Raw genomic sequence first — 57671 nt, forward strand, 5'->3', positions numbered from 1 at the left:
GCCCGGGCGCAGCAAAGAGGCCGCAACCAGCGGCGACCCAGGATAGGCAGTCCCGCCATGCCGGTTCCGGGTTTCTGTCAGAGCATGGTGCAGCGGGTGGTCTGCTGCCAGGCCCTGGTCCGCCAGAATGCGGGTGATGCCCTGCTCTGCCTCGCCGGTCTTGACCGCCTCAGCCGCGTCCAGCTGATAGAGGCCCCGGCCCGCATGGGTCTCAATATAGCTGAGCGGTTTGTCCTTGCGGGTGAGGTAGGCCAGCATCCAGGCAAGCAATGCGTGCTTCTGGACATCGGCCAGGTTCCCGGCATGGTATATGTGCTGATAAGAGAGCATAGGCCCCCTCTAGCGGCAATTACCGCAGGGCGGAAGGGGCAGCGGACGCAGGATAAACGGAATCTCAACCCCGATGGGGCAGACTGCAGTCAGTCGAGATACCGCAGAATGCAGGTCCCTATGCCCCTCAGAACGAGCGCCGTTGCCCTCTTCCTTACAATTCTGGCTATGCTGCTGTGCGCCGCGGCGGCAGTAAGCGCGCAGGGGTATTCGCTGGTTGGCAACCAGTTCTTCCTGCACAAAGCCTCTGCCCCGCAGCCCGGCGCAGCGCCGGGTCCGGCGCCTCAGGCGCTGGCCAGCATTTTACCCGACACTCTGCCTGGTGCAGATCCCGGGCGCGGCGCGGTCTCGCTTGATCCCGGTGCCGCCAGCCTGTTCCGCGGCCGCAGCGGCGGCAGCCTGTTCGCCCCGCTCCTCAGCGCGCCGCCCAGCGTAAGCCGCCTGCTGTCGCTGATCGCCAGCGCCGAGGCGGGCAAGGCAAATTATGATGCCGTGCAGCACGGCGCCAAACGCAAGCCGCCGAAGAAACCCACGCAGATGACCGTTGCCGAGATCAACGCCTGGATCAAAGCAACGCCGGGACAGCCCCATGCCATCGGGCGCTACCAGCTGATCCCCGCAACATTCCGGCGGCTGGTCAAGCATCAGGGCGTGAAACCGCAGGCCCGCTTCTCGCCCGAGCTGCAGGATCAGCTGGCGCATCAGCTGATCGAAGAAGCCGGCTACAGCGCTTTCCTGCAGGCCGAGATGCCGCGCAAGACCTTCATGCTGAACCTGGCCAAGATCTGGGCCGGGCTGCCGACCTCCAGCGGCAAATCCTATTATGAGGGTTATGCCGGTAACAGCGCCAGCCTGACCTGGTCGCATTTTGACGCTGAAATGAAGCGGATTTTCTCCAGCTGACCTGATCCCGCTGCTGCCGGTTCAGGCGGGGTTCTGCGCCCGTTCTGGCCTGACCGCTTGGACGGGGCCTGTTATGACGCCGTGGACTTGGCGGAAAGGCGCTGTTTCACCATAATACGCCCTTTCGCGGCATCGCACTGGCGCTTATAAGGTTGGTGCTGGCGGCTCCTCCGGGAGTCGCCTAAGGTACAATGGCAGCACTCACAGGATCCCTTCTATATGGCGCTTTTCGGAAACTTGGGCGGCCTGTTCTCCTCGGACATGGCCATCGACCTCGGCACTGCGAACACGCTGGTTTACGTCAAGGGCCGCGGTGTCATTCTTTCCGAACCGTCGGTAGTGGCCTATCACGTCAAGGATGGCGTCAAGAAGGTGCTGGCGGTGGGCGAAGACGCTAAGCTGATGCTGGGCCGCACCCCCGGCTCGATCGAGGCGATCCGGCCGATGCGCGAAGGCGTGATTGCCGATTTCGACACCGCCGAAGAAATGATCAAGCATTTCATCCGCAAGGTGCATAAGCGGTCGACATTCTCCAAGCCGAAAATCATCGTCTGCGTGCCGCATGGCGCCACCCCGGTTGAAAAACGCGCGATCCGCCAATCGGTGCTGTCCGCCGGTGCCCGCCGCGCCGGGCTGATTGCCGAACCGATTGCCGCCGCCATCGGCGCCGGCATGCCGATCACCGACCCCACCGGCAACATGGTTGTCGATATCGGCGGCGGCACCACCGAGGTGGCGGTTCTGTCGCTGGGCGACATCGTCTATGCGCGTTCTGTCCGGGTTGGCGGCGACCGTATGGACGAGGCGATCATCAGCTACCTGCGCCGCCAGCAGAACCTGCTGGTCGGTGAAGCCACTGCGGAACGCATCAAGACTTCCATCGGTACCGCCCGGATGCCCGACGACGGCCGCGGCCAGTCGATGCAGATCCGCGGCCGCGACCTGCTGAACGGCGTGCCGAAGGAAATCGAGATTTCCCAGGCCCAAGTGGCCGAGGCGCTGGCCGAACCGGTGCAGCAGATCTGCGAGGCGGTGATGACCGCGCTGGAAACCACCCCGCCGGATTTGGCCGCCGACATCGTCGACCGCGGCGTGATGCTGACCGGCGGCGGCGCGCTGCTAGGTGATCTGGATCTGGCATTGCGCGAACAGACCGGCCTGGCCGTATCCATCGCCGACGAAAGCCTCAACTGCGTGGCGCTGGGGACCGGCAAGGCGCTGGAATACGAAAAGCAGCTGGCCCACGCCATCGACTACGACAGCTAAACGCCCCTGACCGCCTGTATGGCGCCAGCTGACAACGGGCTGGAGGGGCGGCTGGAAGGAGAGACGTGGCAAAGGACAAGTCACAGCGCGACGATTATGCAACCCCGCTGCGGCGTCTGCTGACAGCGGTTTTGTGCCTGTGTCTGGCTGCTGTGTTCATCGTCTGGCGGATCGACAGCCCGCGCGTGGAACGATTTCGCGCCCAGGTGGCTGACCGGGTAGTGCCCAGCATGGATTGGGCCATGGTGCCGGTCACCGCCGCCGTCAATCTGGTGCGCGACTTCCAAAGCTATCAGCGGCTGGCCGAGCAAAACCGGGAGCTGCGCAGCGAGCTGCGGCAGATGCGTGCCTGGAAAGAGGCGGCGCTGCAGCTGGAACAGGAAAACGCCCGCCTGCTGGACTTCAACAACGTGCGGCTGGACCCGCAGCTGACCTATATCACCGGGGTGGTGATGGCCGACAGCGGTTCACCCTTCCGGCAATCGGTGCTGCTGAATGTGGGCAGCCGCGACGGGGTGCATGACGGCTGGGCCGCGATGGACGGGATCGGGCTGGTGGGCCGGATTTCCGGCACCGGGCGCGACACAGCGCGGGTGATCCTGCTGACCGATGCCGCCAGCGCAGTTCCGGCCACCATCCAGCCCTCCGGCCAGACCTCGCTGGTCACCGGTGACAACAGCGCCGCGCCAGTACTGAGCTTTCTGGAAAATCCCGACCTTGTGCGGCCCGGTGACCGGGTGATCTCCTCCGGTGACGGATCAGTGTTTCCAGCGGGCCTGCTGATCGGCCAGGTGGCCAAGGACCGCTCGGGCCGGATGCGGGTGCGGCTGTCCGCCGATTACAGCCGGCTGGAGTTTCTGCGGGTGCTGCGCCACCACGGCACCGAGGTGATCCAGGATCCCGGCGGGCTGGTCGGAGCAGCCCCGGGGGATCCGGTTCCGCAGCCGCGTCCCGAAGGGCTGGGTGGCGGCAGCGCCGAAGGCACGGCTGAGGCCGGCAATGGCTAATACCTCGCCCGCCCGGATCTGGGCTATGCGCGCAGCCTTTCCGGCACTGGCGCTGCTGATCATGTTTTTTCACCTGCTGCCGTTGAACACCGAGCCGAGGTTCTGGGCGCCGCCGGATTTCCTGCTGCTGCTGGCAATCACCTGGTCGCTGCGGCGGCCCGATTTTGTGCCTGCGCTGTCGATTGCGCTGGTCATGCTGCTGGCCGATCTGCTGTTTCATCGCCCGCCTGGATTGCTGGCGCTGCTGACGGTGCTGGCCTGCGAATTTCTAAAGGCGCGTGCAGCCCCGCACCGGGAAAGCACCTTCGTCAGCGAATGGCTGGCAGCCGGCGTGACCCTGATCGGGATGGCCGTTTTGAACCGGCTGATTCTTGTGGTGTTTGGCGTGGCGCAAGCGCCGCTTAGCCTGACTGTGATCCAGATTGTGATGACCATCGCCGCCTATCCGCTGGCAGTTTGGGTCAGCCAGGCTATTCTGGGTGTGCGTAAATTGTCCCCTTCCGAAGCCGAAACCCTGATGAGCCGCCGATGAAACGCAATTCCAAGGATCTGGACGTCTCTCATGGCAAGATGACCCGGCGGGCACTGCTGCTGGGCGGGCTGCAGGTGGCCTTTGCCGGCGGGCTGGCAGCAAGGATGCGTTTTCTGCAGGTGGATCAAGCGGATGAATTCCGCCTGCTGGCCGAGGAAAACCGGATCAACATCCGCCTGCTGCCGCCTGCCCGCGGGCAGATCTTCGACCGCAACGGATTGATCATCGCGCAGAACTCCCCCTCCTACCGGATTACCGTGGTGCCCGAGGATGCCGGCGATGTGGAGGCGGTGATTGATAAGCTGTCGAGCCTGCTGCCGCTGGACCCGGAAGACCTGGAGCGCGCCCGCACCGAGATGCGACGGTCGCCGCCATTCCTGCCGATCACCCTGGCCGACCGGATCGGCTGGGAGGATATCTCCAAAGTGGCGGTGAACGCCCCCGCCCTGCCGGGTGTAACCCCCGAGGTCGGCCTGACGCGGATTTATCCGCAGCTTGGTGATTTCGCGCATGTAGTGGGCTATGTCGGGCCGGTGTCCGACTATGACCTGAGCAAGATGGAAGACCCCGAGCCGGTGCTGCTGATCCCGCGCTTCCAGATCGGCAAGGTTGGATTTGAGGCCAAGCGCGAGGATGTGCTGCGCGGCAAGGCCGGCGCCAAGCGGGTCGAAGTGAACGCCACCGGCCGGGTGATGCGTGAACTGGACCGGCGCGAGGGCATATCCGGTGCAGACATGCAGCTGACTACTGACGCGGAGCTGCAAAACTACGTGCAGGCCCGGCTGGGCCGGGAAAGCGCCGCAGCTGTGGTGATTGACTGCGAAGACGGCGATATCCGCGCGATCTGCTCTTCCCCCAGTTTCGACCCCAATCTGTTTGTGCGGGGCATCTCGGTCGCTGACTACCGGATGCTGACCGAGGACAACTACCGGCCTCTGTCCAACAAGACAGTGCAGGGCACCTACCCGCCGGGTTCCACCTTCAAGATGATCACCGCGCTAGCAGCGTTGGAACAGGGTGTGATCGGGCCGGATGAAACCGTCTGGTGCCCGGGCCATCTGAAAGTTGCCGGCCGCCGCTTTCATTGCTGGAAACGGGCAGGCCACGGGCATGTGGATCTCAACACTTCGCTGAAACGGTCCTGCGATGTTTATTACTACGACGTGGCGATCAAGACCGGGATCGACAATATCTCGGCGATGGCCAACAAATTCGGGCTGGGCATCAGGCACGATTTGCCGATGTCGGCTGTGGCCCAGGGGATTACGCCGACCAAGGAATGGAAAGCGCGTTCCTATGGCAAGGACTGGCTGATCGGCGACACCGCCAACTCCTCAATCGGCCAGGGTTTCACGCTTGCCTCGCCGTTACAGCTGGCGGTGATGACCGCTCGTATCGCCACCGGTCGCAGCGTGACGCCGCGGCTGCTGAAATCGCTCGACGGGGTGGAACTGCCCAGCGGAGCGGGCGAGCCCTTGGATGTCAGCGAAAACAGCCTGCGCATGGTGCGGCGCGGCATGTATTCGGTCAGCAACGACCGCCGGGGCACCGGCTACCGCTCCCGCATCATCGCTGACAACATACGGATGGCCGGCAAAAGCGGCACCAGCCAGGTGCGCAACATCACCGCCGCCGAACGGGCCGCAGGGGTGATCCGCAATGAGGATCTGCCCTGGGACCGGCGCGACCATGCGCTGTACGTCTGTTTTGCCCCCTATGACAAGCCGAAATACGCGGTGGCCGTGGTGGTTGAACATGGCGGCGGCGGCTCCAGAGCTGCGGCGCCGATTGCCCGCGACGTGCTGCTGCAGGCGCTTTACGATGGCACCCCGCCGCTGGAGGCCTACCCCAAGGGGGACCGAAGCCGGATCAAGGCGCAGCAGGAACGGCTGGAGCGCGAACGCGTCAAGCGCCCCTTGGGCAGCAGGAGCAGCAAGGCATGAGCTATCTGGAGTATCACGCCAAATCGACACCCTCCGGCCTGCGCAAAATACTGTATCTTAACTGGGGGCTGACCCTGCTGCTGATCACAGTGTCCAGCGTCGGCTTTCTGATGCTCTATTCGGTGGCCGGCGGCTCGTTCAGCCCCTGGGTCGAACCGCAGGTCAAACGCTTTGCCCTGGGCCTGGGCGTCATGTTTGTGGTGGCAATGATCCCGATCTGGTTCTGGCGCAATGTGTCGGTGCTGGCCTACCTGGGATCCCTGGCGCTGCTGGTCGCGGTGGAGCTGTTCGGCACCGTGGGCATGGGCGCACAGCGCTGGATCGACATCGGTTTCATGCGGCTGCAACCCTCCGAGGTGACCAAGATCGCGCTGGTCATGCTGCTGGCGGCCTATTACGACTGGCTGCCGCCCGAGAAGACCTCGCGTCCCTTGTGGGTGCTGCTGCCAGTGTTCCTGATCCTGCTGCCAACGGCACTGGTGCTGAAACAGCCGGACCTTGGCACCTCGATCCTGCTGATGGCCGCCGGCGGCGGGGTGATGTTCCTGGCCGGTGTTCACTGGGCTTATTTCGTGGCGGTGATCGCAGCCGGCGTGGGGCTGGTCAGCGCGGTATTTCAAAGCCGCGGCACCGACTGGCAGTTGTTGAAGGACTACCAGTTCCGCCGCATCGACACTTTTATGGACCCCTCGCAGGATCCATTAGGCGCGGGCTATCACATCACCCAGTCGCAGATTGCGCTGGGATCCGGCGGCTGGTCCGGACGGGGCTTCATGCAGGGCACGCAATCGCGGCTGAACTTCCTGCCGGAGAAACACACCGACTTCATCTTCACCACCCTGGCGGAAGAGTTCGGCTTCATCGGCGGCGTTACCCTGCTGTTCATTTACATGCTGATCATCCTGTTCTGCATTGCTTCGGCGATTGCCGCCAAAGACCGGTTTTCTTCGCTGGTGATCCTGGGCATTGCCATCACCTTTTTCCTGTTCTTTGCCGTCAACATGTCGATGGTGATGGGGCTGGCACCAGTGGTCGGCGTGCCGCTGCCGATGGTCTCATACGGCGGTTCGGCAATGCTTGTGCTGCTCGGGGCCTTCGGCATTGTGCAAAGCGCCCATATCCACCGCCCGCGCCAATCCTCGCGCTGAAGATCAGGGAGTTTCCATGACCGCCAATGTCCTGTTTGCCGGCCGCACCGATGCCTGGCCCGCTTACCAGCCGCTGCTGAACGCGGAATTCGCCCGTTTGGGCCTGGATGCCGAACTGCGCAATGACTTCGCCCCGGAAGAGGTGGATTACATCGTCTTTGCGCCCAGCGGACCCATCAGCGACTTCACCCGCTTTGATCGCTTAAAGGCCGTGCTGAGCCTTTGGGCGGGTGTGGAAAAGGTCGTGCCCGCCGTGCCTGCCTCCGTGCCGCTCACGCGGATGGTGGATAGCGGGCTGGAGCAGGGCATGACCGAATGGGTGGTTGGCCACACTCTGCGCTATCACCTTGGAATGGATGCGCATATCCTTGGGCAAAACGGGCAATGGGAACCAAAGGCGCCGCCGCTGGCCAAGGACCGCCATGTGACCGTACTGGGTCTGGGCGCCCTTGGGACTGCTTCGGCCAGAGCGCTGTCAGCCCTGGGATTTCAGGTGTCAGGCTGGAGCCGGTCGCAAAAAGAAATCGAAGGCGTCACCTGCCACGCCGGGCCCAAGGGTATGAAGGACGCGCTGGCGCAAGCGGAAATTGTGATCCTGCTGCTGCCCGACACACCCGCCACCGAAAACACGCTGAATGCGGAGACGCTTGGCTGGCTGCCCAAGGGGGCAAAGATCATTAACCCCGGCCGCGGACCGCTGATAGATGATGACGCCCTGCTGGCAGCACTCGGCAGCGGCCGGATCGGGCATGCAACTCTGGATGTGTTCCGCGTTGAGCCGCTGCCGCCGGAGCATCCCTTTTGGGCGCACCCCAATGTGACAGTGACTCCGCATATTGCCTCGGAAACCCGCGAAAGCACAGCTGCCGAAGTGATCGCCGGGAACATCCGCCGCGCCGAGGCTGGAGAGCCGCTGCTGCATTTGGTGGACCGCAGCCTCGGTTATTAGGAAGGGGCTTTGCCCCCTGCGCCAGACGGCGCATTCCCCCAGAGTATTTTCGACCAGAAAGAAGCCCGAGGTCTATCGCTTCTTTCTGGTCCTAAATACCCATTTCAGGGGCATCGCACTGCGCAATGCCGGCTATTGTGCGGTCAAGCCGCGGCCTTGCAGCAGCGCTTCCACACCGGGCAACCGCCCGCGGAACGCCGTGTAAAGCTCAGCCGGGTCAACCGAACCGCCAGTGGATAGAATATGCGCCTCCAACGCCTTGGCGCGTTCGGCATCAAAGGCACCGCCTGCTTCCTCAAAGGCTGCAAAGGCGTCGGCATCCATCACCTCAGACCACATGTAGCTGTAATAGCCCGAGGAATAGCCGTCTCCGGCAAAGACATGGGCGAAATGCGGGGTGGCGTGACGCATGATGATCGCCCGCGGCATCCCGAGTTCTGCGAGCACTTCAGCTTGCTTTGCCATAGGGTCGGAAGGCGCAGGACCGTCGTGAAAGGCCAGATCCACCAGGGCGGAGGCGACATATTCCACCGTCTGGAACCCCATGTCGAAGTTGGCGGCACCCAGCACCTTCTCCAGCATGTCCTGCGGCATCGGTTCGCCGGTTTCCGCGTGGGTGGCAAATTCCTGCAGCACCTCCGGCACTTCCAGCCAGTGTTCATACAGCTGGCTCGGCAGTTCGACAAAATCACGCGCGACCGAGGTGCCCGAGATGCTTTCATAGGTCACATCCGACAGCATTTGATGCAGCGCGTGGCCGAATTCGTGAAACAGGGTGCGGGCGTCGTCCCAGGACAGCAGCGCCGGGTCGCCCTTGGCGAAGTTGCAGACGTTGATCACCACCGGCGCCTGTACCTGCGGGAATTTCGCCTGCTGGCGCATTGCCGAACACCAGGCGCCCGAGCGTTTGGAGCCGCGGGCAAAATAGTCGCCGATGAAGACCGCCACATGGGCACCGTTCCGGGTCACCGTCCAAGCGCGGCAATCCGGGTGGTAGAGCGGCACGTCCAGCGGTGCGAACTCCAACCCGAACAGGCGGTTTGCGCAGGCAAAGCCGGCCTCGATCATCCGGTCAAGCTGCAGGTAAGGTTTCAGCGCCGCTTCATCCAGATCGTGCTCGGCCTTGCGGCGCTTCCCGGCGTAGTAGCGCCAGTCCCAGGGTTCCAGGTCACCGTTGATGCCGTCCGCCTGCATCATCGCGGTCAGGACCTTGGCGTCTTCATCGGCGCGGGACTTGGCCGGGCCCCAGACATCCATCAGCAAGCCGCGTACCGCGTCCGGCGTCTTGGCCATTTCAGTTTCCAGTTTGTAGGCAGCGAAATTCTTATACCCCAATAGCCGGGCACGCTCCTCGCGCAGCTGCAGAGTTTCCGCTGCAATGGCGCGGTTGTCGGTTTCGCCGCCGCCCGCACCGCGGGCTGCCCAGGCGTTAAAGGCTGTTTCGCGCAGATCCCGGCGCGGGGAGAACTGCAGGAACGGCGTGATCAGGGACCGCGACAGGGTCACCACCGGGCCGTCCTTGCCCATTTCCTGCCCCGCCGCACGGGCCGCGCTGATCACGAAGTCCGGCAGGCCTTCCAGATCCTCTTCGGTCAGTTCCATGAACCAGCTGCGCTCATCAGCCAGCAAGTTCTGAGTGAACTCAGTGCCAAGTGTCGCCAACCGCCCCTTGATCTGCTGCATCCGCGTATCCGCCTCGCCTTCCAGCGCCGCGCCGCCACGGACAAAGCCGCGGTGGGTCAGCATCAGGACGCGCTGCTGCTCCTGCGTCAGATCCAGCACATCGCGCTGATCCCAGACCGCCTTGACCCGTGCATACAGCGCCTTGTTGGCGGTGATCGCCGAGAAATGCGCGGCAAGTTTGGGCGAGAACACCCGCTGCAGCTCCTCGCGCTTGGGGTTGCTGTCGGCGCCTGCCACAGTAAAGAACACACCCAGCACCTGCTCCAACTCACGGCAAGGAGTTTCCAGCGCCTCGATCACATTGGCAAACCCAGGCGCCTCGCTGCTGTTTGCGATGGTGTCGATCTGTGCGGTGTGCGCCGCAAGTGCTTGCTCCAGCGCAGGCGCAAAATCGTCGTCTGAGATGCTGTTGAACGGGGCAATTTCAAACGGCGTGTCCCAGCGGGACAGAAGCGGATTGGACATATACGGGTCTCCTTTGCCGGGAACGCTAACGGGAAAGCCGTGGAGCTGCAATTAGGCTTGCAAATGACTGGGCGCACCAGTCCGGAATTTGCGGAACGTCAGCTGGATCCGATGGCCAAAGGCAACTCTGCAAAGGCATTCAATCCACTGCGATCCACGCCGGTGAAGCGCCGGATCCGGCGACAAGTGCTTTGGCACCACCGCTGCATATGTCCCCGGTGTTTGTCACCGGTAATGCCGCAGGGTTATCAGTTCAGGACCTTGGAGGCGGTCGCTGGTGGCCGGGAGGGAGATGGCGGGCTGATGGAAAGCTCAGTCCGTCCCGACCCGGCGCAAGAGGCAGAATACCGCACCTATGCAGACGGCGGCATTTTCCGCCTGCCGGCCGGACTGGAGGACGCCGAAGACCTGATCGCCGATCGGAACCGGGGGCTCTGACCTTGTGGCACGGGCGGGTCAGCCGCTCGCGCCATCACCTTTGGTCAACGCTGCTGGCACGATGCGGATCGGAACATCCGCGATATTGGCCGCCCGGGCGATGCGCCACTCGAAACGGCCCATTCTGCCATCGGTATCGATCAATACCACCACCGGCTCCTTACCGGTGATCTCTGCCGCAAACAACGCCTGCTGGATGCTGTCCAGGCTGCTGCGCTTATCGAGGCCGAACTCGATGACCCGGTTACTGTTTTCGCAATCTGTGCGGATCGATGCCGCGCCGCCTGGATAGGTGAACTTATGCACTGTCTCCGGCTGGCCGCCGAACAGGGCGCCGCAGAGCAGCGAAATGAAATAGGCTTCGTTCACAGGGAGGTCTCGTCAGGAGTGCCCGGCGCTGCCGCAGACCGGGCAATCTTGCCGCCTGGCCATGCGGATCTTGCGGGTTTCGCCATAGAGCCCGTCATAGATCAGCATCTCACCTTGCAGAACCGCACCGGCACCGGTGATCTGCTTAACCGCCTCGACTGCCATCATTGACCCGACAACACCGGGCAGCGGGCCGATCACCCCGGCCTCCGAGCAGCTGGGGGCAAGACCGGGCGCCGGTGCCTCGGGGAAAATGCACTGGTAGCAGGGTCCGCCTTTGGCCGGGTGAAAAACGCTCAGCTGGCCTTCCCATTGCGACAGCGCACCAGAGATCAGCGGCTTGCCCAGCGCCACGGCAGTGCGGTTGGCGAGATAACGGGTTTCGAAATTGTCGGTGCCGTCAAGGATCAGATCATACTCTGCAAACAGCTCCTCCGCGGCCTCCAAGGTCAGGCGCCGGTTATAAGGGCGCACGTCGACATAAGGGTTCTGCGCCTGCATCGCGGCCTGGGCTGAAAACACCTTGGGCTTGCCGATGTCTGCGTCGCGATGGATCACCTGTCGCTGCAGGTTGGCATTATCGACCACGTCATCGTCGATCACCCCGATTGTGCCCGCGCCGGCGGCAGCCAGATACTGCAGCGCAGGCGCGCCCAGCCCGCCGGCACCGATCACCAGTACCTTGGCCTGCTTCAGCTTCTTTTGTCCCGCCCCGCCCAGTTCCCGCAGGACAATATGGCGGGCATAGCGGTCAAGCTCGCTTTCGGTAAAGGTACTGACAGGCTGACTCATGTTCGTTTCCTGAGGCTGGGCGCGGGTCTTCAGGGCGGCCACGATACGCGCATAGATACCAGCCACAATGGCAAAACCGCCCAAGAGCAGCCAAGGCGCTGCCGAGCCCCCGGTGCCCTCCCGCAAACCGTGCCCGTCCGGCAGGGTCAGCTGCACCGCCAGTACAGCCGCAAACAGCACTGCCAGCAAACCTAAACGCAGATTGCGCGGCAGGCCAAGGAACCGCCCGCCCCACCAGATCAGCGCTGCCAGGATCAGAATGCGCAGCATCAGCCGCGCCCGGTCGAACCAAAGCCGCCATCGCCGCGGGTGGTGCCGGAGAGTGCTTCCGCACGCTCAAACCGGGCTTGAAGCACCGGCGCCACAACCATCTGCGCGATGCGTTCGCCATGGCGGATTTCAAAGGCTTCCTGTCCTGCATTCAAGAGAATCACCCCTAGCGGCCCGCGGTAGTCACTGTCGATTGTGCCGGGCGTGTTGGGCAGAGTGATCCCGTGCTTCAGAGCCAGGCCCGAGCGCGGGCGGATCTGTACCTCGTAGCCTGCGGGAATTTCGATGCGCAGCCCGGTTTGCACCAGTGCCCGCGCGCCCGGTTCAAGCGTCAGCGTGCCCCCGCCCGGCAGGTTAGCGCGCAGATCCGCTCCCGCAGCGCCAGTTGTCTCATATGCCGGCAGCGGCACATCCCGGTCCGCGCCTTCGTCGTGGATCACACGGATTGTTACCATCCCCGTCCCCTGCTTCATCTTTGTTCAAATACTCAAATTCACCCGGCCAGCGCCGCAGCGATCCGCGCAGCCAGTTTGCGGGCGACGTCATCCTTACCCATGCGCGGCCACTCCTCGGCGCCGTCATCAGAGATCAGGACCACTGCGTTTTCGCTGCCGCCCATGATGCCGGTTGCGGGAGAGACATCATTTGCAACGATCCAGTCGCAGCCCTTGCGCTTGCGCTTGGCGGTGGCGTTTTCCACCACGTCGTTGGTCTCGGCGGCAAAGCCAACCACCAGTTTGGGACGGCCCTTTGCCATCCGTGCAACTGTTTTCAGAATGTCGGGGTTTTCTGCAAATTCCAGCACCGGCAGCCCGTCCTTGGACTTCTTCAACTTGCGGTCCGAGGCGCTGGCGACCCGCCAGTCCGCCACCGCCGCGGCAAAGACCCCGGCATCAACAGGCAGTGCCGCTTGCACAGCCGCCTCCATTTCGCGCGCAGTTTCCACCGGCACAATCTGCACGCCCTCAGGCGGGCGCACCGCTGCCGGGCCCGTGATAAACACCACTTCCGCGCCAGATTCGCGCAGAGCACGGGCCACCGCTGCCCCTTGCGCCCCGGAGGAGCGGTTGGCGATATAGCGCACCGGATCAATCGGCTCATGCGTCGGGCCAGAGGTCACCAGGATGCGTCTGCCCTTTAAAGGTCCATCCGCAAGCCGGGCGGTGATGGCAGTCAGAACCTCATCCGGTTCCGCCATCCGGCCCGGCCCGAATTCGCCGCAGGCCATGCTGCCCTCATTGGGGCCAACGAAGGAGACGCCGTCCGCTTTCAGGGTTTCGAGATTGCGCTGTGTCGCCGGATGCTCCCACATCCGCACATTCATCGCAGGTGCCAGCATCACCGGGGTGTCAGTGGCCAGCAGCAGGGTCGAGGCAAGATCATTGGCGTGGCCCTGCGCCATCTTGGCCATCAGATCTGCCGTGGCCGGCGCCACCACCAGAAGGTCGGCGCTGCGCGACAGCTGGATATGACCCATCTCGGCCTCGGACGTCAGATCGAACAGCTCCTGGTGCACGGGGGTTCCGGCGAGTGCCGAGACCGACAGGGGCGTTACAAATTCCGCGCCGGACCTGGTCAGAACCGGGGTCACCCGCGCGCCTTTGTCCTGCAAGCGGCGGATCAGCTCCAGCGACTTATAGGCCGCGATGCCGCCGCTGATTATCAGGAGAATATGTCTGCCAGCCAGCATTTGTCCGCCCTTGTCCCGTTTCCCGCGACCTTACTGCGCTGCGGCGAAAGTGTGAAACGGTTTTCCCAGCGGGAGGCGGCCTAAGCCAAAGCAAAGGCTCCCGCCCCCGCGCGGCACGGGCCTGCGGGCCCCGCCCCTGGCGGTGTTGGGCCGGGCGCCGTGCTGCGCACGGCGCGGTACCGTTTCCAATCAGACCGGCCCTTAACTGAAGGGCAACGCTCAGCCGCCATTTTGGAAGGCTAGGCAGGGATCCGGGCGGCTGACAGCAGCGGCGTTCAGCACCAGATCGAAGACCCCATTGATCCCGCCCCCCTCGGACTGGCCCAGGCTGCGGATCTGCACCCCCGGACGGGCCTTGGTCAAGTAGACAGCCAGCCCGCGGTCGGTGCGGGCATGGCCATTGCCGGTGATCACGGCCACGGGACCGCCAGTTTCCGCAAGCGCGGTATCCGCGGCCTCTGCCAGGGCGGCGTCCCGCAGACGCTGGAAGTCCACCAGGACAGGCAGCATCTCAACCGGCATCGCATTACAGTGATTCGCCTGCTGATCCGCCTCGCGCGCGGCCTGCTCTGCCTCCGGCAACGGCTGATCAAGACCAAAACGGGCCGCGTCTTCAGCCCCGAAATAGGCCGACACGCCGATTTCCAAAGCCTTTGCAGCCTTTGCCCGCGGCACCTGTGCGCCATACTGGCGGGCATTGGCAGCAGCTGCGAACACCGGTGCGTAAAGGCTGAAGTCCGGCCAGCCGGAATTCAGCCAATCCAGTTGCCGGGCCGTCAGTTGTGCATTCGCCAGCGTTTCAGGATCCAGTACGGCTGCCTGCTCTGGAGTGATCATCTCCCAGACCACCGCCTTGGGCTGCAGCTTAGCCAGCAGAATTGCCTGCTGCTGGTGATGCACTGGATTGTCATGCACCTCGCCGAGAACCACTACGTCGGCGCCGCTCAGCAATCGGGCTGCCGCGTACACCGCATCCGCCCGGGCGCCGGACAGGCTAAGCGCCGCCAGACAGGCGGCGCTTAGCATTACTTTCAGGAAGTTGATCTGCTTTCTCATGAAAGCAGTCTGTGCACCTCGCGCGACTGGCCTTCAAGGCATTTACGCATTTTCTGGAACGCCCCGGCCTCCAGCTGCCGGACCCGTTCCTTGGACAGCCCCAGTTCGGTGCCCAGGCTTTCCAGAGTACGCGGGCGTTCGCGCAGCTTGCGTTCCGTGATGATAAAGCGTTCACGGTCATTCAGCGCCTGCAGCGCCCCCACCAGCCATTTGCGCAGCTGGCGGCGGTCGTGCCGTTCTTGAACCAGCTCATCCGCCTGTGACGTGTCATCTTCCAGAGCGTCGATCCATTCGCGGCCCTCTTCATCGGTGGACTGCACCGCGTTGAGCGAAAAGTCGGCACCGGACAGGCGCCCCTCCATCATCTCAACATCGCGCAGCGGCACCCCGATTTCAGTCGCAATCTTCTGATGCAGCTGATGCCGGTCCAACCGCGCGCCGGACGCACGCGCCTCGCGCTCCAGTTGTGCCTGCACCCGGCGCATGTTGAAAAACAGCGATTTCTGCGACGAGGTGGAGCCAGTGCGCACCATTGACCAGTTGCGCATGACGTAGTCCTGGATCGACGCCTTGATCCACCAGACCGCATAAGTCGAGAAGCGCACCCCCCGGTCCGGATCGAATTTGTCGGCGGCCTTCATAAGGCCCAGCCCGGCCTCCTGTATCAGATCGTTCATCGGCGCCCCGTACCGCTTGAACTTGGACGCCATGGAAATCGCCAGACGCATATAGGCATTGATGAGCCGGTGCAGCGACTTCACATCGCGGTCATCGCGCCACGCGTAGGCCAGACGCCGTTCGGTTTCGGCGTCCAAAAGTTCTGCCTTCATTGCCTGCCGCGGCAATGGGTTTTCGATTGTGGAATCTAGTGCCATTTTATTTCCCCCCGGAAACTAATTAACAAACTACCGACGCCTGGGGACGCGCATGGAACAAAGTTGAGCCCGGGTCTTCTGCAGGCCGGCAGTATCAGTGCACTGGATACGACTCTTGGCACATCCACGGGCCAAAAATGGAAAAGCAAAATGGTTTTTTGGCCCCTGTGCAGACTTTCCCGGCCTTAATAAGTGGAACCCCGGGATACTGCGGTCTCTTGTCTTAACCGGGCCCTGCGTTTACCCACAGGAACGGCTTCGTTCTTACAGGTTAGCAAAAAATGCCTGCAAATGTAACTTTTATTCTGGGCGGGGCGGCCTCTGGAAAGTCGGCCTTTGCCGAACAGCTCTGCATAAACACCGAAAAAGACAGGGTTTACTGGGCAACTGCACAAATTTTTGACAGTGAAATGCGCGAAAAAGTGTCCCGCCACCTCGAACAAAGAGGGCAGGGCTGGACCACTGTTGAGGAACCAGAAACAGCCAGCCGGGTTCTGGATGCGCTGACTGCCGGGCAAATCTGCCTGATGGACTGTGCAACCATGTGGCTGACCAACCATCTGCTGGCCGGGCATGATTTGGCGTTTGCACAAGAGGACCTGCTGGCCGCAATCGGCCGCTGCCGCGCGGATCTGGTGATCGTCTCCAACGAAACCGGTCTTGGCATCGTGCCTGAGAACAAGCTGGCCCGCCGCTTCCGCGAAGCGCAGGGACGGCTTAATATCGCACTGGCAGCGCGTGCAGAGACTGTTGTGCAAGTGACCGCCGGGCTGCCGCTGGTCCTGAAGGGGGCGTTATGACAAGCCGGCTGTTCCTGGTGCGGCACGGGCCGACACACGCAAAATGCATGGTGGGCTGGTCAGATCTGCCCGCTGACCTGTCTGACACCGCCGCGCTGAAACGCCTGTCCGATTACCTGCCTGCGGACGCGCTGATCGTGTCGTCCGACCTGTTGCGCGCAGTGGAGACCGCCAGCGCGATCCAAGGCAGCCGTCAGCGCCTGCCGCATATCGAAGCGCTGCGCGAGATCCATTTCGGCGCCTGGGAGCTAAGAACCTGGGCCGAGGTGGACGCCGAGGACCCGGAGCGGATCCGGGCCTATTGGGAGACGCCGGGTGATGTAACACCGCCGGGCGGCGAGAGCTGGAATGAGGTCCGCAACCGGGTGAACGCGGCAATTGACGGGCTGATCACCGCGAATCAGGGCTGCGACTTGATCGTCGTGGGACATTTCGGCCAAATCCTGACCCAGATACAGCGGGCGGCATTACTGACATCAGAAGAGGCTTTCAGCCACCGGATCGACAACCTGTCGGTAAGTGAAATCGTTCTGGGACCTGAGGGCTGGCAGACAGGTGCAATCAATCACCGCCCGTGATGAACCCTATCATAAACATTCCATTTCTAAACTGAATGCAGCGCGCTAGCCTTTGCGCATGGCTTATGAAATCTATATCGGCGACCGCATGTTCTCCAGCTGGTCATTGCGCGGCTGGCTCATGCTCGAAAAATTTTCCCTTCCCCATACGGTGCATCTGGTGGGGCTGTACTCAGGAACCATGGCGCAAGAGATGGCGCATCTGGCCCCGGCACGGCTGGTGCCCGCGCTGCGCACGCCTGAGGGCACGGTTGTTGGCGAAAGCCTGGCGATAGCCGAGACGCTGGCCGAACAGAACCCGGACGCCGGGCTTTGGCCCGCGGACCCGGCACAGCGTGCCGCTGCGCGCTGGCTGGCGGCAGAAATGGTTGCGGGCTTTAGCGCGCTGCGCAGTGAATGCCCGATGCAGCTGGCACATATCTACGAAGGGTTTGAGACCTCTGGCGCGGTTAAGGCGGATCTGGACCGGATCGAAACGCTGTTTGCCCATGCGCGCCAGGTGTCCGGCCAGGCAGCGGGCTGTCTGTTCGCAGAGTATTCGCTGGCGGATGCGTTCTATACCCCGGTTGCCGCACGCATCATCGGTTACGGACTGCCGGTTTCTGCCGCCACGCGCGCCTATTGCAAGCTGCTGCTGTCCGACCCGGCAGTACTGCGCTGGCAAGAGCAGGCGCATGAGGTCAGCTATGACCCGGAACCCTATGCGCGGGATCTGCCGCGGCGGCCATGGTCATTGGACTGAACCGGCGGCCAGCGCGAATTCTGCGTGAATTCGCCGGGCGGCACCGCTGGCGTTAACACTTCGGAAACCACGATCACCAAGCATTTCTCCCTGAACCAGAAGGGGCGGGGAGAAATGACGGCACGGTCGTACACAGTTGCCTTTCAAGGGGTTGAGGCCCGGCTGGTCGAGGTGCAATGCGCAGTTGCCCCCGGCCTGCCAGCGTTCTCGGTGGTCGGATTGCCGGACAAAGCCGTCTCCGAGGCCCGCGAGCGGGTGCGGGCGGCCTTTGCTTCGATGTCGATCGCCCTGCCCTCCCGCCGGATCACCATAAACCTGTCACCCGCAGATCTGCCTAAGGAAGGCAGTCATTTCGACCTGCCGATTGCGCTGGCCCTGCTGGCGGCAATCGGCATCATCCCAGCGGAAAAGGCCGAGGAAACCATAGCCCTGGGCGAGTTGTCGCTGGACGGCCAGCTGATGCCTGTCGCGGGCGCCCTGCCCGCAGCCGTCACCGCAGCAGAAGAAGGGCGCATGCTGCTCTGCCCGGAACTGTCCGGACCCGAGGCCGCCTGGGTCGATGCGGCACAGGTCATCGGTGCGGCCACACTGACCGAGGTGGTCCAGCATTTCACCGGCCAACGGCGAATTGAGCCATCCATGCCCGGTGAAGCCCTCAGCGGGCTTGGCGGCAAGGACCTGCGCGACGTCAAAGGCCAGGAACAGGCCAAACGCGCGCTGGAGATTGCTGCCGCCGGACGCCACCACATGCTGCTGATCGGCCCGCCCGGATCCGGCAAATCGATGCTGGCGGCACGGCTGCCCTCGATCCTGCCGCCGCTGTCACCGGCTGAGGCGTTGGAAACCTCGATGATCCATTCCTTATGCGGGCTGATTGATGCGGGCGGCATCAGCCGCGCCCGCCCTTTCCGCGAACCGCATCACACTGCCTCCATGGCGGCAATTGCCGGTGGCGGGCGGCGGGCGCAGCCGGGGGAAATCAGCCTGGCGCACAATGGCGTGCTGTTTCTGGATGAACTGCCGGAGTTCGGCCGCCCGGTGCTGGAAACCCTGCGCCAGCCGCTTGAATCCGGAGAGGTGATGGTGGCGCGCGCCAATGCCCATGTGAAGTACCCCAGCCGTTTTATGCTGATCGCTGCGGCCAACCCCTGCAAATGCGGATATCTGGCTGATGCCAACCGCGCCTGTTCGCGGGCACCATTGTGCGGTGCGGATTATCTGGGGCGCATTTCAGGGCCGCTGCTGGACCGGTTCGACCTGCATCTGGACGTGCCGCCGGTGGATGTGTCCGACCTGGAGCTGCCGCCCTGCGCCGAAGGCTCGGCACAGGTGGCGCAAAGGGTCGCGGTCGCCCGGGAAACGCAGACAGAACGGTTCCGCGGCCATCCCGGCCTGCGCCAGAACGCGGATGCCGAAGGCACTGTGCTGGAAGATATTGCCGCGCCGGATGCCGAAAGCCGTGATCTTTTGCTGCGGGCCGCCGAACGGTTTGGCCTCAGCGCCCGCGGCTACCACCGGATTCTGCGCGTTGCCCGCACCATTGCCGATCTGGCCTGCGAAGACCGGGTGCAACGCCGGCATTTCGCCGAAGCGCTGAGCTTCAGGCTGCCCTCAGCCCGCTGAGCCGCCGTCGAAGGCGGATATGGCGAAGGCCGCAGCTTCGTCCAGTGCTGCCTGACCCTCGGGCAGCTGACCCGCCATAAATTGCCAGACATGCGGCACATCGCGCCACAGGCTGAGCCGCACAGCGCCGCCTGCCTGCTCCAGACGCTGCACCATACGCTGCGCATCTGACAGCAACACCTCGGTATCCCCGGCCTGTATCAGCACCGGCGGCGGGTTTGGGAAGTCAGCGAACAACGGAGAGGCGCGGGCATCCGCAGGGTCTGCACCCGCGAGATACTGATCAACGGCTTCCTTCATCCGCCCTGCCGGGATGATCACATCCCTGAATCGATTGACCTCAATACTTGCCCCGCTCAGCGTCAGATCGCACCAGGGGGAAAAGGCCACAAGGCCGGCGGGGCGTTCCCCCTCCCCCAGCAGCGCGGCGAGCAAGGCCAACGCCAGCCCGCCGCCGGCACTGTCGCCTGCCAGCAGGATATCGCCAGCCTCATAGCCCGTGCTTCGCAGGTATTGCCAGGCTGCCAGCGCATCTTCAAACGCCGCCGGGAAAGGCGCATCCTGCAGCAGCCGGTAACCGGGCACCGCAATTTCCATCCCGGCAGCCAGGGACAGACGCGACAGCATCCCCTGATAGGCACGGGCACTGCCTGCCAGATAGGCGCCGCCATGCAGGAACAGAATGATCTGCTTGCGGCGCGTCCGGCCCACTGAAATCAGGTTCAGCGGCACCGGCGCGGGCCGCGGCAGCAGCCGGGTAAAGGGCAGCGCCGGATACAGACGCGGCGCCATGATCTCAAACACCTGCCGCGCCAGCTCCGGGCTGCTGGTATGCTGCAGCACCGGCTTCATGCCATAGCGCATCCACGCGTTCAGGGCCCGGCGCTGCCAGCTCATCAGCTGATCTTGGCTTCGATCGCCTGCCAGACCTTTTCCGCGATGTTCACGCCGTCAAAGCGCTCCAGCTCCTGAATACCGGTCGGTGAGGTCACGTTGATTTCGGTCAGGTAGTCGCCGATCACGTCGATGCCGACAAAGACCTGCCCCTTTTCGCGCAGCAGCGGGCCGATGGCGGCGCAGATCTCCAGATCACGCTCGCTCAGCCCGATTTTCTCGGGGCGGCCGCCCACATGCATGTTCGAGCGGGTCTCGCCCGCTGCAGGAACACGGTTGATGGCCCCCACCGGTTCGCCGTCGACCAGAATCACCCGCTTGTCACCATTGCTGACGTCGGGCAGGAACTTCTGAACGATCAGCGGCTCGCGGCTGAAGCCGGTGAACAGCTCATGCAGCGAAGTCAAGTTGCGGTCATTGGCATCCAGCCGGAACACGCCGGCACCGCCGTTGCCATAGAGCGGTTTCAGGATCACATCGCCATGCTTTTCCTTGAACGCCTTGATGGTCTGCAGATCGCGGGCGATCGTGGTCGGCGGCGTCAGCTCCGGGAAATTCAGCACCAGCAGCTTTTCCGGATAGTTGCGCACCCAGAACGGATCATTCACCACCAGCGCCTGGCCCTTCAGCATGTCCAGCAAGTGGGTCGAGGTGATGTAATGCATGTCAAACGGCGGGTCCTGGCGCAGCCAGATCACATCAAACTCCGCCAGATCCGCCTCGCGCTCCGGGCCAAGCACCGCCGGAGCATCTGCCACCCGCTGCACGGTCATGTCATGGCCACGAGCGGTGATGCGGCCCTCCTGATAGGCCAGCTGGTCGGGGGCGTAGTAGAACAGATCGTGCCCGCGCGCCTGTGCCTCTTCGGCCAGGCGGAAGCTGCTGTCCGCGTTGATGTCCACGCCCATGACCGGGTCCATCTGAAAGGCGATTTTCATGGCAGTATCCCTTGTAAACTGGCCAGATACATGGCCCACCGCGCCCCGGGGTTCAATGGGGCGGCAGCGGATCAGCCCAGGCCGATGGCGTTTTCGATGATCTCAACCGCGCCGGTGCCGTCCACCAGTGCGGCGTCGAACCGGGCAGGTGTCAGCTGTCCTTGCGGCTCGTTTTCCAGATATTGCCCGGCGCTGGCATAGATGCGCTCCACTTGCCGCGGCGTAATCCGAAGGGCCGCAGCGGCACTGGTAGAGCTGTGCTTCACTTCCACAAACACCAGTTCCTCGGGGCCGCGCAGGATCAGGTCGATCTCACCGCCCGGCCCGCGCCAGCGGCGTTCCGCAACGGTGTAGCCGCGGTTTTCATAATGGCGCGCAACAATCTCTTCCGCCGCCTCTCCCGCCAGATGGGCGCGGGCACCACGATACTGTCGGATGCGGGACACGGCCTAATTTTCCTTCGCCAGTTGCAACGCCAGCTGATAGATCTTGCGGCGCGGCAGCCCGTGCATTTCGGCAACAATGCCGGCGGCGTCCTTGACCGAATTATCCTTTAAAGCTGCCTGCAGGTCGCTTTCCAGATCGCCCTCGCTCACGTCGGCTTCCTGCGCGCGGTCCACCAGCAGCACGATCTCGCCCTTGACCGGGCGTTCCTCCAGCCCTGCAGCCAGATCAGCCAGCGGCGCACGGCGCACTTCTTCGAATTTCTTGGTCAGCTCCCGGCACATTGCAGCAGGACGGTTGCCCAGCACCGCCGCCATATCCGTAGCCGAGGCCGCAACACGTTTCGGGGATTCATAAAAGATCAGCGTGCCGGGGATCTCCCGCAGCTCTTCCAGCCGCTTACGCCGGGCACCCGACGCATTGGGCAGAAAGCCTGCGAAAAAAAACGCATCCGTGGGCAGCCCGGCCAGCGTCAGCGCCGTGGCCGCCGCCGAGGCGCCTGGCGCGCAGGTGACGGTATGGCCTGCCTCTGCCGCCGCCCGGCTGAGGTCAAAGCCAGGATCGGCAATCAGCGGCATTCCGGCCTCGGAGGCATAGGCAACCGATTTGCCCTCCGCCACCGCCTCCAGCAGTTTGGCACGCGCAGCGGCACCGCTGTGGTCGTGGTAAGCAATGATCCGCCGTCCGCCCAGGGGCACACCGTGAATCTCCATCAGCTTACGCAGTGAGCGTGTATCCTCAGCCGCAAGCACATCCGCCGAGGCCAGCACATCCAGCGCACGCAGGGTAATGTCGCGGGCCGTGCCAATGGGCGTGGCAACAAAGTAAAGCCCTGGGGCCAATATGACATTCTGGTGATTCAACGCTGGACCCGCCTTTTTGGTCGTTTATGATCCGCCCTTAAACCCACACGGCGCAGCGCGCCGGGAGAACGGAGTTTCAAGTCCATTATGTTTGCTGTTTTCAAACGCGCCCGCAAGGCGGCACTGACAGCTGCCGCGGCAGTTTCCGCCATTGCCCTGACTGCCTGTGACCCGGTTTCTCTTGGCAGCGGCCCGACAATCAACACCTCCAAGCCGGTGCCGGTGGCGCTGCTGGTGCCGCGCGGCTCAGCGCAGCAGGGCGACAGCGTGCTGGCGCAAAGCCTGGAAAACGCGGCCCGCATGGCGATTGCCGACCTGCAAGGCGTGCAGATTGATCTGCGGGTTTATGACACGGCGGGCAGCCCCGAAGTGGCCTCGGGTGCGGCGCAGCAGGCGCTGAAGGACGGCGCCCGTATCATTCTAGGCCCGGTATACGCCGAAGCCGCCAATGCGGCAGGCATTGCAGCACGGCAGCGCGGCGTCAACGTGCTGGCCTTCTCGAACAACCCTGCGATTGCCGGCGGCAATGTCTTTATCCTGGGGCCGACGTTTGACAATACTGCCCGCAGGCTGACCGGTTTTGCATCCCGCAACGGCAAACGGAACATTCTGATTGTCGGCGGCAACGATGCTGCCGGGATTGCCGGGCGCACCGCCATTCAGCGCGCCGCAAGCCAGACCGGTGCCAATATCGCTGGCAGTGTCGGTTATGAGCTGTCCCAGCAGGGCGTAATCAACGCCATTCCTGCCATCCGCAATGAATCGCACCAAGCGGATGCAGTATTCCTGACTTCGACCACAGCCGGCGCGCTGCCGCTGCTGGCGCAACTGCTGCCCGAAGCCGGTGTGGACCCGGCAGAAAAGCAGTATATCGGCCTGACCCGCTGGGATATTCCGGCCCAGACCCTGGCCCTGCCCGGCGTGCAGGGCGGCTGGTTTGCGATGCCCGACCAGGGCAAGGTGCAGCAATTCAGCGCCCGCTACCAGGCAAGCTATGGCGGATCGCCGCATTCGATCGGCAGCCTGGCCTATGACGGGATTGCCGCAATCGGCGCGCTGGTGGCTGCTGGAAAATCCGACGCTCTGACCGGCACGGCGCTGACCCAAGGGGCCGGTTTCCAGGGGGCCGGCGGCATCTTCCGGCTGTTGCCTGACGGCACCAACGACCGCGGCCTGGCGGTTGCCACCATCCAAGAACAGAAGGTCGTGATCATTGACCCTGCCCCAAGCAGCTTCACCGGCGCCGGGTTCTGAACCCGCTGCCGGCCCCGCGCAGCCCGCCGCCAACGGCTTTCCCGAACCGCAAGGTCCGCTGATCTGCGATCCTGCGGACATCTTTGATGCCGCAGCGGTCCGGGCCCGGATCATCGCCTTGGCAGAAGACGACACTCCTGCGGCCCTGCGCGCGGAATCGGTGAAGATTCTGAAAGAAGCAAACAAGGCCGGACGCGCAGCGATCGCCGAAGCCTTCGCCGCAGCCCCCTTTGCGGCGCGGGACTTGACCCGCTCTTACACCTTCCTGACCGACGGTCTGGTGACCACGGCGCTGTATGTCGCGGGCGAATTGCTTCATCCGCTGGCCAACCCGACCCGCGGCGAACGCATCGCGGTTATCGCGGTTGGCGGCTATGGCCGGGGCGAAATGGCCCCTGCCTCGGATGTCGATCTGCTGTTTTTGACACCCTACAAGATCACCGCCTGGGCCGAGAGCGTGATCGAATCCATGCTCTATATCCTGTGGGATCTGCGGTTGAAGGTCGGTCATTCCAGCCGCACCATCAAGGACTGCATCCGGCTGGGCGGCGAGGATTACACCATCCGCACCGCAATGCTGGAGCAGCGTTTCCTGGCCGGCCACGCGCCGCTGGCCAAGGAGCTGGAAAAGCGGCTGAAGGCGGAGCTGTTTTCCCAGGACGCGCCGGACTTCATCGAAGCGAAACTGGCCGAGCGAGACGCCCGCCACCTGAAGCAGGGCCAGCGGTACATGGTTGAGCCTAACGTGAAAGAGGGCAAAGGGGGCTTGCGCGACCTGCAATCGCTGTTCTGGATCGCCAAATACCTTTACCAGGTGCAGGACGCCGAAGACCTGGTGCCGCTGGGCCTGTTCCGCCCGGCAGAGCTGGAGCGGTTTGCCAAGGCCGCGACGTTCCTCTGGGCGGTGCGCGCGCATCTGCACCTTGCCACCGGCCGCGCCACTGAGCAGCTGACATTTGACCTGCAGGTCGAGGTTGCCACCCGCATGGGGTACCAGGACAAGGCCGGACGCCGCGGCGTGGAAATCTTCATGCAGGAGTATTTCCGCCATGCCACACGGGTCGGCGACCTGACCCGGATTTTCCTGACCAAACTGGAAGCCAGTCAGCAAAAAGGCGCGCCGCTGCTGGAACGCATCTTCCGCCGCCGCCCGCGAATCAAGCCCGGCTATAAGGTGGTGCACAACCGGCTGGATGTGCTGGACCCGGACGCTTTTCTGGCCGACCGGGTGAACCTGCTGCGGATTTTCGAAGAAGCCCTGCGCACCGGCATGCTGATCCATCCGGACGCCATGCGGCTGGTCACCGCCAATCTGCGGCTAATTGATGACGGCATGCGCAACGACAAAGAAGCCCGGCGCATCTTTCTGGACCTTTTGCTGAAACACGGCAATTCCGAACGCGCGCTGCGGCGGATGAACGAACTTGGCGTGCTGTCGGCCTTCCTGCCCGAGTTTGAGCCGATCGTGGCGATGATGCAGTTCAACATGTATCACTCCTATACGGTGGACGAGCATACCATTCAGGTGATCTCCAACTTTGCCGCCATCGAACGCGGCGAGCTGGAGGATGAGCTGCCGCTTTCTTCCTCGATCCTGCGCAAGGGGCTGAACCGCAAGGTGCTGATGGTCGCCATGCTGCTGCATGACATCGGCAAGGGGCGCGAGCAGGACCATTCGATCCTTGGTGCGCAGATCGCCCGCAAGGTGGCGCCGCGGCTGGGGCTGAAGCCATCCGAATGCGAGACCGTGGAATGGCTGGTGCGCTATCACCTGCTAATGTCCGACATGGCGCAGAAACGCGACATTGCCGACCCCCGCACAGTGCGTGACTTCGCCAAGGCGGTGCAAACGGTCAAGCGGCTGGACCTGCTGCTGCTGCTGACCGTCTGCGACATTCGCGGCGTTGGTCCGAACACCTGGAACAACTGGAAAGCGGCCCTGCTGCGGGCGCTTTACGGCCAGACCCGTGCAGCGCTTGAGGGCGGCATGGAGGCGCTGAACCGCGAACACCGCGGTGCGTCGGCCAAGAAGGCCCTGCGCGAGGCGTTGCAGGACTGGTCCAAAGCCGACCTCAAAACCGAAACCGCCCGGCACTATCCGCCGTACTGGCACGGGCTGCACATCACCGCGCATGTGGATTTCGCCGAGATGCTGCGCGACTATATCGCCAAGGGCGACGCGGGCGAGGTGATGATCCGGCTCTATCCGGACGTGGACCGTGACGCGACCCGCGCTTGTTTCGTAATGGAAGATCACCCCGGCATCTTTGCCCGCATCGCCGGCGCACTGGCGCTGGTCGGGGCCAATGTGGTGGATGCGCGCTCCTATACGACCAAGGACGGATATGTAACCGACGCCTTCTGGATCCAGGACAGCGAAGGCCACCCGTTCGACCCGATCCGCCTGCACCGGCTTAAGCAGATGATTGAAAAGACCCTGAAGGGCGAGGTGATCACCCGCGACGCGCTGAAATCCCGTGACAAGATCAAGAAACGGGAGCGCGCCTTCAAGGTCCCGACCCATATCACCTTTGATAACGACGGCTCGGAAATCTACACCATCATCGAGGTCGACACCCGCGACCGGCCCGGTCTGCTTTATGATCTGGCCCGGGCGCTGGCGGCCGCCAATGTCTATATTGCTAACGCTGTCATCGCGACCTATGGCGAGCAGGTGGTGGACGCCTTTTATGTCAAAGACATGTTCGGCCTGAAATACTATGCAGAATCCAAACAGCGGACTCTGGAGAAGAAACTGCGCGAGGCCATCACTGCAGGCGCAAAACGGGCGGATGTATGAAACCGATCAAACTGCTTTCGGGCTTCCTGACCGTTGGGTTCTGGACGCTGGCCAGCCGCGTGCTAGGGTTCGCCCGCGAGATCCTGATTGCCGCCTTCATCGGCCCCGGTCCGGTACTGGATGCCTTTATCGTGGCCTTCCGCCTGCCCAATATGTTCCGCCGCTTCTTTGCCGAAGGCGCTTTCAACGCCGCCTTTGTGCCTGCCTTTTCCAAGCGGTATGAGGCCGGAGAGGACGCCAGAACTTATGCCCAGCAGGCCTTCAACCTGCTTGCCGCTGCGGTGCTGGCGCTGGTAGGTCTCGGCATGGTGTTCATGCCGGGGCTGGTCTGGCTGACGGCCGGCGGTTTTGTCGGCGATGCGCGGTTCGATATGGCAGTGGGGTACGGTTATGTCGTCTTTCCCTACATCCTGTTCATGTCGCTGGCCGCATTGTTTTCCGGGGTTCTGAACGCCACCGGCCGCTTTGCCGCCGCCGCCGCGGCACCGGTGCTCCTCAACATATTTGCCTGTGCAGCGATGACAGCCGGCGCTCTCATGGGCGGCGATGTTGTCCTGTGGCTGGTCTGGACCATCCCGGTGGCAGGCGTCGCGCAGCTGGCGCTTGTCTGGGTCGCCGCCGCCCGTGCTGGTATAACCTTGCGGCCCGGTCTGCCCCGTTGGAACACCGAAATGCGCAGCCTGATGCGTGTTGCCGTGCCCGCTGCTCTGGCCATGGGAGTCACCCAGATCAATCTGGTGGTCGGGCAATACGTTGCCTCTGACATCGAAAAGGCGGCCAGCTGGCTGTTCATCGCCGACCGGCTGTATCAACTGCCCCTGGGCGTTGTCGGCATCGCCGTCGGCATCGTGCTGCTGCCTGCCCTGTCGCGCCGCCTGCGGGCCGGGGACAGCGCCGGGTCTCAGGACGCCCTGTCCCGCGCCGGGGAATTCTCGCTGCTGCTGGCCGTGCCTTCCGCCGTTGCCTTCATCACCGTGCCGCTGCCGCTGGTCTCGGTGCTTTATGAGCGCGGCGCCACCGGACCTGAGGATGTGGCCGCCATCGCCATCGCCGTCGCAATCTATGGCGCAGGCCTGCCGGCCTTCATGCTCCAAAAGGTCCTGCAGCCGCTCTACTTCGCGCGTGAGAACACCAAAACCCCCTTTCGCTACGCGCTGGTTGCGATGGCTGTCAACGCGGCGCTGGCCTTTGGCCTGAAGCCGGTACTGGGCTGGATCGCCCCCGCCATTGCCGCCTCCGCTGCCGGCTGGGTGATGGTGGCACTGCTGGCACTCGGCGCCCGCAGCATGGGGGAAGAGGCCCGGTTCGACGCCCGCTTCCGCACCCGCGCCTGGCGCATTCTGGCAGCCTCTGCTGTGATGGGGGCAGTGCTCTATGCTGTTGCTTCGGCGGCGGGCTGGCTGTTCACGCTGGATTACTGGCGCTACCTGTCCCTGCTAGGCCTGGTGGTGCTGGGCGGCGTGGTCTACTTCGCCGCAGGCCAAGCGATTGGCGCCTTCCGTCTGTCGGAGTTCCGCACCGCCCTCAGCCGCCGGAAACAAGCCTGACCCCCGCGCCCCTTCAGGCCGGCCCCGGATCAAGGGCGGCATAGCCGCCGCGCCGCAGGCGCGGTTCACACTTGAGGCAGGGCTGGCCACTCCTGCAATTGAAATGGCGCCATCAGGGCAAACCTGCCCCTGAAGCGCTTCTCAGCAGACCTCCCGCCGCGCGTCAGCGCGGCCCGGCCCAACGGCTGGAAATGCCCCGCCAGGGGCTTTGACAGCAGGCGGGAGCCCCCGGCGTCAATCGTGCCGGATGCGGCTCCTAATCCTGGCCCAGCCGCCCGGCGCCAGGAAGAACGACAGCCCGAAGCCGGTGGCAAAGCCTGCCAGATCCGCAACCCAGTCCTTCTGGCCGCCAAACAACAGCCCGAACAGCAGCTGCGCCCCCATCAGAAAGGCAATCAGCGAGAACGCCCGGCTTTGCTGCGCCCCGACCAAAGCCAGCGAGCGCCACAACAGGAAGGTAAAGGCCCCGATCAGCCCGTAAACCGCCGGAAAGCCGCCGATCAAAGGCTGGCCGCCGCTGACCAGCAGCGCATAGCCTAGCGCGCCGCCGGCACCTGACATCACAAAGATGATCACCATCGCCAGATCGCCCATCACCTCGCCCACCATTTTGCCCATCGCCAGCACAAAGACGCAGACAAACAGTGCATGGGTAAAGGCGCCATGCACAAAGATGTAGGAGACAAAGCGCTTCAGATGCTCCGGCAGCCAGCGGCCGCTTTCCTGCATCCACCAGAAGATCTCGCTGGAAAACGCATAGGATTGGACTGCCTCCAGCCGCCAGCCGATGGCCTCAGGCCCGCCAAGAATACCGCGGGCGCCAAGCGAGAACACCGCTTCGATGCCGATGATGATCAGCACTATCGCAACGACGGCTGCAGGCAGCGGGTTGACGGGTGCGGTGTTATGCGGGCTGCTCATTGAGTCTCCTTGCAGTGCAGAACCCTCCGCACCTGTTGACCTATCCAAGCCCCATGGGTAAGCCACCGGGGTTGCTATTTCCAGACGGGAGTTACGCCTAGATGAGCGAAACCACATTCACCCCGCGCGTCTTTTCGGGGATTCAGCCCTCCGGCAACCTGCACCTGGGCAATTACCTTGGTGCCCTGAAGCGGTTCGTCGACTGGCAGGCCAAGGATGTGGAGTCCATCTATTGCATGGTGGACCTGCATGCGATCACCGTCTGGCAGGACCCCAAGGACCTGATGAAATCCACCCGCGAGCTGTGCGCGGGCTTCATCGCCGCCGGCCTGGATCCGGAAAAATCCATCCTGATCAACCAGTCCCAGGTGCCCGAGCACGCGCAGCTGGCGTGGATATTCAACTGCGTTGCCCGCATGGGCTGGATGCAGCGGATGACCCAGTTCAAGGACAAGGCCGGCAAGAACGCGCAGAACGCCTCGCTTGGCCTGTTTGCCTATCCGGCGCTGATGGCCGCGGATATTCTGGTCTATCACGCCACCCATGTGCCGGTGGGCGAAGATCAGAAACAGCATCTGGAACTGACCCGCGACATCGCCGCCAAGTTCAACCATGACTATGGCGTCGACTTCTTCCCGATGACCGAACCGGTGATCGAGGGCGCCGCCACCCGCGTGATGAGCTTTCGCGACGGCTCCAAGAAAATGTCAAAATCGGACCCGTCGGATGCCAGCCGCATCAACATGACCGATGATGCCGACACCATCGCCAAGAAGATCCGCAAGGCCAAGACCGATCCCGAAGGGCTGCCGTCCGAGGCCAAAGGCCTGGAAGAGCGCCCCGAGGCGCGCAATCTGGTCAACATCTATGCGGCGCTGAACGAACAAAGCGTCGATCAGGTGCTGGCCGATGTCGGCGGCAAGCAGTTCTCGGAGTTCAAGCCGATGCTGGCGGATCTGGCGGTGTCGAAGCTGGCGCCGATTTCGACCGAGATGGCGCGGCTGATGGGGGAACAGGACGAGATCGACCGCATCCTGACCCGCGGATCCGAGCGCGCGCGTGAAATCACCGCGCCGATCCTGCGCAAAACCTATGAGATTGTCGGCATGGTGCCGCCGGTTCAGGTTTAACACTACCGGTTACGCCACAGGCCCTCCACAAGGATGGTGGCGTAACCTTTGCTGCCCCTGCGAGCGCCTATTCCATGTCCGGGGACGGCCGGCGCCGGGAGATCAGCCCGTACTTCAGCGCAAAAGACCGCAGTGAAAATCTTCGGCCAAAGGATTTCAGCCGCGGGCGGCCCGCTTGCCGGTCGAATTCGTGGTTGTCGATCACCCGCTCGGCGCAGCCGCAGCCCTCGCCCAGTCCGACCTTCTTGTAGTAGAACTTTTCGAAACTTTCAGGGTTTGCCATACCGCCCTCCTATTGGGGAGGAAGCTTAGCGCGAAGCGGCGCAAACGCAAAAGAAACTGTGCCGCCTGTTTGCTTCAGGCATTTGTTCAAGCCCGCAAAGGTGTCAAAGCCCTTTGACGCCATTCAAAACCAGATCTGCCGCCAGCCGCGCATAATCGTCGCGTGCCTTGGGGCCGGCGCCGGAATTCCACATGTAGTACCAGTTCAGCATGCCGAAAACCGACATGGTGGCGCCGCGCAGCTTGGCAGAATCGCCCGCAAACACCCCGGGTGCCACCGCCGCCAGCGCGTCGCTGACAAACTGCACCATTTCGCGCTGATAGGCGCGCAGCAGCTTTTGCTGATCCTCGGGCAGCGCGCCCATGGCGCTGATCTGCACCTGATGCTCATGGTCGGCACCCTGATATGCCAGCATGATTTCCGACACGATACGGCGCAGCCGGTCCTCGGGGCCAAGCCCCTCCAGCTCCGCCCCGCAAACCCGGTCGCGCAACTCGCAAAGATAGGTATCAAGAAGGCCGAAGAGAACGGCATCCTTGCTGTCATAGTAGTGATAAATATTCGCCTTGGAGATCCCGCATTCCCGTGCCAGCTGGGTCATCGACGCCCGGTCATAGCCTGCCTCCGCAAACACTTTGGCTGCGGATTTCAGGATCTGCACGCGTTTCAGATCATGGTCTTTTGCGATGGTGCGGGCCAAAACTCACTCCCCTGTTCAGGACTTGCCGCGGTTGTCGACGACGCGCTTGGCCTTGCCCTGGCTGCGCTCGACCGATCCCGGGTCGCCTACAATGATCTCGGTGGAAACACCAACCATATCCTTGATCCGCTTGGTCAGCATCCGCGCCGCCGCAGTCCTGCTCAGCTCATCCGTGGCATCAGGATTGGCCTCCACATAGACCCGCATCGCATCCATCCGGCCGGATTTATACAGCTCGATCTGGTAATGCGGTGCCAGCCCGCCGGTGGCCATCAGCTGCTCTTCCACCTGGCTGGGAAAGACGTTGACGCCGCGCAGGATGATCATGTCGTCGCTGCGCCCGGTAATCTTCTCCATCCGCCGCATCGTGCGCGCAGTGCCCGGCAGCAGCCGCGTCAGGTCGCGGGTGCGGTAGCGCACCATCGGCAGGCCTTCCTTGGTCAGCGTGGTGAACACCAGCTCCCCCATCTCGCCGTCCGGCAGCACCTCGCCGGTGGCCGGGTCAATGATTTCCGGCAGGAAGTGATCCTCCCAGATCACCGGGCCGTCCTTGGTCTCGACGCATTCATTGGCCACGCCCGGCCCCATGATTTCGGATAGACCGTAGATATCGACCGCATGCATATCAAAAGCCTGTTCAACTTCCTTGCGCATCGCATCGGTCCAGGGTTCGGCGCCGAAAACGCCGACTTTCAGCGAGCATTCACGCGGGTCCATGCCGACCTTGTGGTACTGCTCCAGAATGTTAAGCATGTAGGAGGGCGTCACCATGATCCCGTCGGGTTTGAAATCGGTGATCAGGCCAACCTGTTTTTCGGTCTGCCCGCCGGACATCGGAACGACAGTGGCACCCAGACGTTCGATACCGTAATGCGCGCCCAGGCCGCCGGTGAACAGCCCGTAGCCATAGGCGTTGTGCACCATGTCGCCCTTGCGCAGTCCAGCCGCCCGCAGGGACCGCGCCACCAAATCCGCCCAGTTGCTGATGTCATTCGCCGTATAGCCCACAACCGTCGGTTTGCCGGTGGTGCCGGAGGACGCGTGCAGGCGCATAATCTGTTCGCGCGGCACCGCAAACAGGCCAAAGGGGTAATTGTCGCGCAGGTCGTTTTTGTAGGTGAACGGAAACTTGGCCAGATCCGACAACTGCTGCAAGTCGTCCGGATGCACGCCCGCCTCGTCGAACCGTTGCTTGTACATCGGCACGTTGTCATAGGCATGGCCCAGCGACCATTTCAGCCGTTCCAGCTGCAGGGCGCGGATTTCGTCGATCGAGGCGATCTCGATCGGATCCAGATCAGCCTTGTTGGGGGTCAGGTCTTTCATGGCATCCTCCACGCCTTATTCGTCAAACAACTGGCCTTTGACCGCCCGGGAGAAGCCCCGGAATTCGGCAATCTGCCGGCCGTCCTGATTGGTCACCGCCACATCATAAATACCGCTGCGTCCGGTCAGGGAAATCTCGCGGGCCTTGGCAATCAGCCGATCACCCAGCCGTCCCGGCGCGGTGAAGCTGATCACGTTGTGCTGCGCCACGGTCGCCTGATTGCGGCTGTTGCAGGCAAAGGCAAAAGCACTGTCGGCCAGCATAAACGTGACGCCGCCGTGGCAGATGCCATGGCCGTTGCAGTGATGCTGGGCGATGGTCAGCTCCAGCGTCGCCTCGCCCTCGTCCGCATGGGTGATCTCCATCCCCGCCCATTTGGACGCGTGGTCCTCGGCCCACATGGCGGCTGCGGATTTCTCGGCGCGTTCCTTGGGGGTCATGGTCATTTGCCCTTGAACGCGGGGGGACGCTTTTCCAGGAAGCTGGCAACGCCCTCGGCATAATCGGCGCTTTCGCCGCAGGTTTTCATCGCATCCGCCTCGATCTCCAGCTGGTCAGACAGCGTGTTGACCGCCGCGGCCTGGATGCACTGCTTGGTCAGGCCAAGCCCCAGCGTCGGGCCGTTTGCGAATTTCTCCGCCATGCCGCGCGCCTCGGCCATCAGTTCGTCATCCGGCAATGCCTTCCAGATCAGCCCCCAGTCCTCGGCCTTCTTGGCAGGCAGCGGCTCAGCCGTCAACGCCAGCCCCTTGGCACGGGCCTCGCCCAGCAAGCGCGGCAGATGCCAGCTGCCGCCGGTATCGGGAATCAGGCCAACCTTGGAAAACGACTGGATGAACTTGGCGCTCTCTGCGGCCAGCACCATGTCGCAGGCCAGCGCCAGATTGGCCCCTGCCCCGGCCGCCACACCGTTGACCGCGCAGATCACCGGGAAGTTCAACTCGCGGATCAGCCGCACCAGCGGTGCGTAGAATTTGCGGACGGTCTGGCTCAGGTCCGGCGGCCCGTCCATCTTGCGCGGATCACGGTCGCCCAGATCCTGCCCGGCGCAAAAGCCGCGCCCGGCGCCGGTCAGCAGCACCGCGCGGGCGCCGCCGTCGCGCGCACCTTCCAGCGCTGCACGCAAGGCGTAGTGCATATCCTCGTTGAAACTGTTCAGCCGGTCCGGGCGGTTCAGGGTGATCTCCACCCAGGTCCCGTGATCCTCCACCAGAATTGTATCGCTCATCGTTCCCTCACCCTGTCAGCGGTGTATTTGACAAACACCTTGCATAAACCGACCGGACGGTCAATATATCTCAGCAACGGATTCCAGACAGCCGGCCCCTGCCGGCCTGACGAAAAGGACAGCATGATGAGCCTTCTTGAGATTTCCAGCTTTGCAGCGGGTCAATGGGTCGCACCGGGCGCAGGTGCGCGCAACATCGCCAGCGCCATCACCGGCGAGGTCATGGCCACAGCCGGCAACGATGCGCTCGATGTGCAGGCGATGCTTGATTACGCCCGCAGTGTGGGCGGTGCAAACCTGCGCCAACTGACCTTCCACGACCGCGCCCGGATGCTAAAGGCGCTGGCGGGCCATCTGAACCAGCACAAGCAGGCGCTGTATGACCTCAGCTTTGACACCGGCGCCACGCAAAGCGATCACATGATCGATATCGACGGCGGCATCGGCACCATGTTCGTCTTTGCCTCCAAGGGCCGCCGCGAGATGCCGGACGGCCATATCTACCTCGACGGCGATGTGGAGCAGCTCAGCCGCAACGGCACCTTCCTGGGCCAGCACATCTGCACCCCGCTGCGCGGCGTTGCGGTGCATATCAACGCCTTCAACTTCCCGGTCTGGGGCATGCTGGAAAAACTGGCCCCCACCCTGCTGGCAGGCGTCCCCGCAATCGTAAAACCCGCCACCAACAGCTGCTATGTGACGGAACTGGCGGTGAAACTGATGCTCGACAGCGGCATCCTGCCCGAGGGCGCGCTGCAACTGGTCTCCGGCGGCCTCGGCGACATGCTGGACCATCTGACCATGCAGGACGTCGTCAGCTTCACCGGCTCCGCCAATACCGCGCTGAAACTGCGCGCCAACCCGGTGATCCTGGAAAACTCGGTCCGTTTCGTGGCCGAACAGGACAGCCTCAACGCGTCCATCCTCGGTCCCGACGCGCAACCCGGCACGCCGGAGTTTGACTTGTTCGTCAAGGAAGTCAGCCGCGAGATGACCACCAAGGCGGGCCAGAAATGCACCGCCATCCGCCGCATCATCGCACCGCAATCGCAGGTCAATGCGGTGATCGAGGCACTGTCTGCCCGGCTTGCCAAGACCACAATCGGCGACCCGCGCCTGGAAACCACCCGCATGGGCGCGCTGGTCTCAAACAGCCAGAAACGCGACGTGCTGGAAAAGGCCGCAATCATCGGCCAGGAGGCGGAACGCGTCTTTGGCGACCCGGAAAACTTCACGGTTGATGGTGCCGACGCCGAAAAAGGCGCCTTTGTCCCGCCGATGCTGTTCCACTGCGCCGACCCGGACAAGGCGCTGCGCGTGCATGACACCGAAGCCTTCGGCCCCGTCTCCACCATCATGGGCTACCGCGATCTGGACCACGCCATCGACCTTGCCAACCGCGGTCAGGGCTCGCTGGTGGCCTCGGTCATTACCCATGACCCCAGCGTCGCGCGCGAGGTTGCCTTGGGTGCGGGCGCCTATCACGGCCGGCTCTATTTCAACAACCGCGACTCGATGAAGGAATCGACCGGCCACGGCTCCCCCCTGCCCCATATGGTGCATGGCGGCCCGGGACGCGCCGGCGGCGGCGAGGAACTGGGCGGCGTGCGCGGTGTCAAACACTACATGCAGCGCACCGCGATCCAGGGCTCCCCGGAAATCCTGTCGGCAATCGGTGAGAAATGGATTCCCGGCGGCAGTGAGATCGAAGGCCCCGCGCATCCCTTCACCCGCAAATTCGGCGAGCTGTCCATTGGCGAGACCCTGCACACGGCTCCGCGCACCGTGACGCTGGAGGATATCGAGACCTTCGCCCATTTCACCGGCGACACCTTCTATGCCCACATGGACGACGAAGCCGCCAAGCGGAACCCGTTCTTCCCGGGCCGGGTGGCACATGGCTATTTGCTGTTGTCCTTCGCCGCTGGCATGTTCGTGCAACCTGACGAAGGCCCGGTTCTGGCCAATACCGGCCTGGATAACCTGCGTTTCATGAAGCCCATCTCCGCGGGCGAAAGCATCAAGGTCCGCCTGACCGTCAAAAAGAAGACCCCGCGCAATGAGGACTATGGCGAGGTCCGCTGGCACGTCACCCTCACCAATCAGGACGGCGAGATTGCAGCAGAGTATGAGTTGCTGACGATGAACGCCTTCTGAACCTGCGCAAAAGTGGTAGGCAGCGGTAACGCTGCCGTGCGCCCGGGCTGGTCTAACCTGTCCGGGCGAACTATGTTTATCTCTATGAACGAACAGCAAAACCCCTGGTTTGACGCTACTGTCCAGCAGCTGAACGACCCGCAGAACCAGCGGGTCTGGTCGGTCATTGTTTCGCTGTTCGGCGATCTGGCACAGGAAAAGGGCGCCCGGATCAGCGGCAGCGCCCTGACCCGCATCATCACCCCGATGGGGATCAAGCCCGAAGCCATCCGTGTGGCGCTGCACCGGCTGCGCAAGGACGGCTGGATCGAAAGCGCCCGCGCAGGCCGTGCATCTATCCACTATCTGACCGAATACGGCCGCAACCAATCCGCCGCCGTGACGCCCCGGATTTACGGCCGCAGTGCCGCGGCGCCTGGCGACTGGCATGTGCTTATCGCCGAGGACGGCACCGGTCAAACCACCCTGGACGAGGTTCTGCTGCTGCCCAACTACGTGGCCGTGAACCGCACCACTGCTCTGGGACATGGGCCGATACCGCACAATCTGGATGACATGATGGCCGCAAAGGTCAGCAGCATCGCTGTTCCAGGCTGGCTGAAGGCACGGCTGTTTCCGCTGCCACTGTGTGAAGCCTGTAAGGAATTGCAGCAGGATTTGAAACAAATCACCCCGCCACCATCCCGGCTGTCTCCGGCTCAAACCGGCACTCTGCGCACCTTGATTGTGCACCGCTGGCGCCGCGTGGTTCTGCGCCATCCGGATCTGCCACCCAGTTTTCATCCTGCGGACTGGACAGGTGAGACTTGCCGCGCACTGGTGTTTGGCCTCCTGGACCAGCTGCCCTTGCCTGAACTAGCTGCCCTGGACACCCCAAGTGATTAATCCCGCCGAGGCATAGCTTGCCAACTCCGGCCACGGCTGACCTTGCAGGCCAGAGACGCCATTCCCACACCTCACACAAGCACTTGTTTTTAAACAACTTAATCATCCATCCGGAAAAACCTCAACGGAATCCGCAATTCTTCCGCTTTTCTTCTTGACCCGACCGGCAGCATTCCGTAAATCGCCTCCACACAGCGAGCGGCGGAGTAGCTCAGTTGGTTAGAGCAGCGGAATCATAATCCGCGTGTCGGGGGTTCAAGTCCCTCCTCCGCTACCACCCTTCCCCAAGCATGAAGATCAAGCTCATCCATGCTTAGGAATGGGCCCCGCTTGCGCATTTTCTCTCTAGCTTTTGGCCTCACCGCACCTGGGTTTCTCCTTGCGTCGCAGATGGCTGCTTTGGCCAAGCCGTCCCCTCGGCTGTGCGTGCAAACCTGCTGCCCGCCAGCCCGCATGACAGCGTTTCTGCGCATTTTTCAACAACCGGACCAGCAATCTGACGAAAGCAGAAATGTACCTGTACCTCAGGTCCTGTGCGGCTCGCGGCGCTTATCCTTCATTGATTTGATACCCACGAGAAAATTATACGGCACGGCCCTTGAACTTTGAGACCGATCGGTACACTTAGATCACACCATTGACAGATCGGTAAATAAACATGACTGAAGCCCCCCGCCCTCCGCTGCCGCCCTTTACCCGCGAGACCGCAATTGCCAAGGTTCGCGCTGCTGAAGATGCCTGGAACAGCCGCTCGCCTGATACTGTGGCGCCGGCCTATACGCTGGACACAGCCTGGCGGAACCGGGCTGACTTCCCCAAGGGCCGCGAAGAAATCCATGCCTTCTTGAGCCGGAAATGGGACCGCGAGCAGGACTACCGGCTGATCAAGGAGCTGTGGGCCTACACCGGAAACCGTATCGCTGTGCGCTATGCCTATGAATGGCGCGATGCCGCCGGCCAGTGGTACCGTTCTTACGGCAATGAAAACTGGGAGTTTGCCGGGGATGGCCGCATGGCGCACCGCTTTGCCTCAATCAACGACTTGAAAATCAACGAAGAAGACCGCCTGTTCCACTGGGCGCAAGGCCCGCGTCCGGCGGATCACCCCGGTCTCAGCGATCTTGGCCTCTGATCAGAAGAGGGACACTGGACTATGCCTTGCCGGGCCAATCACCGGGTCCGGCAAGGCCCAAGCCCAAGGGCTAAAACGGCCGTTCCTGATGCGGTGATTTGCCGAAATACCGGCGGTAAACTTTGGCAAAATGGGTCTGGCTGTTGAACCCCGACGCCAGTGCCACATCGATGATCCGCATGTTGGTCTGCAACAGCAGGCTGCGCGCATAGTCCAGCCGCAGCCTTGTGTAATAGACCTTGGGTGTGGTCTGCAGGTACTTGGAGAACAGCCGCTCCAGCTGGCGGACCGACAGGCCGACCAGATCGGAAATGCCGCCCGGTGTCAGTGGCTCCTCCAGGTTGCTGCGCATCAGGCTGAGCGCGGCCGCAAGTTTTTCATGCCGAACGCCAGTCCGGCCGTATTCGGAAACCGTCTGATCCTGATTGCCCCTGCGCGCCGAGGAACAGACCATCAGATCCGCCGCACCCGTCGCCAAGGCCGCCCCGTGATGATCCGCGATCAGGTTCAGCATCATGTCGATGGTAGCGGTCCCGCCGGCACAGGTGATCAGCTTGCCCTCCATGGTAAACAGCGAATTCTTCACCTCCACGTCCGGATGCGCCTCGGCAAGAACCGCCCGCAGCGCCCAGTGGGCCGAGACCTGGCGCCCTGCCAGCAGTCCGGAGCGCGCCAGCGCCAGCACACCGCCGCCCAGCGCACCCAGAGCTGCGCCCATGCGTTGCGCTTTGCGCAACCAGCCCAGCACCTTAAGCGATATCCCCGGCTCCTGCCCCTGACCGCCGCAAACAAAGATCATATCGCCGCGCACCAGATCCGGCAGGCCGCCGTCCACCGCCACGCCAAGCCCGTTAGGGGCGGTGACGGACAGGCCGTCTTCGCTGACCACGCGCCAGTCATAGCGCGCAGTTCCATCATGCTGGTTTGCTGCCTCCAGCGCCGCCACCGCACTGGACAGGTCCAGCGGCGAGAAGGTGGGCAGCAGCAGGAAGATGCAGCGGCAGGCCGGAGCGGCCCCGGCCGCTTCGGGGAGCGTCCGCATGGGTTTGGTCATGGTCTCCGCTCCCCTGTTCCGGTCAGGCCCGCATATTGGCGCCGTTGGCGTCATAGATGGGCGCGCCCAGCACTTCAGCGTCATACATCTCGCCCAGGATCTCGACCTGCAGCCGGGTGCCCGCCGCCGCATGTTCCGCCGCGACATAGCCCATCGCCATCGACGCCTTTGCGTGATGCGCATAACCGCCCGAGGAGATATAGCCGACCGCCTCGCCGTCCTTCAGGATTGCCTCGTCATTTGAGACATCAATGCCGTCCACGTCGATGGTCATAGTGACCAGCTTGCGGTTTGGTCCGGCCTCGCGGGCGGCCAGCGCGGCCTCCTTACCCACGAAATCCTTCTTCCAGTTGATAAAGACATCCATGCCGCTTTCCGCCGCGTCGAAATCAGGGCGGAAGTCCAGCGTCCAGACGCCCCAGCCCTTTTCCAGCCGCATCGACATCAGCGCCCGCGCGCCGTACCAGCGGTAACCCAGATCCGCCCCCGCCTCCTCGATCGCCTCCGCCAGGCGCAGCAGGTATTGCGGCTTGCAGTAGATCTCGTATCCCAGCTCGCCCGAGAAGCTGATCCGGTTCAGGATCACCGGCACGCCGCCCACAAATGTCTGGCGCAGGTCGCGGAACTTCATGGCTTCGCCCGACACATCCTCGCGGGTGATCCGCTGCAGCAGCTGCCGCGACTTTGGACCCGACAGCGCAATGCCGTGCCAGTCGTCCGAGACGTTCTGATAGGTCACATCGGCAGGCAGATCCTTTTCAAACCAGCGGCGGTGCGCCTCCTGCATGGCGCCGGAGCCGAACAGCATGAAGTGCTCCTCGCCCAGGCAGGCCACGGTCAGATCGCCGTACAGCTTGCCCTTGGGCGTCAGCATCGGGGTCAGGGCCAGGCGGCCCGGTTTCGGCACATAACCGGCCAGAACGCGGTCCAGAAAGGCGCGCGCGCCTGCGCCCTTGAACTCATGCTTGGCAAAGTTGGCAACCTCGATGCCGCCCACCGCCTCGCGCACCGCCTTGACCTCGCGCGCCACATACTCATGGCTGCGATTGCGCTCAAATGTCGGCTCCTCATGCGCGTCTTCCGGCCCGTCAGCAAACCACAGCGCGTTCTCCAGGCCAAAGCCCTGCCCCATCCGCGCGCCTTTGGCGACCAGCCGGTCATAAAGCGCAGTGGTTTTCTGCATCCGCCCCTTTGGCAGGGTCTCGTTCGGGAAGGTCATCACAAAACGGCGCTCATAGTTCTCGGTCGACTTCACGGTACCCCAGTCGGGGGTCGCAAAGTCGCCAAAGCGCGCCACATCCATCGCCCAGACGTCGATGGACGGCTCGCCGTCGATCATCCACTCCGCCATAGTCAATCCAACGCCGCCGCCTTGGCAGAAGCCAGCCATGACACCCACGGCGCACCAGTAGTTCTTCATGCCCGGCACCGGGCCGATCATCGGGTTGCCGTCGGGGCCGAAGGTGAACGGCCCGTTGATCATGTCCTTGATGCCCGCCTCGCCAATTGCCGGGATCCGTTCAAACGACATCTCCAGCCGGTCGGCAATCCGGTCCAGATCGGGCTGCAGCAGCTCGTGGCCGAAATCCCACGGTGTTCCATCCACTTTCCAGGGCGTGCCTTTGGGTTCATAGGTGCCCAGCAGCATCCCCTGGCGCTCCTGCCGGAAATAAATGTTCGCCTCGTAATCAATCCCGGCCGGCAGGCGGGTCGGGTGATTGGCCACCGCATCAATCTTGTCGGTGATCAGATAGTGGTGCTCCATCGGCTGCACCGGCAGGTTGATGCCCTGCATGTGGCCGACCTCCCGCGCCCACAGCCCGCCGCAGTTCACGATATGCTCCGCATTGATCACCCCGTGCGGGGTCACCACATCCCAGCTGCCATCGGGACGCTGGGTAGTGGCAGTCGCCGGTGTATGGGTGAAATACTGCGCGCCGTGCACCTTGGCCGCCTTGGCAAAGGCATAGGTCGCGCCCGACGGGTCCAGATCGCCGTCCTGATCGTCCCACAGTGCCGCGTGGTAATGCTTCGGGTCGATCAGCGGGTGGCGCTCCGCCACTTCCTTGGGGCTGATGAATTCCTGGTTCAGCCCCATGTAACGCGCCTTGGACCGTTCCCGCTTCAGGTAGTCGTACCAGGTCTTGTTCGACGCCAGATAGAACCCGCCGGTGATGTGCAGACCGACGGAATGGCCTGACAGCTCCTCAATCTCTTTATACAGATCAATGGTATAAGACTGCAGCCGAGAGATGTTCGGATCTGACGAAATCGTATGGATCTGCCCCGCCGCATGCCAGGAGGAACCAGAGGTCAGCTCGTCCCGTTCCAGCAGCACAACATCTTTCCAGCCGAATTTGGCCAGGTGAAACAGGATCGAGCAGCCAACAACACCGCCGCCGATGATCACCGCCTTGGCGTGGCTCGGCAGCTTCTTGTCGCCGCCGCTTTCCTCCTTGTGAATGTTGAGCGTCGATTGGGCAAAATTGTCTGACATGGGTTGTGTCCTCAGGTCTGGGGCAAGCGGCAGCTGGGCCGTGAGAGATCTTGGTTGGCGGGCCGGAGCAGCGGGTTAGTACCAGGCGTCCGGAATTTCTTCCTTGCGGCGGGCGACATAGGCGGCCAATTCTTCCTTCACCGCCTCATCCATCGGCGGCGCGACATACTCGTGCAGCATCTGGTTCCAGCGCTCATAGGCGCGCTGGCGCATGTCCTTGCAGCCGCCCTCCTCCCAGCTTTCGACATTTTCGCTGTCGCTCAGCTTGGGCTCATAAAACGCGGTCTGGTAATTACGCATGGTGTGACCCGATCCCAGGAAATGCCCGCCAGGCTCCACCTCAGCGTAAGCATCGCGCGCCATAGCCTCGTCGCTGGTGTCCAGCCCCTGGCTCAGCACCTTCTGGTAGGACCCCAGCCGGTCGGCATCCATGATCAGCTTCTCAAACCCGGTGCACAGGCCGCCTTCCATCCAACCGGCAGAATGCAGGACAAAATTCGCACCCGCCAGCATGGTCGAATGCATCGAGTCGGCACTTTCATAGGCCGCCTGCGCGTCCTCGATCTTGGACGCGGTCAGCGACCCGCCGCAGCGCAGCGGCAGGCCTGCGCGGCGGGCCAGCTGACCAATGGCATAGTTCGACACCACCGGCTCCGGCATCCCAAATGTCGGCGCGCCGGACTTCAGCGACATCGACGACAGGAAGTTGCCCAGCACAAACGGCGCACCCGGGCGCACCAGCTGGGTGAAGGCGCAGACCATCATCGCCTCGGCCATCGCCTGCGCCACAGAGGCCGCGGTGGACACCGGCCCCATCGCACCGGTCAGGATGAACGGCACAACGATCATCCCCTGTCCGCGGGCGGAATAGGTGCGCACGGCCTCGGTTACCACCTTGTCCACCAGCAAGGGTGAGTTGGTGTTCACATTGCCCATGATCACGCAGTTGTTGTCCATGACCTCTTTGCCAAAGACAATTTCGGCCATATCGACACTGTCCTGCGCGCGGGACATTTCGGTGATCGCACCCAAATGCGGTTTGTCGCTGAGGGTCATATGGGCAAACAGCATGTCGAAATGGCGCTTGGAGACCGGCACATCGCAAGGCTCGCAGATGACAAAACCGCCGTGGTGCAGGTTCGGATGCATATAGGTGAGCTGCACCAGCTTCTCGAAACTCTCCATGTCGCCATAGCGGCGGCCGCCCTTCAGATCGCGCACAAACGGAGCGCCATAGATCGGGGCAAAAACCTGATTATTGCCGCCGATGGTCACAGAGCGTTCCCGGTTGCGGGCCAGCTGGGTGAATTCCCGCGGGGCCTTGGCACACAGGGAGCGGATCCACTGCGCATCCGCCCGCACGATGTCGCCATCAATTCGCGCGCCGGCTTCTTTCCAGATCTTCAGCGCTTCGGGATCATCGCGAAAGGCAATGCCGACATCTTCAAAGATCCAGTCCACCTGGGCCTCGATCTTGGTCAGTTTTTCCTCATCCAGCACATCGTAAAACGGCAGTGTGCGCTGGATAAATGGCGATGCAGGGGCACCCGCCGGGGCGGTGTTTCGATCGCGGGATGCGCGGGCGCGTCGGGCCATGGGGCTCTCCAGTCTCCAAATGATGAGTCACACTATTCCTGCAGCCCGCGTTTGTGACGGTTGAAAAATCTGATCGTTTGGATAATTGACAGTTATGCAAGAACTCTGGAAGCTCCTCACCAGCCCCCGTCACCTGATTGTTTTTGAGGCCGCTGCCCGGCACGGCTCCTTTACCCGTGCGGCGGAGGAGCTGAACGTGCAGCAACCTGCTGTCAGTGCGGCCATAAAGCAGATGGAGGCGTCGTTAGGTGTTATTTTATTCCGCCGCGGCCACCGCAAAGTGGAGCTGACCGGGGCTGGAATGAGGCTGTACACCGATGTGTCCAAGGCTTTAGAGGACATCCTGTCCTCTGCTAAAGCGGTACGCCAGTTCGGACGCAATGACCATGTCACGCTCAATTGCTCCTCGGCTTTTGCATATTACTGGGTGATGCCACGACTGCCCCGGCTGCATGATGCGCATCCCGATATCGACCTGCGCCTGCAAAGCTCGGACCGGGAGCCGGATATCAATACCGAAGGCATCTCGCTGGCGGTGCGGCGCGGGCACGGCAACTGGCCGGACTGCCATTCCGCCCTGATCGCGCCCGAGGTGATCTATCCGGTGGCCAGCCCGCGGGTGATGGCCTCGGCCGTCAACCTGGCGACAGTGCCGAACCTGCTGCACGAGCGGCTGATACATCTGGAGGAACCGATCCGCGAGCGCCCCAGCTGGCAGCAGTGGTTTGCCCATTTCGGAGTTACAGGCCCGCTGCCCGCGGCGGGTCTGCGGCTCAACGATTACGCGCTGGTACTGCAGGCGGCAATTGCCGGCGAAGGCTTTGCCTTCGGCTGGCAGCACGTGACGCAACCGCTGATCAAACAGGGACTGCTGGCCGCACGCAAGAACTGGTCCTGGACCACCGGCGCCGGGTTTTACCTGGTGTGGTCCAAGACCCAGGATCTGGTTCCCAATGCCGAACTGGTGCGGCAGTGGCTCTTGGAAATGGCCCAGCCCGGCGCCGCGTGACTTATGCGATCCCGGAGGGGTCCTTGGCCCGCTGCATCGAGGTCTTGCGGGTCACATACAGCCGCCGCACAAAGGCAAGGATAAACAGCGCGGTCAGGATCAGCACAATGGTCGGCGCCGGCGCGCTATCGAGGAAGAAGCTGGCATAGGTCCCCGCCAGCATCGAAAACATGCAGATCAGAACCGAAACCCACAGCATAGTGCTGAACTTGCGCACCACCAGAAAGGCGATGGCCCCCGGCGCAATCAGCAGCCCGATGGCCAGGATCAGCCCCGCCGCCGACAGGGTCGCCACAATCGTCAGCGACAAGGCCGCCAGCAGCCCATAGTGCAGCACCGTGACCGGCAGCCCGGACGCCTGCGCCTGTGCCGGGTCAAAACTGTGCAGCAGCAGATCTTTCCACTTCAAGACAAGCGCCACACCGACCACCAGGGAAATAATGCCCGCCGTCAGCAGCTCGTGCCCCTCAACCCCCAGCATGTTGCCGAACAGGATGTGATCCAGATGGGCGTTGGTCTCAACCGAGACATAGAGCACGATGCCAAGGCCGAACATGCCCGAGAACACCACCCCCATCACCGTGTCCTGCTTGACCCGGCTGTTGCCCGACAAATAGCCGGTGGCAACCGCGCAGAGCATACCCGCAGCAAAAGCGCCAAGGATCAGCGGCAGCCCCACGATATAGGCCAGCACGATTCCGGGCAGCACCGCATGGCTGACCGCGTCACCCATCAGCGCCCAGCCCTTCATCACCAGGAAGCAGGACAGCAGCGCGGTCGGGATGGACACGATCAGCGAGATCAGAAAGGCGTTCTGCATGAACGCAAACTGGAACGGCATCAAAAGCGTATCAAGGTCCATCACGCAGCTCCTTCTTGTGCGGCGGGGCCGCGTTTAAGTGCTTCGCGCGCCTTGCGTTTTGCCGCCAGCAACCCATGTTTCGGAGCAAAGACAAAGACCGCCAGGAAGATCAGCGTTTGCAGTGTCACGATGATGCCGCCGGTGGCGCCGTCCAGAAAGTAGCTGGCATAGGCGCCGAAGAAACTGGTGAGCGCACCGATCAGCACCGAAATCATGATCAGCCGCGGGAAACGGTCGCACAGCAGATAGGCCGTGGCCCCCGGCGTTACCACCATCGCAATCACCAGAAACGCCCCCACGGTCTGCATCGCCGCCACAACCGAGGCCGACAGCAGCACAAAAAACACTGCCTTCAGCAGCCCGGGCCTGAGGCCGATGGTGCGGGCGTGGTTTTCGTCAAAGAAGGTGACCATCAGGTCTTTCCACTTGGCCAGCAGCACTGCCAGCGAGACAAAGCCGATGATTGCAAGTTGAGCCGTGTCCTCGGGCGTGATCGCCAGGATGTTGCCCATGGTGATGGTCTGGACTGACACTGACATCGGGCTGATCGAGACGATGAACAACCCAAGCCCGAAAAAGGAGGTGAAGATCAGCCCGATGATCACATCCACCTTAAGGCCGGATCGTTCCGACAAAAACAGCATCGCCCCCGCCGCCAGCCCGCCGGCAATAAACGCGCCCAGCGCAAACGGCAGGCCCAGAATATAGGCCCCTGCCACCCCCGGCACCACCGAATGGGACAGCGCGTCGCCGATCAGCGACCAGCCCTTGAGCATCAGATAAGCCGACAGGAAGGCGCAGACGCCGCCCACCAGGGAAGAGACCCACATCGCATTGGTCATATAGCCATAGGAGAACGGCTCCAGCAGGTATTCCATCACGGCTTGCCCCCGCCTTCAGCCTTGCCCTCGCTGGTCTGGGTCTTTTCGCCGTATTGGACAAAGGGCCGCTCGTCGTCGGTCAGGATGGTGACCTCGCGGGTGTCGCCGTCATCATGCAGCGCATCGCCCCCCAGGGTGAAATGGCGCAATACCCCGCCAAAGGCATGTTCCAGGTTGGCGCGGGTAAAGGTGGTCTCGGTCGGACCGAACCCCAGCACGGTGCCCTTGACCAGCACGGTTCGGTCGCAGAATTCCGGCACGCTGCCCAGATTGTGGGTGGAAACCAGCATCACCCGGCCCTCGGCACGCAGCTCGCGCAGCAGGGCGATGATCTGCTCCTCGGTCTTCACGTCCACGCCGGTAAAAGGTTCGTCCAGCAGGATCACCTGCCCGTCCTGTGCCAGGGCGCGGGCCAGGAACACCCGTTTGCGCTGGCCGCCGGACAGCTCGCCGATCTGGCGGTGGCGGAAGTCCTGCATGTTGACCCGGCGCAGTGCCTCATCCACCGCCTCGTGATCCGCCGCCTTGGGCCGGCGCAGAAATCCCATGTGGCCGTAACGCCCCATCATCACCACATCCTCGACCAGCACCGGAAAGGCCCAGTCGACCTCCTCGGATTGCGGCACATAGGCAACCAGATTCTTGCGCAGTGCCTCCTTGACGGTCAGGCCGAGGATGCGGATTTCACCCTGTGCGGCCGGCACAAACCCCATGATCGCCTTGAAGAGGGTCGATTTGCCTGCCCCGTTCACACCGACCAGCGCCGCAACGGTGCCGCGGGGAATGGAAAAGCTGGCATTCCACAGCGCCGTGTGGCCATTGCGGTAGGTAACGGTGACATCTTTTGCGGCGATCCCGTCATCTGCGGGCGTGGCGCTGGTATTCATAATGTGGGTCTCACTGGCATCAAGCATAGGGCTGTCCTGCAGAGTTACACACAGAAAATGTGCTTTGTGAAATGAAACACCCCGCAGCATGAACTGCGGGGCGTAGGAATTTCCGTTGGAAGGCTCAGTTGGTGACCTCGGTCAGGCCACGTGCCACGGTTTCGGATGTGACCCTGAGCAGGTCCAGATAGGTGGGCACTGGACCGTCCGCTTCGCTGAGCGAGTCCACATACAACTCACCGCCATAGGCGACGCCGGTTTCACGGGCCACCTGTTCGGCCGGGGCGGTGTTGACGGTGCTTTCGCAGAACACCACAGGGATATCATTGGCGCGCACCCCGTCGATCACAGCGCGCACCTGCTGCGGAGTGCCAACCTGATCGGCGTTCATCGGCCACAAATACAGCTCTTTCATGCCGAAATCGCGGGCCAGGTAGCTAAAGGCCCCCTCGCAGGTCACCAGCCAGCGCTTATCTTCCGGGATTTCGGCAATGGCGCGGCGCAGAGGCTCGATTGTGGCGCGCAAGCGGTCTTTGTATTCACCTGCGTTCTTGACATAGACCGCGGCGTTCTCCGGATCATGTTCGGCAAAGGCTTCGACGATGTTGTCAATATAAATCAGCGCGTTATCCAACCCCATCCAGGCATGCGGGTTGGCCTTGCCCTCATATGAGCCCGCTGCAATCGGGATTGGGTCAATGCCATCGGTCAGGGTCACCGATGGCACGTCTTCCATATTCGACAGGAACTGTTCGAACCAAAGCTCCAGGTTCATCCCGTTCCACAGGATCAGGTCGGCATCGTGTGCCCGTACGATGTCACGCGGGGTCGGCTCATAACCGTGGATCTCGGCGCCCGGCTTGGTGACCGAAACAACCTCGGCGGCATCCCCTGCCACATTTGCCGCCATATCGGCCAGCACGGTAAAGGTTGTGACAACCTTCATCTTGTCTTCAGCCATGGCAGCGCTGGCAGCAACAGCCGCAAATGCGGCGGCGGAAACTGTCTTGAGCAGGTTCGCGAACATTCGTTTCTCCGTTTTGAAGATCTCTTTGATGCATCGTTATTGCAAATCATTCTCATTTGTCAATGAGATTGAGAATGATTTGCAATAACAGGGCCGGATCGGGCCAGGCCGCGGCATCACCACTTCCCTGCCAAATGGTTAACGGCAGTTAATGACGTCTTAATGTTGCCCGGATCGCAACCGGCATTTCGCCCCAATCACCGCCTAAACCTGAAGCTGCAGCCAGAACGGCGCGGGACTGAACCTGATCCTTCGACCTACTGAGCGAGCACATTCCCCATGACTTTACCTGGAAATCTTTCCAGCTGTTCCGATGCAATCCAGCTGCTGGTCACTGACACTTCTGTGGCTGGCAGCCCGGTGCAGATTGTTCAGCTGCAATGCAGCGGATCTCTGCAGCAACCGCTCTGCGATGCGCTGGCCGACGGCTTGCGCCAGAAATTCCCAGGCGCCGCGGTTACCGCCGCAGACGGGCAGCAGGCCGGCCCGGACCTGACCTTTCGTTTTGTCGAACAGAACCAGTCGGCCGATTGGATCTCTGGCTGGCTGGCCTGGCGGCACAGCGACGGCCGCAGCGGCCAAGGCCCGGTCATCGAACAGTCGGTCATGGATGGACAGCTGAGCGGTGACACTCTTGCGGACTATGCCGGCCAATTGGTCCAGAACACTGAATTCTCTTTGTAATTTAACGATCTAGGATGGAACACGGACATGTGTGAGTATTGCGGTCAAGCCAATCACAGAATTCCCGAAAGCACCGATAGCGGCGGCACAGGCTCAGGCGGCCAGTCTGCCGGCAGCAAGCCGACCTACACCGTCGATCAGGTGGCAGAGTATCTTTACAAGGGATATTGGCAGTCGACCGGCCGTACAGAGCGCTCCTTTGATGTGGAAACCGGCGGTCAGCTCACTGTTAACCTCAGCGGGTTGAATGGAACCGGCAAAGAAACCGCACGCAAGGCGCTGGAGAGCTGGACGGCGCTGAGCGGGATCGAGTTTGTCGAAACCACCGGCAGTGCCAAGATCACATTCGACGACAACCGGTCCGGCGCCTATGCCAGCTCCTCGGTCAGCAATGGCACCATTCTAAGCTCCAGCATCAACATCGACGATGCCTGGGCCCAATACGGCAATTACTACCTGCAAACCTACATCCATGAGATCGGCCACGCCCTGGGTCTCGGCCACACCGGCAACTACAACGGCAGCGCCAGCTACGGCTCGGACGCGCATTTTGCCAACGACAGCTGGCAAATGTCGATCATGTCCTATTTCAGCCAGTCCGAGAACACCGCGGTGAATGCGTCCTTTGCCTATCTGGCAACCGCTCAGCTTGCTGATATCGCAGCGGTTCACCATCTCTATGGCACACCCGTGGACATCGAAACGGGCGACACCATTTACGGCGACGGGCAAACCACCGGCCGCTTCGGCATGGATTTGAACGGCAGCTTCGGCGTGGCTGTTGTAGATAACGGCGGCATCGACCTGATCGACCTCAGCTCGCGCAGCTACAATCAGACGCTGAACCTGAATGAGGAAACATTTTCCAGCCTCAACGGTAAGACCGGCAATTTCGCCATTGCCCGCGGCACCGTGATCGAAAACGCGATCACCGGCTCGGGTATCGACCATATCACAGGCAACGCAGCAGCCAACCAGCTGGAGAGCGGCGCCGGCAATGACCAGATTGAGGGCGGTGACGGAAACGATACCTTGATCGGTGGCGATGGTGCTGACCTGCTTACCGGCGGCAATGGTGCGGACCGGTTCGTATATACAAGCCTCAGCGAAGCCGGCGATTCCATTGCTGACTTTGATCTGGCAGCAGGCGACAGAATCAACATCGCGCAGCTGCTCCAAGCAATCGGCTATGAAGGGGATGATCCGGCAGACGACGGCGTTGCAACGCTGCAGGCCGGCAGCGGCGGATCCTGGCTGAAGATTTCACACGGCGGCAACAATGCCCTTTTGGTGTTTCTTGTCGGCGTGAACGAGGACGCCAGCCTGGCAGAGATCATCAACATCTCCGGCACCCCGGGGCCGGCACCGGACCCGACACCCGATCCTGAACCCACACCGGATCCTGATCCAACGCCCGATCCTGACCCGACACCTGACCCTGATCCGACACCTGATCCCGATCCAACTCCCGACCCGGACCCGACACCCGACCCGGACCCGACCCCAGGGACCATTGATAACGTGTATGTCTTCGATGACACCTTCATGACGCAATGGACCGTTCAGATCGGAACCGTCACTGACACAAATGGCGGCATTGATACCCTGGATCTTAGTGCCGTCACGCGGGGTTCCACGATCGACCTGGCAAGCGGGGCAACCGGTAAAATCGGCTCCAAAAGCCTGACAATCAGTGAAGGCACCGAGATCGAAAACGCCATCTTGGGCAGCGGCAATGACAAGGCCTATGGCAATGATCTTGCCAATTTGATCGAAGGCCGTGCCAGCAACGATCTTCTGGATGGGCGCGGCGGCAATGACACGCTGGACGGCGGCAGCGGCAACAACAAAATCTATGGCGGCCTGGGCGATGACAGCCTGACGGCCGAGGACGGTAACGACAAAATCTATGGCGGCGACGGGGACGACGCGATCCACGGCGGCAGCGGAAGAAACTTCCTGACCGGTGAAGGAGGTGACGACACCCTGACAGCCGGCTCTGGCGCAGACCGGATTTATGGCGGCCTGGGCAATGACAATTTGGACGGCGGCGATGGCAAAAACCGGATTGAAGGCGGCGCAGGGGACGACGCCATTACCGGTGGTATTGACAAAGACCAGCTGGCAGGCGGCGATGGCAACGATACGATGTCTGCCGGCGATGGTGACAATAAGCTGGATGGCGGCGAGGGCGATGACAGCATGTCCGGCGGCAGCGGCAAAGATAAAATGTCAGGCGGCGATGGCGACGACACGATGTCTGCCGGCGATGGCGTCAACAAGCTGGATGGCGGCAGCGGTAATGATGTCCTCACCTCGGGCAGCGGCAAAGACAGGCTTATAGGCGGCGAAGGCGATGACACGCTGTACGCCGGTGATGGCGACAACAAACTGGACGGCGGTGACGGCGATGACAGCTTGTCCGGCGGCAGCGAACAGGACAACATTAAAGGCGGTGAAGGGGACGACACGATATACGCCGGTGATGGCGACAACAAGCTGTTTGGCGGTGACGGGAACGACCAGATCACCAGTGGCGCAGGTACCGACAAACTGAAGGGCGGCTTGGGTGATGACACGCTTTCGGCTGGCGACGGCAGTAACAAGGTTGATGGCGGCGATGGCAATGACATGCTCAGCAGCGGCAGCGGCATCGACCGGCTGAAAGGCGGCAATGGCGATGACACGCTGTCGGGAGGTGCCGGAGATGACAAGCTGGATGGCGGCAAAGGGGATGACAGCCTAAGCGGCGGCAGCGGCACTGATAAGATCAAAGGCGGGTCGGAAGACGATGAACTTTCGGGCGGTGCCGGAGATGACAAGCTGGATGGCGGGTCCGGCATGGACCGGATTGAAGGCGGCACCGGGGCGGACCTCCTCAAAGGCGGTAAGGATGCCGATGTGTTTGTCTTCACCTCCGCTGAGGACGCAGGAGATACCATCAGCGATTTCAAGCTGAGCGATGGGGACTTGCTCGACATCGACGGGCTGCTTCTGGATCTGGGCACCAATCTTGACGATGCCCTGTCCAGCGGCAGCCTGAGCCTTAGCGACAGCCGTGCAGTTTGGCTGGAGTATGATGCTGACGGTGCGGGCGGCGAAGACGCGTTTCAGATCGCCTATCTGAGAGGGGTCAGATCAAATACCGAGCTGACCGAAGACTGGTTCATCTAAGGCCCGCACGAAAACAGACGCCCGGTCTCCGGCAAGGGGGCCGGGTGTTTGTTTTTTCCCGTCACAGCCTGCTGAAGGCTGCGGTCAGGATTTCGGCTGCGGAAACCGGGCCACGCCGCGCGCGCCATCCGGGGTGATCGACATCAGCGACAGCGTGTGATCCATGTTTTTCATCCGGTGCCGCAGCATCATCCGGGTCAGCCGGTTCAGTTCGCTTGCGTAGTCCGGCTGCCCGGCCACATTCTCCAGCTCCCCCTGCCCTTCGCTGTCAAACAGCATCGGCGGCAGATCAGCGGCGAACTCAACCAGCGTGAACCGTTCGTCCCGCAAGATGCCCAGGCAGCTCTCGCTTGGCGATGTGCCCAGCGACTGCTGCCATAGCGTCGGCGTCAGCGGCTCCGAGAAATCCAGTTCCGAGAAGGAATACTGCCGCCAGTCCTGCGGATGCTCTCCCTGCAACAGCGGCAGCAGCGACCGCCCGTCCATCGCATTCGGGATCTCCTGACCGGCCCATTCCAAAACGGTCGGCGTCACGTCAATCGACTCGGTGATCTGGCTGAGACAGGCTCCGGCATTCGCCTCATTGCCCGGCATCCGGATGATCAGCGGCGTGTGATAGGCGGCGTCATAGACCGTCATTTTTCCCCAGGAATGCCGGTCGCCCAGCATCTCGCCATGGTCGGCGGTGATCACCACCATCGTGTTGTCGTACTGGCCCGTGTCTTTAAGAAACTCGATCACACGGCCGACATGATGGTCCACCTCGCTCGCAAGCCCCAGATAAACCGCGCGCAGGGTGCGGATGTTATCATCTGTCGGCTCAAGATCCGGGAACCCTTCAACGAACCCTGCGATCGTGCTCTTGCGCAATGCGGGATCAAAGAACGGATGCTGTTCGCACTCCGCATCCGGTGTCGCCAGCCGCTCGGGCAGCGGCAGCGAGGCAGGATCATACATGGTGTTATAGGGGGCTGGCGCCACCAGCGGCGGGTGCGGGCGGATATAGGTCAGATGCGCGAACCAGCTTTCCTTGTGGTAGGCGGTCATTTTGCCAAGGAAGGAATTGGTCAGAAACGCGGTGTCACTGTCTTCAGCGGCATAGAGCGCGGGATCGTTCAGCCCGGGCGCGCCGCCACTTGGCGACACCGGCTTGTAGACATCCCAATAGTTTTCGAACGCATAGCCCTGGTTCATCAGATGCGACTGCCACGGATAGGACATTTCCATCCGCATCTCGGTCATCTCGTGAAACCCGTTCATCGGGAATTCATAGGTTCTGAGCGCCGGATCATTGGCATCAAATGCCCGCGGGTCCTGCGACGTATCAGTATAGCCGAACAGCATCGGCATATAGCCTGCCTTGCGCATTTCCGTCGCAATGTTCGGCGTGTCATGACGCAGCGGCGTGCCATTTCGGACCGAGCGATGGTTCATTGCGTATTGTCCGGTCAGGATTGAGGCCCGCGACGGCCCGCAAGGATTTGTGACCGAGAAATGCCGTTTGAAGGACACCGCATCCTTCATGAAGGCACGGATGTTCGGCAGCTCCACATGTTCCGCCAAAGCGCCGAACACACAATCCGCGCGCAGCTGGTCGATGATGATGAACAGCACGTTCCGGTTTGCGGGACGTGTCTCGGGGCGGTTTGCAGGCATCCAGGCATCCTTGCAGGCACAAGACAGATTTCGACTGGCAATCTGTCGCGATCTGCACAGGGATTTCAAGCACCGTTTACATCGCTCTGCAGGATGCAATCTGAAAAATTGTCAGCTGACAAATCCCGGACAATTGTATCTATCAGGCGGCCAGACCCCGTGTGAACAGCCTGCCGAATTGCGGTTGCGGCTCCGTAACACCTGCAAGACGCAGCATGTGCCAGGCCAGCGCCTGGTTGCTGGAAATCACCGGCACCCCGGTTTGCGCCTCAATCTCTGGAATGATCTGCAGGCAGCGCAGGTTGGTACAGGAAATCACGATGGCATCGCAGTCTTTTGCCTTGGCAACCTGCTGCGCCGCGTCCGCAATGGCCGCCTCGGTGATCCGTGCCACCACCCGGTCGTCCATTTCCTCAAACGAGCCAAAGCCTGCGATTGCAAATCCCGCCTCTTCCAAATTGGCCCGCATCTGCGCAGACACCTCTGGCAGATAAGGCGTGACAAACCCCAGCCGGGAGGCGCCCAGCGCCTTGCCAGCTGCAATGATCGCCGCCAGCGGGTCGGTCACCTTGGCCCTGGGCAAGACTGCCTGCACCGCCTCGGCGACCTTGGCCGAACCGATCACGGTTGACGCCGAGGTGCAGCCGTAACCGATCACATCAAAGTCCAGCGAGGACGGGAACAGCCGCGCCGAGGCCGGCAGGTCCGCCTGCATCTGCGCCAGCGTCTCGGGCCGGACCTCGGGCACCATCGGGATACGGCTGTGATAAAGCGCCACGCCCTCCCGCGCCATCATCCAGGCGAATTCCGGCTCCAGCGTCTCATCGGTTTCCAGCACGATCACGCCCAGGGTCGCGCGGGTGCCGATGCCGGCGTCTGTGTCATAAGGGAGCTTCATCGCGGGTCCTCCTTCAGATCACCGGCAGTTCAGGCGCGGCGCGGGTTGTCAGCAATTCGGCACCACCAGCGCGCACCACAATGTTTTCCTCATGCACCATGATCTTGCCGTCACCGTACCCCAGCGAAGGCTCCAGCGTCAGCACCATGTTTTCCTCGATCACCGTGCCGTCAAATGCCGCGTGCGAGGGCCATTCGGTCAGCTGCATTCCCAGCCCGTGGCCCAAGCGGCCCACGTCACCGCCCTGATCGTCCAGCTCAGCAATCACGCCCTGCATTGCCAGGAACAGATCGCGGCAGGTCGCCCCCGGTTTGGCGGCTGCAATCCCGGCCTCCGTCGCCCGCCACAGCACGTCATAGGCGCGGCGCGACAGGTCGTCAGCGCGGCCGACGGCAAAGTTGCGGTCGAAGTCGCAGAAATACCCGTCCCAAGTGGAGCCGGTATCGAGCATCACGATGTCGCCGGCCTGCAACGGCCGGCCGGTCGGAGGTGAAATCACGTCGCAATAGCCGCCCTGATCGGCGCCGCCGACCAGATAGGGCACATCGTCTGCGCCTTGCGCCAGTGCCTCGCGGCGGAAGGCGCGGAACAGGTCCTCGAACGGCTGGCCCTCATGGGCGATTTGCGGCACCTGCGCAAAGCTGCGCGAGCCGATGGCGCAGATATGCGACAGTTTTTCGATCTCGGCGGCGGATTTCAACATCCGCAGGCTGCGCACCAGCGGTGTTGCATCCGCGATTTTCAGCCCCGGCAGGCCAGACACCAGCCGTTCATAATCACCCAGCGGCATCCGCAGCGCGGTTTCATGCCCCTTCATGATGCCAACACTGCCTGCCCGGTCGGCAATCGGCGACAGCAGCTCTGTCAGCAGGCTAAGGCCGTCATCCTCAGGCGCAGGGGCGCTCCAGGTGCGGATATCCTCGATCCAGGTGCGGCGCATCAGGTCGGCGCCGATTTCCGGGATAATCGCAATAGGTTTGCCCGCAGGCGGCACAAACAGGAACCAGGGCCGGGTCGGGCTTTGCCAGAACAGGGTGTGAAAACCGCTGAAATAACGCACCTCGGGTTCGGTCAGCAGCAGCAGCCCATCAAGCCCTTGCTGCGCCATCAGCGCCTGCGCCTTTTGGGTCCGGGCCGCAAACTCCGCCTCAGGAAAGCCGCGCATGGGCGCCTTAGACATTGTTTTGCCCTGCCATGATCGCGGCAAAGATCGCCGGGTCGGTGACACCTTCGGAGCCAATCAGCAGCACGCGGGCCTTGGGTCCCAGCCCCAGCTGTTCGGCCAGATCCGGCGCCTGGCAGGCGGCAATCAGGGCTGCAAGGCCCGCAACTGCGCTTTCACCCGCTTCAACCACCGGATCGCCAGTTTCCGCATTAGCCAGCAGACGCACCGCAGGCGCCACAATGCTGTCCGGGATGGTCAGGAAGTCCGAGGCTTCCTCGGCCAGGATTTCCCAGGCCATTCCCGACGGCTCGCCGCAGGAGAGGCCGGCCATTATGGTTTCTTCCTGAATGGCGAAATTGGTCGCCTTGCCATTGCGGGCACTGTCGAACAGGCAGGCGGCCAGTTCCGGCTCAACGATCACAACCCGCGGTGACTCGGCGCCGTAATACTGCCGCAGCGCCGCCGCAACCGAGGCCGCCAGCCCGCCGACACCGCCCTGCAGGAACACATGGGTCGGCGCTTGCTCCAGCGTCTCGCAAACCTCGCGGGTCATCACGCAATAGCCAGCCATCACATCGCGCGGCGGCTCGGTGTAGCCTTCCCAGGAGGTATCCGAGACCACAAACCAGCCGTTTTCCTCGGCCTCTTTCTTGGCCAGCAGCACGGATTCGTCATAATCGCCGGTGATACGGATCACCTCGGCGCCAAGTTCGCGCATGGCGACAGCGCGGCCTTCGCTGACCTCGGCATGGATGTAGATCCGGCAGGGTGCGCCGAACCTCTGGCAGCCCCAGGCCAGCGAGCGGCCATGGTTGCCATCAGTGGCCGAGACCAGGGTGATCCCGGCGCAGGCCTGTTTATGGGCGCCCTTGCGGATCTCCTCCAGGCTGACGTCCTGGCCCGATTGACGGCTCAGCTCGCGCTGCAGCACCCGCAGCGCGGCATAAGACCCGCCCAGCGCCTTGAAACTGCCCAGCCCGAACCGCGGCCCTTCGTGTTTGTAGTCGATCCTGTCAACGCCGATTTTACCCGCCAGCCCTGCCAGCGAGACCAGTGGCGTCGCTTCATAGCCATCCCAGGCGGTGATTTCTGCGCAGGCATTGCCAAAATCCTGCTCGGACAGAACGGTATAAGCGGCATCGCCGGATTTCGGGCTGCCTGCCGTGTGGCGCATGGCAACTGTAAAGTGTTCAAACATGTTCAGTCCTTTCCCGCTGGCAGCCGGTCACGCACCAGCTGTACCCAGAATTCTGCGCCGATGGGCAGCAGAGCATCATTGAAATCGTAATCCGCCGCATGCAGCGGCTGGCCGTTTGGCCCGTCCTCGCCATTGCCCATCAGCAGAAAGCAGCCCGGAACAGCGGCGGCGAAATGGGCGAAATCTTCGGAAAAGCTCATCGGCGGGCGGTTGCGGATTACTTCGCAACCCGCAGCTTCGCCCGCACGGCAGGCGGCCTCAGCCGGGCCTTCCGCATTGATGGTTTCGACAAATTCGGTGTTGAAAGTCATCTCAACCTCCACCGCATGGGTGGCCGCAACGCCGGCTGTAATCTGGCGCATGAAACGCTCAACCGCCTCGCGGTCCGCAGGCACCCGTGCGCGGACATCGCCCTTCAGCACGGCTTGGCCCGGCAGCACATTGCGCTGGCCGTTTGTCAGAAACTCCGTGACCGACACCACAGCACCAGCCCCCGGCGCCAGCTTGCGCGAGACGATGGTTTGCAGCGCCAGAACCATTTCCGCCCCGACGGTGATAGCATCGACACCCGCCTGCGGCATCGAGGCATGACCGCCCTGGCCCTTGATCGAGATTTCAAACAGGCTTTCGCTGCCGCAAATCTGCCCTGGGCGGGTCGAAACCTGCCCCACCGGCGCGCCGGGCAGGTTGTGAATGGCATAGACTTCTTCGATCGGGAACCGCTCCAGCAGCCCCTCGGCAATCATCGCCTGGGCGCCCAGCCCGTGTTCTTCGTTGGGTTGAAAGATGAACACAACAGTGCCGGCGAAACCCTGATCCTGCACCAGCCGTTCCGCGGCGCCCAGCAGCATGGTCATATGGCCGTCATGGCCGCAGGCATGCATCTTGCCGGGCGTTTCAGAAACATAACCGTGGGTGGAGGTTTCAGTGATCGGCAGCGCGTCCATATCGGCCCGCAGCCCAATGGCCCGGTTACCGGTGCCTGCCCGCAGCAGGCCGACAACGCCAGCGCCTTCATGCACCTCCAGCCCGAGGCCGCGCAGATGATCTGCCACTTTGGCCCTGGTCCGGTCTTCCTGAAAGCCAAGTTCCGGATGCCGGTGGAAATCCCGGCGCAGCGC

At 62.6% G+C, this 57671-nt stretch carries 52 protein-coding genes and 1 tRNA gene (2 of these 53 only partly in view); 23 read left to right on the plus strand and 30 right to left on the minus strand.

Features of this window, described 5'->3' with window-relative positions:
• Positions 1-330 carry the start of a 23S rRNA (adenine(2030)-N(6))-methyltransferase RlmJ gene (locus tag K3724_RS17145; RefSeq protein ID WP_259987560.1) on the minus strand. 465 nt of this gene lie to the left of the window's left edge, so the window shows 330 of its 795 coding nt (coding positions 1-330); its start codon is at positions 328-330; its stop codon lies off the left edge, out of view.
• Between the two features lie 120 nt (positions 331-450).
• Here K3724_RS17145 and K3724_RS17150 point away from each other — a divergent pair, with 120 nt between their 5' ends.
• From K3724_RS17150 to K3724_RS17180, 7 genes are all read left to right on the plus strand, one after another.
• A complete protein-coding gene (locus K3724_RS17150; protein ID WP_259987562.1) occupies positions 451-1233 on the plus strand; it encodes a hypothetical protein in 783 nt (260 codons plus the stop codon).
• Positions 1234-1452: 219 nt separating this feature from the next.
• Positions 1453-2499: a rod shape-determining protein gene (locus K3724_RS17155; protein ID WP_027257685.1), complete on the plus strand. Its 1047-nt coding sequence runs from the start codon at positions 1453-1455 to the stop codon at positions 2497-2499.
• Between the two features lie 65 nt (positions 2500-2564).
• On the plus strand, positions 2565-3506 hold the full coding sequence (mreC, locus tag K3724_RS17160) for a rod shape-determining protein MreC (RefSeq protein WP_259987564.1): 942 nt from the start codon (positions 2565-2567) through the stop codon (positions 3504-3506).
• Positions 3499-4038, plus strand: coding sequence for a rod shape-determining protein MreD (locus K3724_RS17165; RefSeq protein WP_259987566.1), 540 nt, complete (start codon positions 3499-3501; stop codon positions 4036-4038). Before mreC ends, K3724_RS17165 begins: the two co-directional genes overlap by 8 nt.
• Positions 4035-5981 carry a penicillin-binding protein 2 gene (mrdA, locus tag K3724_RS17170; protein WP_259987568.1) on the plus strand — a complete coding sequence of 649 codons (1947 nt, stop codon included), beginning with the start codon at positions 4035-4037 and terminating at the stop codon, positions 5979-5981. The genes K3724_RS17165 and mrdA overlap by 4 nt, the downstream gene beginning before the upstream one ends.
• Positions 5978-7129 carry a rod shape-determining protein RodA gene (gene rodA / locus K3724_RS17175; RefSeq protein ID WP_259987570.1) on the plus strand — a complete coding sequence of 384 codons (1152 nt, stop codon included), beginning with the start codon at positions 5978-5980 and terminating at the stop codon, positions 7127-7129. The genes mrdA and rodA overlap by 4 nt, the downstream gene beginning before the upstream one ends.
• A gap of 16 nt (positions 7130-7145) precedes the next feature.
• Positions 7146-8078, plus strand: a complete 933-nt coding sequence (locus tag K3724_RS17180) for a glyoxylate/hydroxypyruvate reductase A (protein ID WP_259987572.1) — start codon at positions 7146-7148, stop codon at positions 8076-8078.
• Positions 8079-8210: 132 nt separating this feature from the next.
• Here K3724_RS17180 and K3724_RS17185 read toward each other — a convergent pair whose 3' ends face one another.
• Entirely contained in the window at positions 8211-10226 is a 2016-nt protein-coding gene (locus tag K3724_RS17185; RefSeq protein ID WP_259987574.1) for a M3 family metallopeptidase, read from the minus strand.
• Between the two features lie 303 nt (positions 10227-10529).
• Here K3724_RS17185 and K3724_RS17190 point away from each other — a divergent pair, with 303 nt between their 5' ends.
• Positions 10530-10664: a hypothetical protein gene (locus tag K3724_RS17190; RefSeq protein WP_259987576.1), complete on the plus strand. Its 135-nt coding sequence runs from the start codon at positions 10530-10532 to the stop codon at positions 10662-10664.
• Positions 10665-10682: 18 nt separating this feature from the next.
• Here the strand turns inward: K3724_RS17190 and K3724_RS17195 are convergent, their stop codons facing one another.
• The 6 genes from K3724_RS17195 to K3724_RS17220 form a co-directional block, all read right to left on the minus strand.
• A complete protein-coding gene (locus K3724_RS17195; RefSeq protein ID WP_259987578.1) occupies positions 10683-11033 on the minus strand; it encodes a hypothetical protein in 351 nt (116 codons plus the stop codon).
• 12 nt (positions 11034-11045) lie between these two features.
• Entirely contained in the window at positions 11046-12095 is a 1050-nt protein-coding gene (locus K3724_RS17200) for a HesA/MoeB/ThiF family protein (RefSeq protein WP_259987580.1), read from the minus strand.
• Positions 12095-12550 (minus strand): dUTP diphosphatase, encoded by a 456-nt coding sequence (dut, locus tag K3724_RS17205; RefSeq protein ID WP_259987582.1) that lies wholly within the window; start codon positions 12548-12550, stop codon positions 12095-12097. The genes K3724_RS17200 and dut overlap by 1 nt, the downstream gene beginning before the upstream one ends.
• Positions 12551-12588: 38 nt before the next feature.
• On the minus strand, positions 12589-13785 hold the full coding sequence (coaBC, locus tag K3724_RS17210; protein WP_259987599.1) for a bifunctional phosphopantothenoylcysteine decarboxylase/phosphopantothenate--cysteine ligase CoaBC: 1197 nt from the start codon (positions 13783-13785) through the stop codon (positions 12589-12591).
• Between the two features lie 219 nt (positions 13786-14004).
• Positions 14005-14841: a ChaN family lipoprotein gene (locus K3724_RS17215; protein WP_259987617.1), complete on the minus strand. Its 837-nt coding sequence runs from the start codon at positions 14839-14841 to the stop codon at positions 14005-14007.
• Positions 14838-15716 (minus strand): RNA polymerase factor sigma-32, encoded by an 879-nt coding sequence (locus K3724_RS17220; RefSeq protein ID WP_129369519.1) that lies wholly within the window; start codon positions 15714-15716, stop codon positions 14838-14840. The genes K3724_RS17215 and K3724_RS17220 overlap by 4 nt, the downstream gene beginning before the upstream one ends.
• Positions 15717-15997: 281 nt before the next feature.
• Here K3724_RS17220 and cobU point away from each other — a divergent pair, with 281 nt between their 5' ends.
• The 4 genes from cobU to K3724_RS17240 all read left to right on the plus strand — a co-directional run bounded on the left by cobU (position 15998) and on the right by K3724_RS17240 (position 19459).
• Complete coding sequence (cobU, locus tag K3724_RS17225) at positions 15998-16516, plus strand: bifunctional adenosylcobinamide kinase/adenosylcobinamide-phosphate guanylyltransferase (RefSeq protein ID WP_259987620.1); 519 nt, start codon at positions 15998-16000, stop codon at positions 16514-16516.
• Positions 16513-17094 carry a histidine phosphatase family protein gene (locus tag K3724_RS17230; RefSeq protein WP_259987622.1) on the plus strand — a complete coding sequence of 194 codons (582 nt, stop codon included), beginning with the start codon at positions 16513-16515 and terminating at the stop codon, positions 17092-17094. The genes cobU and K3724_RS17230 overlap by 4 nt, the downstream gene beginning before the upstream one ends.
• 58 nt (positions 17095-17152) lie before the next feature.
• The gene (locus K3724_RS17235) at positions 17153-17836 is read left to right on the plus strand and encodes a glutathione S-transferase (RefSeq protein WP_259987624.1); all 684 of its coding nucleotides are present in this window, start codon (positions 17153-17155) and stop codon (positions 17834-17836) included.
• A gap of 114 nt (positions 17837-17950) precedes the next feature.
• A complete protein-coding gene (locus K3724_RS17240) occupies positions 17951-19459 on the plus strand; it encodes a YifB family Mg chelatase-like AAA ATPase (RefSeq protein ID WP_259987626.1) in 1509 nt (502 codons plus the stop codon).
• On the opposite strand, the gene K3724_RS17245 is transcribed toward K3724_RS17240, so the two are convergent.
• From K3724_RS17245 to rsmI, 4 genes are all read right to left on the minus strand, one after another.
• Complete coding sequence (locus tag K3724_RS17245) at positions 19448-20356, minus strand: alpha/beta hydrolase (RefSeq protein ID WP_259987629.1); 909 nt, start codon at positions 20354-20356, stop codon at positions 19448-19450. The two genes, K3724_RS17240 and K3724_RS17245, sit on opposite strands and share 12 nt — an antisense overlap.
• Entirely contained in the window at positions 20356-21291 is a 936-nt protein-coding gene (gene gshB, locus K3724_RS17250; RefSeq protein WP_259987631.1) for a glutathione synthase, read from the minus strand. Before gshB ends, K3724_RS17245 begins: the two co-directional genes overlap by 1 nt.
• Positions 21292-21362: 71 nt before the next feature.
• The gene (locus K3724_RS17255) at positions 21363-21737 is read right to left on the minus strand and encodes a YraN family protein (protein ID WP_259987633.1); all 375 of its coding nucleotides are present in this window, start codon (positions 21735-21737) and stop codon (positions 21363-21365) included.
• Between the two features lie 3 nt (positions 21738-21740).
• Positions 21741-22598 (minus strand): 16S rRNA (cytidine(1402)-2'-O)-methyltransferase, encoded by an 858-nt coding sequence (gene rsmI / locus K3724_RS17260; RefSeq protein ID WP_259987635.1) that lies wholly within the window; start codon positions 22596-22598, stop codon positions 21741-21743.
• Between the two features lie 87 nt (positions 22599-22685).
• Between rsmI and K3724_RS17265 the strand changes: the two genes are divergently transcribed.
• The 3 genes from K3724_RS17265 to murJ are packed head-to-tail and all read left to right on the plus strand — an operon-like array spanning position 22686 to position 28199.
• Positions 22686-23852, plus strand: a complete 1167-nt coding sequence (locus K3724_RS17265; protein WP_259987638.1) for a penicillin-binding protein activator — start codon at positions 22686-22688, stop codon at positions 23850-23852.
• Positions 23812-26652: a [protein-PII] uridylyltransferase gene (locus K3724_RS17270; RefSeq protein ID WP_259987641.1), complete on the plus strand. Its 2841-nt coding sequence runs from the start codon at positions 23812-23814 to the stop codon at positions 26650-26652. The genes K3724_RS17265 and K3724_RS17270 overlap by 41 nt, the downstream gene beginning before the upstream one ends.
• Positions 26649-28199, plus strand: a complete 1551-nt coding sequence (gene murJ / locus K3724_RS17275; protein WP_259987643.1) for a murein biosynthesis integral membrane protein MurJ — start codon at positions 26649-26651, stop codon at positions 28197-28199. Before K3724_RS17270 ends, murJ begins: the two co-directional genes overlap by 4 nt.
• 234 nt (positions 28200-28433) lie before the next feature.
• Here murJ and K3724_RS17280 read toward each other — a convergent pair whose 3' ends face one another.
• Positions 28434-29120 carry a rhomboid family intramembrane serine protease gene (locus K3724_RS17280; RefSeq protein ID WP_259987645.1) on the minus strand — a complete coding sequence of 229 codons (687 nt, stop codon included), beginning with the start codon at positions 29118-29120 and terminating at the stop codon, positions 28434-28436.
• A gap of 101 nt (positions 29121-29221) precedes the next feature.
• Between K3724_RS17280 and trpS the strand changes: the two genes are divergently transcribed.
• The gene (gene trpS / locus K3724_RS17285) at positions 29222-30250 is read left to right on the plus strand and encodes a tryptophan--tRNA ligase (protein ID WP_259987647.1); all 1029 of its coding nucleotides are present in this window, start codon (positions 29222-29224) and stop codon (positions 30248-30250) included.
• 67 nt (positions 30251-30317) lie between these two features.
• Here the strand turns inward: trpS and K3724_RS17290 are convergent, their stop codons facing one another.
• The 5 genes from K3724_RS17290 to paaG form a co-directional block, all read right to left on the minus strand.
• Positions 30318-30533 carry a hypothetical protein gene (locus K3724_RS17290; protein WP_259987649.1) on the minus strand — a complete coding sequence of 72 codons (216 nt, stop codon included), beginning with the start codon at positions 30531-30533 and terminating at the stop codon, positions 30318-30320.
• A 103-nt stretch (positions 30534-30636) separates the two neighbouring features.
• Positions 30637-31233, minus strand: a complete 597-nt coding sequence (locus K3724_RS17295; RefSeq protein WP_259987651.1) for a TetR/AcrR family transcriptional regulator — start codon at positions 31231-31233, stop codon at positions 30637-30639.
• A 15-nt stretch (positions 31234-31248) separates the two neighbouring features.
• Positions 31249-32559 carry a phenylacetate--CoA ligase PaaK gene (gene paaK / locus K3724_RS17300; protein WP_259987653.1) on the minus strand — a complete coding sequence of 437 codons (1311 nt, stop codon included), beginning with the start codon at positions 32557-32559 and terminating at the stop codon, positions 31249-31251.
• 15 nt (positions 32560-32574) lie between these two features.
• Positions 32575-33000: a hydroxyphenylacetyl-CoA thioesterase PaaI gene (paaI, locus tag K3724_RS17305; protein WP_259992671.1), complete on the minus strand. Its 426-nt coding sequence runs from the start codon at positions 32998-33000 to the stop codon at positions 32575-32577.
• Positions 33001-33002: 2 nt separating this feature from the next.
• Positions 33003-33788, minus strand: coding sequence for a 2-(1,2-epoxy-1,2-dihydrophenyl)acetyl-CoA isomerase PaaG (gene paaG / locus K3724_RS17310; protein ID WP_259987655.1), 786 nt, complete (start codon positions 33786-33788; stop codon positions 33003-33005).
• A 126-nt stretch (positions 33789-33914) separates the two neighbouring features.
• Between paaG and paaZ the strand changes: the two genes are divergently transcribed.
• The 4 genes from paaZ to K3724_RS17330 all read left to right on the plus strand — a co-directional run bounded on the left by paaZ (position 33915) and on the right by K3724_RS17330 (position 37962).
• Complete coding sequence (paaZ, locus tag K3724_RS17315; RefSeq protein ID WP_259992672.1) at positions 33915-35945, plus strand: phenylacetic acid degradation bifunctional protein PaaZ; 2031 nt, start codon at positions 33915-33917, stop codon at positions 35943-35945.
• An 84-nt stretch (positions 35946-36029) separates the two neighbouring features.
• A complete protein-coding gene (locus K3724_RS17320; RefSeq protein ID WP_259987657.1) occupies positions 36030-36830 on the plus strand; it encodes a PaaX family transcriptional regulator C-terminal domain-containing protein in 801 nt (266 codons plus the stop codon).
• Positions 36831-37030: 200 nt separating this feature from the next.
• Positions 37031-37107: transfer RNA gene (locus tag K3724_RS17325), tRNA-Met, on the plus strand.
• Positions 37108-37488: 381 nt separating this feature from the next.
• Entirely contained in the window at positions 37489-37962 is a 474-nt protein-coding gene (locus tag K3724_RS17330) for a nuclear transport factor 2 family protein (protein WP_259987659.1), read from the plus strand.
• A 70-nt stretch (positions 37963-38032) separates the two neighbouring features.
• Here K3724_RS17330 and K3724_RS17335 read toward each other — a convergent pair whose 3' ends face one another.
• The 3 genes from K3724_RS17335 to K3724_RS17345 all read right to left on the minus strand — a co-directional run bounded on the left by K3724_RS17335 (position 38033) and on the right by K3724_RS17345 (position 43109).
• Positions 38033-39016: a GlxA family transcriptional regulator gene (locus tag K3724_RS17335; RefSeq protein WP_259987660.1), complete on the minus strand. Its 984-nt coding sequence runs from the start codon at positions 39014-39016 to the stop codon at positions 38033-38035.
• 22 nt (positions 39017-39038) lie between these two features.
• Positions 39039-41513, minus strand: a complete 2475-nt coding sequence (locus tag K3724_RS17340) for an FAD-dependent oxidoreductase (RefSeq protein ID WP_259987662.1) — start codon at positions 41511-41513, stop codon at positions 39039-39041.
• A gap of 75 nt (positions 41514-41588) precedes the next feature.
• A complete protein-coding gene (locus K3724_RS17345; RefSeq protein WP_259987665.1) occupies positions 41589-43109 on the minus strand; it encodes a trimethylamine methyltransferase family protein in 1521 nt (506 codons plus the stop codon).
• Between the two features lie 94 nt (positions 43110-43203).
• Here K3724_RS17345 and K3724_RS17350 point away from each other — a divergent pair, with 94 nt between their 5' ends.
• Positions 43204-44118 carry a LysR substrate-binding domain-containing protein gene (locus K3724_RS17350; RefSeq protein WP_129369497.1) on the plus strand — a complete coding sequence of 305 codons (915 nt, stop codon included), beginning with the start codon at positions 43204-43206 and terminating at the stop codon, positions 44116-44118.
• A gap of 1 nt (position 44119) precedes the next feature.
• Here K3724_RS17350 and K3724_RS17355 read toward each other — a convergent pair whose 3' ends face one another.
• The 4 genes from K3724_RS17355 to K3724_RS17370 all read right to left on the minus strand — a co-directional run bounded on the left by K3724_RS17355 (position 44120) and on the right by K3724_RS17370 (position 47775).
• Positions 44120-44980 (minus strand): metal ABC transporter permease, encoded by an 861-nt coding sequence (locus tag K3724_RS17355; protein WP_129369496.1) that lies wholly within the window; start codon positions 44978-44980, stop codon positions 44120-44122.
• Entirely contained in the window at positions 44980-45858 is an 879-nt protein-coding gene (locus tag K3724_RS17360; RefSeq protein WP_259992673.1) for a metal ABC transporter permease, read from the minus strand. The genes K3724_RS17355 and K3724_RS17360 overlap by 1 nt, the downstream gene beginning before the upstream one ends.
• A complete protein-coding gene (locus K3724_RS17365; RefSeq protein ID WP_311198485.1) occupies positions 45858-46775 on the minus strand; it encodes a manganese/iron ABC transporter ATP-binding protein in 918 nt (305 codons plus the stop codon). The genes K3724_RS17360 and K3724_RS17365 overlap by 1 nt, the downstream gene beginning before the upstream one ends.
• Before the next feature lie 97 nt (positions 46776-46872).
• Entirely contained in the window at positions 46873-47775 is a 903-nt protein-coding gene (locus K3724_RS17370) for a metal ABC transporter substrate-binding protein (RefSeq protein ID WP_311199993.1), read from the minus strand.
• Positions 47776-48054: 279 nt separating this feature from the next.
• Here K3724_RS17370 and K3724_RS17375 point away from each other — a divergent pair, with 279 nt between their 5' ends.
• Together K3724_RS17375 and K3724_RS17380 are read left to right on the plus strand one after the other, a co-directional pair.
• Positions 48055-48459 (plus strand): hypothetical protein, encoded by a 405-nt coding sequence (locus K3724_RS17375; RefSeq protein ID WP_259987668.1) that lies wholly within the window; start codon positions 48055-48057, stop codon positions 48457-48459.
• Between the two features lie 27 nt (positions 48460-48486).
• Entirely contained in the window at positions 48487-51633 is a 3147-nt protein-coding gene (locus K3724_RS17380) for a M10 family metallopeptidase C-terminal domain-containing protein (protein WP_259987670.1), read from the plus strand.
• 84 nt (positions 51634-51717) lie between these two features.
• Here the strand turns inward: K3724_RS17380 and K3724_RS17385 are convergent, their stop codons facing one another.
• The 5 genes from K3724_RS17385 to K3724_RS17405 all read right to left on the minus strand — a co-directional run.
• Positions 51718-53289, minus strand: coding sequence for an alkaline phosphatase family protein (locus K3724_RS17385; protein ID WP_259987672.1), 1572 nt, complete (start codon positions 53287-53289; stop codon positions 51718-51720).
• Positions 53290-53431: 142 nt separating this feature from the next.
• Complete coding sequence (locus K3724_RS17390) at positions 53432-54187, minus strand: aspartate/glutamate racemase family protein (protein WP_259987675.1); 756 nt, start codon at positions 54185-54187, stop codon at positions 53432-53434.
• 13 nt (positions 54188-54200) lie between these two features.
• Entirely contained in the window at positions 54201-55367 is a 1167-nt protein-coding gene (locus K3724_RS17395) for a Xaa-Pro peptidase family protein (protein WP_259987677.1), read from the minus strand.
• Entirely contained in the window at positions 55360-56550 is a 1191-nt protein-coding gene (locus K3724_RS17400) for a diaminopropionate ammonia-lyase (protein WP_259987679.1), read from the minus strand. The genes K3724_RS17395 and K3724_RS17400 overlap by 8 nt, the downstream gene beginning before the upstream one ends.
• Before the next feature lie 2 nt (positions 56551-56552).
• Positions 56553-57671: the 3' portion of an amidohydrolase gene (locus K3724_RS17405; RefSeq protein ID WP_259987681.1), read on the minus strand. The gene runs 27 nt beyond the window's last position; the window shows 1119 of its 1146 coding nt (coding positions 28-1146); the start codon falls outside the window, past its right edge; its stop codon occupies positions 56553-56555.

Source organism: Leisingera sp. M658, from assembly GCF_025144145.1.
In the GTDB taxonomy this organism is placed as follows: domain Bacteria; phylum Pseudomonadota; class Alphaproteobacteria; order Rhodobacterales; family Rhodobacteraceae; genus Leisingera.

Bases quoted from the DNA above. Each gene is read 5' to 3' on its own strand.
- K3724_RS17265 (WP_259987638.1), top strand. From the start codon at position 22,686: ATGTTTGCTGTTTTCAAACGCGCCCGCAAGGCGGCACTGACAGCTGCC.
- K3724_RS17280 (WP_259987645.1), bottom strand. From the start codon at position 29,120: ATGAGCAGCCCGCATAACACCGCACCCGTCAACCCGCTGCCTGCAGCC.
- K3724_RS17200 (WP_259987580.1), bottom strand. From the start codon at position 12,095: ATGCTGCGCATTCTGATCCTGGCAGCGCTGATCTGGTGGGGCGGGCGG.
- K3724_RS17390 (WP_259987675.1), bottom strand. From the start codon at position 54,187: ATGAAGCTCCCTTATGACACAGACGCCGGCATCGGCACCCGCGCGACC.
- K3724_RS17335 (WP_259987660.1), bottom strand. From the start codon at position 39,016: ATGACCAAACCCATGCGGACGCTCCCCGAAGCGGCCGGGGCCGCTCCG.
- paaG (WP_259987655.1), bottom strand. From the start codon at position 33,788: ATGAGCGATACAATTCTGGTGGAGGATCACGGGACCTGGGTGGAGATC.
- K3724_RS17365 (WP_311198485.1), bottom strand. From the start codon at position 46,775: ATGCTTGATGCCAGTGAGACCCACATTATGAATACCAGCGCCACGCCC.
- K3724_RS17340 (WP_259987662.1), bottom strand. From the start codon at position 41,513: ATGTCAGACAATTTTGCCCAATCGACGCTCAACATTCACAAGGAGGAA.
- K3724_RS17150 (WP_259987562.1), top strand. From the start codon at position 451: ATGCCCCTCAGAACGAGCGCCGTTGCCCTCTTCCTTACAATTCTGGCT.
- K3724_RS17245 (WP_259987629.1), bottom strand. From the start codon at position 20,356: ATGAGCTGGCAGCGCCGGGCCCTGAACGCGTGGATGCGCTATGGCATG.
- trpS (WP_259987647.1), top strand. From the start codon at position 29,222: ATGAGCGAAACCACATTCACCCCGCGCGTCTTTTCGGGGATTCAGCCC.
- K3724_RS17180 (WP_259987572.1), top strand. From the start codon at position 7,146: ATGACCGCCAATGTCCTGTTTGCCGGCCGCACCGATGCCTGGCCCGCT.
- K3724_RS17400 (WP_259987679.1), bottom strand. From the start codon at position 56,550: ATGTTTGAACACTTTACAGTTGCCATGCGCCACACGGCAGGCAGCCCG.
- K3724_RS17320 (WP_259987657.1), top strand. From the start codon at position 36,030: ATGAACGAACAGCAAAACCCCTGGTTTGACGCTACTGTCCAGCAGCTG.
- K3724_RS17395 (WP_259987677.1), bottom strand. From the start codon at position 55,367: ATGTCTAAGGCGCCCATGCGCGGCTTTCCTGAGGCGGAGTTTGCGGCC.
- K3724_RS17330 (WP_259987659.1), top strand. From the start codon at position 37,489: ATGACTGAAGCCCCCCGCCCTCCGCTGCCGCCCTTTACCCGCGAGACC.
- dut (WP_259987582.1), bottom strand. From the start codon at position 12,550: ATGGTAACAATCCGTGTGATCCACGACGAAGGCGCGGACCGGGATGTG.
- K3724_RS17215 (WP_259987617.1), bottom strand. From the start codon at position 14,841: ATGAGAAAGCAGATCAACTTCCTGAAAGTAATGCTAAGCGCCGCCTGT.
- K3724_RS17235 (WP_259987624.1), top strand. From the start codon at position 17,153: ATGGCTTATGAAATCTATATCGGCGACCGCATGTTCTCCAGCTGGTCA.
- mrdA (WP_259987568.1), top strand. From the start codon at position 4,035: ATGAAACGCAATTCCAAGGATCTGGACGTCTCTCATGGCAAGATGACC.
- K3724_RS17355 (WP_129369496.1), bottom strand. From the start codon at position 44,980: ATGGACCTTGATACGCTTTTGATGCCGTTCCAGTTTGCGTTCATGCAG.
- cobU (WP_259987620.1), top strand. From the start codon at position 15,998: ATGCCTGCAAATGTAACTTTTATTCTGGGCGGGGCGGCCTCTGGAAAG.
- K3724_RS17230 (WP_259987622.1), top strand. From the start codon at position 16,513: ATGACAAGCCGGCTGTTCCTGGTGCGGCACGGGCCGACACACGCAAAA.
- K3724_RS17240 (WP_259987626.1), top strand. From the start codon at position 17,951: ATGACGGCACGGTCGTACACAGTTGCCTTTCAAGGGGTTGAGGCCCGG.
- coaBC (WP_259987599.1), bottom strand. From the start codon at position 13,785: ATGCTGGCTGGCAGACATATTCTCCTGATAATCAGCGGCGGCATCGCG.
- paaK (WP_259987653.1), bottom strand. From the start codon at position 32,559: ATGAAAGACCTGACCCCCAACAAGGCTGATCTGGATCCGATCGAGATC.
- K3724_RS17220 (WP_129369519.1), bottom strand. From the start codon at position 15,716: ATGGCACTAGATTCCACAATCGAAAACCCATTGCCGCGGCAGGCAATG.
- K3724_RS17380 (WP_259987670.1), top strand. From the start codon at position 48,487: ATGTGTGAGTATTGCGGTCAAGCCAATCACAGAATTCCCGAAAGCACC.
- K3724_RS17385 (WP_259987672.1), bottom strand. From the start codon at position 53,289: ATGCCTGCAAACCGCCCCGAGACACGTCCCGCAAACCGGAACGTGCTG.
- rodA (WP_259987570.1), top strand. From the start codon at position 5,978: ATGAGCTATCTGGAGTATCACGCCAAATCGACACCCTCCGGCCTGCGC.
- paaI (WP_259992671.1), bottom strand. From the start codon at position 33,000: ATGACCCCCAAGGAACGCGCCGAGAAATCCGCAGCCGCCATGTGGGCC.
- K3724_RS17345 (WP_259987665.1), bottom strand. From the start codon at position 43,109: ATGGCCCGACGCGCCCGCGCATCCCGCGATCGAAACACCGCCCCGGCG.
- K3724_RS17185 (WP_259987574.1), bottom strand. From the start codon at position 10,226: ATGTCCAATCCGCTTCTGTCCCGCTGGGACACGCCGTTTGAAATTGCC.
- K3724_RS17290 (WP_259987649.1), bottom strand. From the start codon at position 30,533: ATGGCAAACCCTGAAAGTTTCGAAAAGTTCTACTACAAGAAGGTCGGA.
- K3724_RS17350 (WP_129369497.1), top strand. From the start codon at position 43,204: ATGCAAGAACTCTGGAAGCTCCTCACCAGCCCCCGTCACCTGATTGTT.
- paaZ (WP_259992672.1), top strand. From the start codon at position 33,915: ATGAGCCTTCTTGAGATTTCCAGCTTTGCAGCGGGTCAATGGGTCGCA.
- murJ (WP_259987643.1), top strand. From the start codon at position 26,649: ATGAAACCGATCAAACTGCTTTCGGGCTTCCTGACCGTTGGGTTCTGG.
- K3724_RS17165 (WP_259987566.1), top strand. From the start codon at position 3,499: ATGGCTAATACCTCGCCCGCCCGGATCTGGGCTATGCGCGCAGCCTTT.
- gshB (WP_259987631.1), bottom strand. From the start codon at position 21,291: ATGAAAATCGCCTTTCAGATGGACCCGGTCATGGGCGTGGACATCAAC.
- K3724_RS17155 (WP_027257685.1), top strand. From the start codon at position 1,453: ATGGCGCTTTTCGGAAACTTGGGCGGCCTGTTCTCCTCGGACATGGCC.
- K3724_RS17370 (WP_311199993.1), bottom strand. From the start codon at position 47,775: ATGTTCGCGAACCTGCTCAAGACAGTTTCCGCCGCCGCATTTGCGGCT.
- K3724_RS17375 (WP_259987668.1), top strand. From the start codon at position 48,055: ATGACTTTACCTGGAAATCTTTCCAGCTGTTCCGATGCAATCCAGCTG.
- K3724_RS17190 (WP_259987576.1), top strand. From the start codon at position 10,530: ATGGAAAGCTCAGTCCGTCCCGACCCGGCGCAAGAGGCAGAATACCGC.
- K3724_RS17360 (WP_259992673.1), bottom strand. From the start codon at position 45,858: ATGGAATACCTGCTGGAGCCGTTCTCCTATGGCTATATGACCAATGCG.